Source organism: Allobosea sp. NPDC055594 (assembly GCF_053618995.1).
Genome location: NZ_JBSHIO010000007.1, coordinates 165034 through 219570 on the forward strand (window position 1 = coordinate 165034; position 54537 = coordinate 219570).

Here is a 54537-nt window from a genome sequence, read left to right on the forward strand (position 1 = left end):
GGCCTGTCCGCTCATCGGAGCGGGCTGGCCGGGGACGGCGAACCCCGAGCCGCTGGCTTGCAGCGAAGCCAGCGCAGCGCCCGGCGCCGGCATGTCAGCCGCGGCAAGGCGAGCCCCGCCGCCATGCTGGCGAAAATAGTCCATCAGCGAAGTGCCGTTGGCGTCGCTCGGATTGTACGCTCCGCCGGTTTCGACGAAACGCTTCATGCCCTGTTCGCCGCCAAGGTGAGCGACGGCCCGCAGGCCTTCGACCGTGATGGGAACGCCGTTGATGCGCTGTCCGACCAGCCGGTCGAAGCCATTGGCCTGAATAGCGCGGTCGATCGAGCCGAAATGCCAATTCTCGGCCGCCTTCTGAAGCTCCGGCGAGCGCATGAACTGCTCGGGAGTCGTGCCCTGCGGAATCGCCCCGGCAGCGGCGGCCTCCTGCAAGCGCGCTTGCCCGAACTGAGCCCGGCCGAAGTGGCCGCGCTGGCCGCCAGCGCCTACGGCGTCGTTCTGGGCCTGCCAGTTCCCGCCGCTCTCGCTGACATTGAGCGAGACCGGCAGAGCGCTTCCAGTTTCCGGCGACTGGGGCGCGGCTTGAGCGGGACCGCTAAGGCCGGGAAGCCCCAACCCACCAATAGCCTGCCCCAGTTCGCGCGCTGCTGTTTCACCAGCGGCGAGCTTCCGGGCGTCCTGCCCGTACTTCATGATGGTGAGTGCAGTCCCGGTGTCACCTGCGGCGAACGCTTCCTGAGCCGCGCCGTCATAGTCTCCAGCCCTGATCCGTTCGCCGAGGTGGGCTGACTTCTTACGCTTGAACTGTTCGTCGAAGCCCCGCGAGACGTTGTCGAGGCCCCGACCGAGAGCGGCGAGGCCGGTGCTGTAATCGTAGTTCGTAAATGCAGCCATCACGCCTGCCCCTTGCACTCGAGCACGGCGCGGTAGGCCGCATAATTTTCGTCGACCTGCGCCCAAGCATCGAAGGCCTCCCTATGGAGGCGGTAGAGGAGCGCTGCGTCGCGTGGCGCGTGCTGGAAGATGAGCAGCATCTGCGCGCACAGTTCCCGCATCTTCTCCGCAGCCAGGGCTGCGGCAACGATATGCCCCTCGATCGGAAGCGGCGGCGCGGTGCTGGACGGTTCCGGGAGGGGCTCAAACGGCTCGCCGCCGCTGAAGTCCTGATACATGTCGCTCATCACGCCACCTGCCGATTGTCCGAGTGGATCACGGCCAACTGGGCACGGATCAGCGCCCGGATGGTGCTTGACATGGACGTATCGCGGCGAGCCGCTTCCGCCTCGATGGCAGCGCGAAGTTCCGGTTCAGCGGACACAGCGAGCTGTTCAGTTCGCCTCGGTCGATTGGGATGCATCATGGCCTCCATTGCTGAAGGCAGTATCGCACAAACTGGAATATATTCCAGTTATTTCAAATGGTTACATCAAGTCGCGTCAAGTCATTCGAGGGCATTCGCTGGCATTCGTCGGCGTTCACAGTGCGGCTAGCGGCTAATGCCAGATGAAGATGTTTTTCAACGCGCTGCCTCACCGTCGCGCATGAACCCGGCAATCACCCAGCCTATCGCGCGGATGGAGATATAGGCGGCCGCCGCCATCGCAAGCGTCAGGAGGGACACCGCGAAATACTGCATGAAGCTCTTGGGCGGCTTAGGGACCAGATCGGCGAACGTGTTTGAGATTTTCTTAGGGAATTCAGCCCAAGGTCCAGGTTCGCTATCAATAGCGTACCCAGGTGGCGGTGGCGACGCATTGGGCGCCATCTTCTTGAATCTTTCAAACCCGGCGGCTGCGGCTGCGTGGTCCGGCGCCTCGACCTGAAAGGTGACCCCCTTATCGTCTTTGAAGTCGAATATCTTTTTGGATGCTGCGGCTTGTCGTTGGGCATTACTCAGATCGAACGCCGCCACGTCAGAGGTTCGCTCCTGATATGCAAGACCGGCCATTAAAATAGCCGCGAGCGCGACCGGGGCCGAGATTACAATAGCAAGCCGGTGGAAGCCGCGAATTATCCGGTTCATTTCCAACCCCTCCAGTTATTCCGATCCTGACGCTGGTGGAGGCGGGTGTCGATAGCAGTCACCGGCGGCTTTCGGGCTACCTCAGCCGCCGTCTTTTGCTCGATGAATGCAGCCTAGATCGGCGCGCGTGCCGCTTCAGTGCTCTCCGCTCGTTCCATCCGCTCGCTTCGCCAGGCGCACGCCCGCGCCGCCGCCGTTCTCAGCGATGAACTGGACGCCGACCGCGGCGAGCCCAGCCCGAATAGACTCTACAGTCTCATCTGTGCAGCCAGAGACACCGGCCAAGCGTCAGGGCTCGACAATTCCGCGGCGTCCGCACAATCTCTGCGTGTGACGGCGGGGCGGGCTAACGAAATGTCGGCTATTCAAGTCAGCAAGGGATTCCATCGTTTTGGCATCTTTCTTGGCGCTTTAACATTAGTCATCTGCATCGTGGCTGGCGCGCGCGAGTTCGACCCGTCTTCTTGGTGGGCGGCCGGCGCTATTCTTGCCTTGGCCGCCTATGGCCTCAGTCGGTTGCTCGGATGGTCAGTGAACGGCTTTCGATCTCCTGCGATGGCCCAAGCAGGCCGGGGAAATATTGCTGAGCAACCTGCTGCGCAGCCGCATCGCGAGGCCGAGCGCCAGCCCCAGCATGCGGCTCTATCGAGCGCTGTCCCGACTGTGTCGCCGCCGTTCCGAGATAGTCGATGGAGCCCCCTGCCTGATGGCAGCCCGCCCAACCTCGGGGGCTGGTTACTGCTGCCAGCGTTAAGCACATTCCTTGCCCCGTTCTTTGTCTTGGCCAGCATTTTCGCCCTTTTCCCGGTAGTGCAGGCTTTCGGTCGGCTCAATGGGACAATGCAGGCGTACGTGGCTATCTCGGTTGCGATAAATGTGGGGCTCGCCGTCGCGTGGATCTATGCGTGCATTCTCCTGGCGAAGCGCCGCCGCGCATTTCCCGGTCTGTTCATGGGGTTGTTGATCCTGAGCGCGGTCTTAGTCTCCGGGGACATCGTCGCCTCCTCAGCCCTGCTGAACATCCAGCCTGACAGCAACTCGTACCGCGACCTCGCGCGCGCTTTTATCGGCGTCGCTATATGGGTGCCCTATATGCTTAGGTCGAAACGGGTGGCTGCCACTTTCATCGGCTAAGCGCGCCGAGTGACAACCGCTAAGGGCGGGCGACGGCGGTCGGCTCGCCATCCAAATGGAACCAAACCTCAGCGCCGGTCACTCTGGCTCCTTCATCTTGTCCAGCACCGCCTCCATGTCTCGATGCTCCAGGCTGCCGACTGTTACGATCCAACGAGAAGATGGGATGTGCCATTTGAACTTTTGCTTCCTCAGCGCCGCTCGAAAGGCTTTCGGGTCACGCCCCGTGCTTAGCGCCATGCATATGGCATCGGTCATTTCTGCCATCGTCTCGCCTCTCGGGTTCGTCTTCGATTCCGGGTCCGTTCCCGGTTTGAATGAAAAAGCCAGGGGCATATTTGCCCCTTTGGCAGGGGCACGGGTGCCCCTACTGGAAACCATTCCCTAGGGGCACCCGTGCCCCTACTGCCCTAGGGGCAAATATGCCCCTACCTTTTATATCTTGGGGAGGGGGCGCGCTCAGGCCGCATCCCGCTCACCAGCGCTATCGCCATGCCGGAGCTTGGCAGCGGCTGCCCGGCGAACGTGCTGGGCCGATTTCATGGCTGCCGCCCTCGCGAGCCTCGTCATTGCCTCGTCGTCGGTCTCAACCTGCCGCCATTCTTCGGTTGGAGGCACGTATCCGCCCCTGGTGCGGCCTCCCAAGAACGTCAGGCGGTACTCGGACGGCTGTCGCCGGGTCGAAATGGACGGCGCGCCCTGCTTCGTCACCACCAGCAAGCCCAGCTCGACACAGTCGCGGATCGCCGATGCAATCGAGCGCTGGCGAATGCCCGCTGCCGCGAAGTCGCTGTAGGTGCAGACGAGTCGGTCGTGACGGTGCCCCCCGTGCCTCAGGTGCTCAATCATCAGCCGGTCGAGCACGCGCCGCGCATCCCATGAAAGCGCGCGGAAGGCCGGCGACTGGAGGAGGCTGAGAGGCAGCGAGGCGAACGGCTCGTTTATGGTGGCGGGGCGTCGGCTCAAGCGACACCCCCTTGCGGGCGGCTGAGCATCAGCGCCAGTTCAGCGCGGATGGCCCGTTCGAGCGAAGCGACCTCGCTGCTGGCGACCCCCTCGCCAAGCCCCTTGTTCCTCAACGTCTCGGCCTGAAGGCGCATTTGGTGCGCGACGTACTTTTCTGCGAGCGCCTCGGAGCGCATCGCCATACTATTCGCCTGTTTCCTGACGAAGGCGACGCGGCGAGCCAGGGGGAAGCAGAGCATCTTTGCAGTCATAGCCCCTCCAGTTCGGGAAACGACGTCAGATCCTAGCCGACGCGAGCGCCGGCCTGATCCAGAACGAAAAGGCAACCCCCGCTGTCCACAGCCGCTACGTCCGCTGCTCCAGACAGACGCAGTCCTTGCCATCCGCAGACACGAAGGACACGCCGCCGCTTGCGAATGCCTGGCGCAGCTTTTCAAGGTTGGCACCTGAGCTTCTGAGTGGCCCAAACTGCGGATTCTCCATTCGCTGGATCGTCGGGAGAGAGAGCCCCGACCTCGTCGCCAATTCAGCTTGCGACCAGCCTGCCAGCTCGCGGCCGGCCTTCACCATTGTTGCCGTTTTCATGTATTGTACATAATCCGTTATGTCTAGCGCTTGACGCATGAAACATCGTCTGTTATGCATAGCACATAACGGACGAGGCGGCACAAATCACATGGCACTCGCGCAGCACACTTCCAACGGCATCGCCTTCTGCAAGGACGCCATCATGCGCCGGGCCTACCAGCATGCCCGCTTCGCCCTTCAGCTCTGCCGCACCCCCGAGGCCCGCAATGAGCAGCGCGCCCGCGCCCTGCGGAAAGCCTGGGCCGAAGCCAAGCGCGAAGTCTCTGCGCTGATCCAGCGCGCGGAAGAGGAAGCCCGCGCCCGTGCTGCTCTTGCTGCCCGCGCTGCCGAAGCCGTCGCACAGGCTGGCACCTACGGCCGTGATGCTGATGCCATCCGGCAGGCCATCGCCTCCGAGCTCTACCGCGAGCGCGCGAACTTCGCCCGCATCGATCAACTAACCGCCGCCCTCAACCAGATCGGAGCCTAAAGCCATGGCAACCCTATCGACGAGGAACCAGCCCGTGATGGCTCCGGCCATCCTGTCAGGGCCCGAGGTTGAAGCTCTACGAGAGCTCCGCGACCTTCGCGACGCCTATGCCTTGATTGCCGAGGTCGTCCACGGCCTCAGCCTCCAGCCGAAATTCTCTCTCGAAGGGGGCTGTGACGAGTTCAACGAAGCCGGCGTTGAACTGGATGACCTTCGTATCCGTCTTGAGGCACGAGGCAACGCCATCGCCCGGATGCTTGGCGAGCGCTGACCGGCGCCTAGCGCCAATTCTAAACATCCCTGGAGAATACCAATGCCGAACGCACACGTTGCGGCAGCCGCCACCGGCTTGCCTTCGACTACCTTCAACCGTCGCCGCATGCTGCTCGGCCTCGCCGCAGCGTCGAGCGCTGCCGCCGTCCCTGCCGCCGCGGCAACGAGGACGCCCATCGAAGACCCGGAGCTTATCCAACTCGGCGACAAGACCGCAGCTCTGGCGCTCACCTATCAGGCGGCGGTGGCGGAACGCGAAGCTATCGTAGCTGCCTGGGCTCCGCAGTGGCCCGCCGTTCCCGTCGAGATCCGAACCCGAAACGAAGAGGGAAAGGTCGCGTACGGACTGCAAGGCGAGTGGCCCGAGCCGCACATAGCATACAATGCACCCGAGACGCTGAGGCGCCGGGCGGCCGCAATGCGCGAGCCACGCCGGTTTCGCAAGGGGACTAGCCCTCTCACCATCGCCAAAGATGCCGTTTTCATGGAGAGGGCAGCCGCAAAGGTCGACGCGCTCGCCTCGCTCTCTGAACTGTACTGCGCCGAGCGCCGCCGGGTTTGGGAGGCTTCTGGCATCCGACCCGCGCAAATCAAGGAAGGCGACGCCCGGACGGACCTCATCCGTCACGTCGCCGCAATCATGGAACGGCAGCCGCTCACGATGGCCGGCGCCATCGTTCAAGCGGAAGCGCTTGAAGTGCTGAGCGCCGTCCCGCCGCTTCAGCGGAGCGTGCCGTCTCTCGTGTCGCTTCTGGCCTTGCCTGTGTGGGGTGAGCAGCTTGCCGCCAACATCCTCCGCTTGGCCCGTTCTGCCTCCTGACAGTCGCCCCTGCCCTCTCCCTTCCTTGAGGAGTGCCCCATGAACATGCCGATGAGTTCCCGCCGTTCCTTCATGTCGACGGCTGCGGTTGCCGCCGCGGCCTCTGTCACGGGCTGCGTCGTCACGGCGCCGGCTGCCGCCGCGATCTGCCGGGCCGCGCCCTATGTGCCGACCATCGATGCCCCGCCCTTGGTGGCTCCCGCTGGCACCATCGAGGCGTCGCCTGTGGCGTCTGCCCTTGAGGCCGCGGACCATAGCGACGCTACGCTTCTGGAGCTTTGCTCTAAGTTCCGTCGCATCCACCGAGCCCACGCCGAGGCATGGGAGCGCTATTGCTCGATGCCCAGCGAGACAGCCGAAGCCAAGGCCTTGGATGCGCAGTTTGACGCCCGGTATCAAGAATGGGCCGCGGCCTCCGATGCCTGCTACGAGATTCAGCCGCGCACGACAGCGGGTGCCCTGGCGCTGCTCGATGTCATCCTCGCCCGCGATGCGGACAACATGGACGATGTCATTCTTGAACCCATATGCCGGGTGCGGGCGGCCCTCGCCGAGGTGGTGCAGTCATGAGCCCGGTTCGCATCGATAGCCGCCGCGGCAAGGCCCGGCCCTCTCGCTCCTATCTGGTCAAGCCCGTGTCGCTTCCGACCTTCAGCTTCTACGGCCATCTGCCGGTCGTCTATGTCGACGGCGAGCTAGTCGTCGGCAGGCGCGTCATTCCGATGGAGCGGCGGCGATGAGCGCGATGGCCGAAAGCCTGTTCCCGCTTTTCGCGCAGCCCGCGCCGGAGGAGGATCTGACACCCGCCGAGGCCCGCGACGTGCTCCAAATCTTGGGCCAAGTCGCCGAACGCCTTTCTCTCTCGGCGAACTCAGCCGCAGGCATCAGGCGCCGGCTCGACGCTATCGCGGGGGCAATCGTCGCCTTCATGGATCAGCTCGACGGCGACACTGACCTTGAGGATGGCGGCGACCTGGAGCTTGTCTGCGAGGACGAGGGTGCCCAGTGTGACGACGAGGGCGCGCCGAACGACAACGGGCTCGCTGATTTGGACGGCATGGCAGAGCAGCGCGCGCAGCCGCACCTCTGCGGCGGATATGTCGCATGAACCTGCGCCAGATCACCGACGCCATCATAGGCGAGGACCGCGAGACGATGCGGCAGGCGTTCGGTCTGCTGGTCGTATATCCCGAGGCCGGCAGGGTCGAAGCGCTATCGCCCGGAATGCTCGTCGTCGTGCTCAACCGCCTGTGCGGCGCTCTTGCAGACGACAGCGCCCCAATGCCGCCCGCCACCTGTAAGGCGCTCGAACTGGAAGCCGCGACCTATGCGGCTGGCGTCGCGTCGGTTAGAGGTAGCTGGCCGGTGTTCTCGCGTCGGATCGTCGCGGGGCACTGAGCGATGAGCGGGGCAGGGGACGCGCCAAAAAACGTTGGCCTTTCTGATGGCCTTTTGTCCAATCGCATCCTGTCTAGATATTTAAGATCAATAGCTTGTAGCAAGTATTCGATCCCGGCCAGGGGCACCATATCGGCTTTCGGCGCCATTCGCCGGAGCGGAAAAATCACTGAAAATTCAGATCTGGACCTTGTGCTGCCTTTCGCTGCCATACGTGGGCAGCCGCGCAAATTGTCGGACCGCTATGACTGCGGAGATGCTCCACTTTCCCCTGGCTCGCCGCGTCGCCTAACCTGGTAGATCAGGCGCTTGGCGCCGCAGGTGTCAATGAGCATAATGGAATCGGCTGAACTATTGGCTGTTGGAGTGACGATGTCGATCACGAAGATCGCTGACCATTATCGCAGATTCCAGAAACCCTCTTTTTTCAGCCTACCGATTTGTGAAGATATTTTCTATTTTCGTGAGCCCGGACATACCGTTGAAGAGCGTCGTCTCACCTGGATGAAAATACCTAAGAGCGCTGACAACATAGTGTTGTTCTGCCTGGACGGAACCATGAAATTCGGCGTCGTGCATGCTGCGTCTAAACATCTCTCTTCGGTCGAGTTCACTGATCCGGTTATCCGCGCCATCGCTACCCGTACGATCGAGCACTTGCTGGCTCATGCATGCGAGGCGGATGGTGGAGGTCTATTATTTGCCAACGCGTATTCGCATGAGGGCAGTCCGCCAGTCTGGTATTCCGCCATGTCCCAAGGAATGGCGGCGGCCGCGCTGATCTGGGAATATCGGCTGACGGGAAACAATGCTCATGTAAGGGCGGCGCAGCGCGCTATTTGGGCCATTCGAGACGGAGGGCAGGGACTGGCGCGGCCGCTGCTGCGTGGGATCTGGCTGGATGAGTATCCTTTTGGGGCGCGGCGTGTGCTCGACGGCGCCTTGACAGCGATGGCCTGCATCGCCCTGACGCGGGTTGAGCTCAACCGTCTCCAGATCCATGACCCGATTGTCGACGAATTGCTGAGCTTGTCGATCGAGGGGTTTCTATCAAATTCTCGCCGATTTTCGAATATTCTCGGAGGGGTTAGATTTTCGGACCAAGATTATTTCATGCCGTTAATATATTATTCTCTAGCTCTTGGCGCGCTCGACTATCTTGCCAAAATCGATGAGCGGTTGTTGTTGGTATTCGATTTGTACCAGCTTCATAGACGTTCGCGCTTTCGACGCAATGCAATTGCGACAGAGCAGCTCCTGACATGGCTGGTGAACAAGAAGCTCCTTGGTCGACGGAGAGCTACTGTCGCGTGAGGCCGACGTTCTGATGGTTCAGCGCCTCTTTGCTGGCTGGACGATGCGCGCCCTCTGAACACCATCCGAGATCGCCTCATCCGCTGCCGCTAGCTGCTTGATCCCAATTTGTGACGGTGCAAACGCGACGCCGGAATCGAGGGGCGAACCGCAGGATCAAGGACGCGACCGTCAAACCCTAGCATGACGATGAGGACGGCAAACTCGAACGGCACCTCGCCGACTTCGTCAGCGCTGACAAATTCAGCCGGGCGGTTCAAGGCCCTCAAAGGCCTCACACCATCAGAGTTCATCTGCAAACGCTGGACCATTGAGCCCGAAAAATTCAAGCTCAACCCGATCCATCAAATGCCGGAACTGAGCATCCAGTCGCCGCGGCCCACGGAGCCCTGCATGACCCGGTCAGCCATCATGGCGCCCCGGCCCGACGCGCCCGTCAGCCTCCTCGTCGACTTGTCACCAAAAGGTGGCTGTGGTGCTTTTCCCAGCGGCAGAAATTTCAGTTCTGTTGGAGGAGGACATGAACAACCCCAAAGTGGTGACTGTGCTTAGCGGGGCCGCGGCACTCTACTTCGCATTTTCGATCTTTGGCGGCACCGAAGCGCCGAGCTCGACCTTGAGCACGCTAAATTGGATCTTTTTTATTTTGGCTCTGATTGGATGTGTGGACTCTCTCTACAAATTAGCAAAAGGTCTTTAGGTCAGCTTTCCGGCATCGATTCGGATGGAGAGCGGAATGAATGCGCGTTCTGCCTTTAGAGTGCTCGTTACACTTGCAGTTGCCGCGGCGTGCTATCCTGTAAAGGCAGATGAGCAAGTCATTCGAGCAATGTTGACGTTAGTCTTGCGCCAATATCCGTCGCAGCCGCTGCCCGGCAATACTGTCGACGGCGGCATGCTCGTTGAAAACCGGTCTAAAGCGTCATCTTTTGTCGGATACTACGCATCTGGACCGGGGCTTTGCCTTATGCGCGGCCACAGCATCAGGCAATCGCAAAACGGCTGGGCCGAATCCGGCAATCTGTCTTTCGACTTCACAAAGATCAAACAGGTGCGCTGGCTATCGGCGACAGACGATCCGGCATCCGCACCATCCCGGCCAGTGGAGGCGCCCGATGTGCGCACCGCCGCCATTGATGCGGAAGTCCCGTGGCTCTGCCATGACGTCGTCCATCTTGTGACAGCCAAGCCAGCGTTCAAATCGACTTGCGCCAACACATGGACGATTCCTGTGCCGACGCCCGCGGACAGGGCCGCTGTCGCCAAGGCGATAGAGCTGGTCAGGAAGTCCTGTGTCGCCGCGAAACACTAGCGCGGCCCGGTGGATCGGGGCCGGTTCTCACATTCACGCGTGTTCAGACGAAGATCATCACGCCGATCATGGCGATGACGACCAGGACCAGGCCGCTGATCAGCATCGGGACCAGGGTGCTGTCACCCTGGCCATGGGAGCTGTCGCCGCCGGTACGCGCGGCGGTGGCGGGAGCGCCTGTCGGGGCGCGGGGTGCGGCTTGGTCGACCATTGCTGCAGCAGCCCTGAAAAAGGTCCGAATGCCAGATTTCTAGGTTATAAAAGATGCATTGTAAATGCATATTAAAAAACCCGGCAGGTGCCTTGAGCGCGCCGGAAAAATGAGAACGTCGCAGCGCTAGCCGGGTGGGCCGGCGATCACGCCCTTGCGCAGAAGAAAGCAGCCATAGGGGCGGGGATCGCCGACCTGGACCACGGCGAAGGCGGACTTGGCCGCTTCGTAGAAGGCGAAGCGGTCGATTCCGACGAGCGGCATAGCCTTTTCGTTGGCGCGGTCGAGTTCCGCCTGGACCTGGGCCTGCACGTCGGGAAACGCTGCGGGATCACCGACGACCAGCATGCGGCGTACTGGTTCGGGCTCGAAATCGTCGATCGGCAGCACCGAAAGAATGGCGCGCGCCGCTCGTGCCATGGTGAGACCGGGCAGGCGGACCAGCCGGCCGCTCGTGGTGGCGCGCGCTATCGTCTCGGCCGGATGATTGGCGTCGACCAGAGCGAGATCGTCGCCATGGCCCATGGCGGCGAGCACCCAGAGCAGATCGGCAGAGAGGACCGGGTCGAGGTTCCTGAGCATCTCAGTTGCGTCCGCGCTGCGAGAGATAGAGCCGGCGGGCATTGCCGCCGAGGATGGCTTCGCGCTCTGCGTTCGGCAGGGCGGCGAGCAGGGCATCCGTGGCGCCGAACCATTGCGCATAGCTCGCCCGCAGCGTCACCACCGGCCAGTCGCTGCCCCAGATCAGGCGTTCGGGCCCGAAGGCGCCAAGCAGATGCTCGAAGGCCGGCCGGAGCGTCGCCAGCGTCCAGTCGGCGCGCGCTTCGGTGACGAGCCCCGAGAGTTTGCAGAAGACATTTTTATGTGCGGCGAGCGCCGTCATGCCCTCGCGCCAGGCGGAAAGCTCGCCGCGCGCCAGATCGGGTTTGGCGCCGTGGTCGATGACGCAGGAGAGGTCAGGCTGCCGCTGGAGCATGTCGAGCATCGGCGCGATATGGCGCGGCTTCAGCAGCGCGTCGAAGACGAGGCCCTGTTCCGCGATGGCATGAAAGGCCGGCGCCAGGGCGGGGCGTGCCAGCCAGCGATCATCGGCGATGTCGTGCACCATGGGCCGCAGACCGACGAGCAGACGGTTGCCCGCAAGCTCTGCGATGCGTTCGGCGGCATTGCCGATTTCGAAATCGGTCCAGCCGACCACGCCGGCGACGAAGGGGGTGCTCGCGGCAAGATCGAGCAGATAGGCCGTCTCGGCCTCGGTTGGCGCTGCCTGGACCAGGATGGTGCGGCAGATGCCGTGGCGGGCCAGCAGCGGCTCGAGGTCGTCCGGGCCGAAATCGCGATGGATCACGCCGAGCGCCGGGGTCAGCCAGCCATAATCGCCGCGGGCGAGGCTCCAGAAATGCTGATGCGCGTCGATCCGCATAGCGTCACCCCGGAACCGGGACATCGGCGCCGAGCAGGCCTTCGGCCTTCAGCTCGGCCCAGAGGGAAGGGGGGATGGGAGCGGAAAGCTCGGCGAGCTGGTCTGCGACCTCGCTGGGCGTGACGGCGCCCATCACCAGGCTCGAAACCGCGGTATGGCCGAGTGGGAACTGCAGGGCGGCGCGACGCAAGGGCACGCCATGGCGGATGCAGACGGCCTCGATCGCGGCGACGCGCGTGCGGATCTCGGGCGGGGCCGGACGATAATTATAGCGGGCGCCGGCGACAGGTCCTGTGGCGAGGATGCCGGAATTGAAGACGCCGCCGAGCAACAGGCCGATGCCTTTTTCCAAAGCGAGCGGCATGAAGGAGGCGAGCGCCGGCTGTTCCAGCAGCGAATAGCGCCCGGCGAGCAGCATGGTGTCGAAATCGCCGGCGCGGGCGAAGCGCTCGCACATCTCGGCTTCGTTGACGCCGACGCCGATCGCCTTGACGGCGCCGGCGGAGCGCAGCCGGTCGAGGGCGCGATAGGCGCCGTCCATGGCTTCGGCGAAGCGCGCCTCGATCCGGTCGGCGCCATGGGTCCAGACATCGACGTCATGGATCAGGACGATGTCGAGTTGGTCGACGCCAAGGCGCAGCGCTGACTGTTCGAGTGAGCGCATGGCTCCGTCATGGGAGTAGTCGAAGCGCAGGCCGTGCGGCAGGCCGCCGAGATAGCCCGAGCCGTCGCCACGCCCGGCGAAAGGCTCCGCGACGCGGCCGACCTTGGTCGAGACGATGACATCCTTCCTGTCCGAACGGCGCAGCGCCGCGCCGATGCGGTGCTCCGACAGGCCGTGTCCGTAGAGGGGCGAGGTGTCGATCAGGCTGACGCCGGCGGCGAGCGCGGCCTCGACCGTCGCGATGGCGGTGGCCTCGTCGAGATGGGCGTAGAGATCGCCGAGCGGGGCGCCGCCGAAGCCGAGCGCGCTCGGTGTCAGTCCGGAGCGGCCGAGCGGTCTCGAGGGGAGCATCGATGCTGTCATTGGCGTGAGGCCGCGCTGGAGGTTCAACACTATGTGCACGCCAACATGTCAGCTTGCAACCGCGTTTGAACAGGATTAGCGTCGCCGCCTCGGCACGGGCCGGCCCTTCGCGGGTGCGGCCTGCCGGCATCGGATCAAAGGGCCCGGAGCGGCCTTCTCATATCGACAGGGAGGACGATCATGACCGACAGTATTCTGAAGCCGACGCGGCGTGGCCTGCTGCGCGGCGCCGCCGCGCTCGGCGCGACCAGCGCGGTCGCATCGCCGCTGGTGCTGCGCGAGGCGCACGCCCAGGCCGCCTTCAACTGGAAGCGCTTTTCCGGCCAGTCGATCGACGTTCTGCTGGTCAAGAACCCGCGCTCGGACCTGTTCCAGGCCGCCGAGAAGGAGTTCACCGAGCTCACCGGCATCAAGGTCTCCTCCGAGCAGGTGCCGGAGCAGCAGCAGCGCCAGAAGGCGGTGATCGAGTTCGCCTCGGGCAAGCCGAGCTTCGACGTCAGCGCGATCTCGCTGCATGTGCAGAAGCGCATGGCGGCCAAGGGCAAATGGTTCGCCGACCTCTCGCCCTTCATCAAGGACGCCTCGCTGACCTCACCCGACTTCAATTTCGAGGATTTCGGCGCCGGCGCCGTGGCCTATGCCCGTCAGGCCGACGGGGCGCTGGATACGCTGCCCTATTTCGTCGATTACTGGATGGTCTACTACAACAAGGAGCTCTTCGACGCGAAGGGCGTCGCCTTCCCGAAGAGCATGGACGAGATGGCGGTCGCGGCCGCCAAGCTGCACGACCCGGCCAAGGGCGTCGCCGGCTTCGTCTCGCGCGGGCTGAAGAACGCGAACGTTCCGGTCTGGGCCTGCCTGCTGCTCGGCCAGGGCGTCGAGACCACCTCGGCCGACGGCAAGCTCCTGACCGATACGCCCGAGGCGATCTGGGCCGGCGAGCTCTACAAGAAGCTCAACAAGGACACCGGCCCTGTCGGTTCGGTCGGCTTCAACTGGAACGAATGCCAGACCACCTTCATGCAGGGCCGCGCCGCGATGTGGCTCGACGGCATCGGCTTTGCGACGCCGCTCGAGGATCCTTCGAAGTCGCGCATCGTCGGCAAGGTCGGCTATGGCGTCACCCCGCCGGGTCCGAAGGCGCATCATGCCGGCATGTTCGGCGACGGCATCGGCATCTCGCGCGGTTCCGCCAAGAAGGAAGCCGCCTGGCTCTACATCCAGTTCATCACCAACAAGGCCCAGCAGCTCGCCATGCTGAAGGCGGGTGCCGGCGCCCCGGCCCGTTCCTCGGCCTATCTCGACAAGGCGACGATCGAGTCCTCGAAATTCGGCAAGCAGTATTTCGACTGTCTGCTGCAATCGGCGAAGATCGCCCGCGCAGCCCTGCCGCAGATTGTCCCGGTCACCGAGTTCCGCGACGTCTTCGGCGTCGGCCTGACCAACATGATCGGCGGGGCGGATGTCGCGACCGAGCTGAAAAAGGCGACCGAGGCCTTCGCGCCGGTGCTGGCGAAGAGCGAGCAGGGCTGAGGCGACCGCGACTGGCCGCTGGACGCGTCATGGTCGGGCTTGTCCCGACCATCCACGTCTTCCCCCGGCGCGACGTTCAAGACGTGGATGCTCGCCACAAGGGCGAGCATGACGGCGTGAGTTTCCAGAGCAGCAGATGACCAGCACCACCTTGCCAGCCTCCGGCCTCGCGAATTCGGCGCCGCCACCTCCAGCGGATTCGAAGGATTTCACGCCGCGCTACTGGCTGTTCTCGTTGCCGGCGGTGCTGATCGTCGCCAGCGTGATCGTCTTTCCCTGGCTGTTCACGCTCTACATGTCGAGCCAGGACTGGAAGATCGGCGGCGGGCCGGAATTCGTCGGCCTGCAGAACTATGCCGAGCTGCTGCGCGATCCGCGCTTCATCGAATCGATGGGGCACACCTTCTATTTCACGGTGCTGGCCGTGGTGCTGCCGATCGTCTTCGGCACCGCCGCGGCGCTGGTCTTCCATCGCGAATTCCCGTTCCGCGGTCTGCTGCGCACCATCTTCGTGATGCCGATGATGGCGACGCCGGTTGCGGTGGCGCTGGTCTGGACGATGATGTTCCACCCGCAGCTCGGCGTGCTGAACTATCTGCTCTCGCTGGTCGGCATCGGCCCGCAGCCCTGGGTCTATTCGCCCAGCACCGTGATCCCGACGCTGGTCCTGGTCGAGGTCTGGCACTGGACGCCGCTGGTGATGCTGATCGTGCTCGGCGGCCTCGCCGGGCTGCCGCGGGAGCCCTACGAGTCGGCGCTGATCGACGGTGCCAATGACTGGCACATGTTCCGCCACATTACGCTGCCGCTGGTCTGGCCCTTTATCATGGTGGCGATCGTGATCCGCACCATCGACGCGCTGAAGGCCTTCGACACGATCTTCGTGATCACCCAGGGCGGGCCGGGAACGGCGTCCGAGACGCTCAACATCTTCCTCTACCTACAGGCCTTCCAGTTCTACAAGATCGGCTACGCCTCGGCAGTCGTGGTGATCTTCTTCGTGATCATCATCATGCTCTCGCTGCTGCTGCTCTATGCGCGCCAGAAGTCGAAGTGGAACGCGTGATGCAGCGGCTCGCCAAGAAGCTCGGCTTCTACGCCTCGGTCTTCGTGCTGGTCTCGCCGGCGGTGCTGGTCTTCCTCTGGATGATCTCGCTCTCGCTCAAGAACGAGCTCGACAATACCGCCTTCCCGCCGGTCTTCATCCCGAACCCGCCGACGCTGGCGAATTATCTCGACGTGTTCGAGAAGAACAATTTCGCGCTCTATCTCTGGAACTCGATCCTGGTCACGGGCGGGGCGGTGCTGGTCGGCCTCGCCGTCGGCGTGCCGGCCGGCTACGGCATCGCGCGTGGCAAGGCGACCAAATTCGCGATCCTGATCCTGATCGCGAGGATGACGCCGGCTCTGTCCTATCTGATCCCGCTCTTCCTGCTGTTCCAGATCACCGGCCTCGTCGGCACGATCACCGCGCTCGTCATCACCCATCTCGTGATCACCATCCCGATCATCGTCTGGATCATGATCGGCTATTTCGAGAACGTGCCCATGGAGCTCGAGGATGCGGCCCGCATCGACGGCGCCACGACCTGGCAGGCCTTTCGCCATGTCGCGCTGCCGCTGGCCCGGCCCGGCATCGTCGTCGGCGGCATCCTCGCCTTCATCTTCTCCTGGAACAATTTCATCTTCTCGGTGGTGCTCGGCGGCAAGGCGAGCCGGACACTGCCATCGGCCGTCTACAACTCGCTGACCTTTGAGCAGATCTCCTGGGGGCCACTCGCGGCCGCCGCGCTGCTGGTGACGCTGCCGGTGCTGCTGCTGACCGTGCTCGCCCAGCGCGAGATCGTCGCCGGCCTCTCCGCCGGAGGACTCAAGGATGGCTGATCCGCTTGCCGCCGGTCTGTCTGCGCGCTAACCTTTGCCTAACATGTCAGTTTAACACGCTCTGGGAAAGATGATCTCCATGGCCCTCGACCCCAACCGCTTCGGCCTCTCCTGCGCCATCACCACGCCGATGCGGGAGGGCGGCGCCGTCGACCTGCCTCGGCTGGTGCACCATGCCAGGTACGTGCTGGCCAATGGCTGCGACAGCGTCACCCTGTTCGGCACGACCGGAGAGGGCGCGGCGCTCGGCGCCCCGGCCCGCACCGCGATGCTGGGCGCGCTGGTCGGCGCCGGCATCGACCCCGCCCGGCAGATCTATGCCGGCATCGCCGCCGCCTCGCTGCACGAGGCGGTCGAGCAGGCGCAGACGGCGCTGAGCATCGGCGCGAAGGGATTGCTGGTCGCCCCGCCCTTCTACTTCAAGGGTGTCAGCGACGAGGGGCTCTATGCCTGGTTCTCGCAGTTCTTCGAGAAGCTCGGCCCGTCGGCCCGCAACACCATCCTCTACCACATCCCCTCGGTGACGGCGGTCAACATCTCGGTCGGCCTGGTCGAGCGGCTGAAGAAGGCGTTTCCGGGCGTCGTCACCGGCGTCAAGGATTCCTCCTGCGACTATCCGACGACCGAGGCCTTCCTGAAGGCGCATGGCGAGCTCGCCATCCTGGTCGGCGACGAGCGCCTGCTGGCGCGGGCGGTGCGGGCCGGCGCGCAGGGCTCGATCTGCGGCGTCGCCAACCTCGTGCCGCAGCTGCTTCGGCCGCTGGTCTATGAGGGCATTGAGAACCCGGTGGTGAACGCGCTGGTCGACGAAATCTGTTCCTATCCGGTGCTGCCGGCGGTGAAGGCGCTGGTCGGCCATCTGCATGGCGATGCCGGCTATGGCGCGATGCGGGCGCCGCTGGTTGCGCTCGACGATGGCCAGCGCAAGCGGTTGTTTGCGGCCTTCGACCAGATCACACGCGCCAAGGCGGCCTAGGGCATGTTCCGCAAAGGTGGAGGCCATTTTTGCGATAGGGACATGCTCCAACTTGGTTTGGCGCGAATCCTTTCCGTTCGGCCGATTCCGGCTGAACGGAAAGCGCGCTGAGGGGGAGATGATGAGCCAGCCCGAGCCGGAACGCGAAGGCGAGCCGCTGAAGCTCAGGGAGCGGGCCTATGCCAGCTTCACCGAGCGGCTGCTCGCCCGCGAGATCAAGCCGGGTCAGTTCGTCACCCAGCGCGAGCTCGTCGCGATGACAGGCTTCCCGCTCGGCGCCATTCGCGAACTGATCCCGCGATTGGAGGCCGAAGGGCTGATCAAGACGGTGCCGCAGCGTGGCATGCAGGTCGCCCATGTCGACCTCAACCTGATCCGCAATGCCTTCCAGTTCCGGCTCTTCCTCGAGAAGGAGGCTACGGCGGCCTATGCGCGCAATGCCAGCGACGCCGAGATCGCCGAGCAACGCGCGCGGCACGAGGCGATCGTGCGGCGCGCCGAGGCGGGGGAGGAAGGGCAGAAGCTGATCGAGGAGGCCGAGGATGTCGACCGGCTGATGCACGAGGCGATCATCGATCATCTCGACAATGACATCGTCAGTCAGGCCTTCCGCGTCACCTGGCTGAAGATCAGGCTGATCCGGCAATATGAGACGCGCATCCACAACAGCATCATCGTGCCGGTGATGCAGGACCATCTGAAGATCATCGCGGCGATCGAGACGCGCGATCCGGAGGCTGCCGCCGCGGCGATGAGCGAGCACATCAACAACGCCCGCACCCGGGCGATGAGCTACTGAGACCCATAATCGAGCCGGAAACCGGCCATTCTGAGGGAGAAGACCAAGGCGCTCGATCTCTAAACCCTCATCCTTCGAGACGCGATCTCGAGATCGCTCCTCGGGATGAGGGAGTGGAGGAGAGCGCCAGCGTCACACAGGGAGGAGGACAACCATGACCAAGCTGACCAAACGTGGCTTTCTCGCCGGCTCGGCCGCGGCCGGCGCCGCGATCGCGATGCCGAGCGTGCTGCGGGCGCAGGCGACTGTGCTGCGCTGGGGCGAGATGCTGCCGACGACCCATCCGCAGGTGCAGATGGTCGATCGCATCGCCAAGGAGGTGAAGGAGAAGACCGCGGGTCGCGTCGACATCCAGTCCTTCCCGGCCGGCCAGCTCGGCTCCGGCAAGGACATGATGGAATCGGTCGCCTCGGGCGCGCTGACCATGACGACGGATGGAGCCGCCGCGCTCGGCTCCTTCCTGCCGCAGCTTTCGGTGATCGAGGCGCCCTATCTCTGGCGCGACCCCGCCCATATGGCCAAGGTCGCCAAGGCGCCGATCTTCGCCCAGATGAACGACGAGCTCGCCAAGAAGCGCGGCATGCGCATGGCGGCGGTGACCTATTACGGCAAGCGCCACCTGACCACCGGCTCAAAAGCGGTGAAGAGCGCCGCCGATGTCGCCGGCCTGAAGCTGCGCGTGCCGCCGGTCGACACCTTCCGGGCCATGGTCGAGGCCTGGGGCGCCAAGGCGACGCCGGTTAACTTCAACGAGCTCTACCTGGCGCTGAGCCAGGGCGCGGTCGATGGCCAGGAGAACCCGCTGCCGACGATCCACAGTGCCAAATTGCAGGAGGTGCAGAAGCACCTGATCCTGACCGGCCATATCATCACCCCGCGCCTGATCATCGTGAACCAGGATTTCTGGAAGGGGTTGAAGGAAGCCGACCGGACGATCCTCGAAGCCGCCATCGCCAATGGCGTCGCCTGGCAGGATGCCGAGCTCGCCAGCCAGGAGGGCAGCCTCGTCGCGACGCTGAAGGCGGCCGGCATGAGCGTCACCGAGCCCGATCTGGAGAGCTTCAGCAAGCCGGTGCTGGCGAGCCTGCCGAAGCAGTTCGAGGGCAAATGGGGCAAGGGCACCTGGGACGCACTCGCGGCGCTGTAGGGCTCAAAGATGGCCGATATGGGCGCGGGGAACCCTCTCCTGGAAGGAGAGGGCAGGGTGAGGTGCAGGCGGTTCGACCAGTGCCGCGAGCCCTCACCGCGCGATTGGGTTCATGCCAACGTTTCCGCTCCGAACACCTCACCCCTGCCCCTCTCCTTCCAGGAGAGGGGTTCCCCGCGCCCTTGAGACGGACGCCAATGAAATCCCTCGTCGCCCTCTCCGACCGGCTGGTGCGCGCCGCCGCCGTCGCCCTGCTGCTTTCGCTGCTCGTTGCGGTGCTGCTCGGGGTCGCCTCGCGCCAGCTCAACGCGCCGCTGGCCTGGACGGATGAGCTCGCCCAGTATCTTCTGGTCTGGACCGGCTTCGTCGGCTGGATCATCGCGGCGAGACGGCGTTCGCATATCCGGATCACCATTTTCGCCGATCGCCTGCCGAGGCCGGCCGGGCGGGTGCTCGAGGTCGCGACGCAGGTGGCGATCATCGTCTTCGCGGCGGTCCTTGTCCGCTATTCCTTCGGGCTGATCGAGCGGAACTGGGATGTCGAATCGATCGCGCTGCCGGTGAGCAGCGCGGCGCTCTACGTGGTGATGCCGCTCGCCGGGCTCGCCCTGATCTTGCAGGCGCTGGCCGAGATCGGCGACGTCGTCGCCGGCCGCAAGATCGAGACCGCCGAGCCGGGGACGCAGCCGCTATGAGCACGCTGATGCTGCAGATCCTGCCGGTCTGGTTCATTGTGCTCCTGATGGGCGTACCGCTCTTCGTCTCGATGGGGCTCGCGGCGATCGCCTTCGCCTTCTTCGGCGGCTTCCCGCTCGGCATCGTGCCGCAGAAGATCGCGCAATCCGCCAATTCCTTTCCGCTGCTGGCGGCGCCGCTCTTCATCCTGATGGGCAACATCATGAATTCGGCGGGGATCACCGACCGGATCTTCGCTTTCGCCACCGCCTGTGTCGGCTGGCTGCGCGGCGGCCTGTGTCATGCGAATATCCTCGCCAGCGTGATCTTCGCGGGAATGTCGGGCTCGGCGGTGGCCGATGCCGGCGGCGTCGGCACGCTCGAGATCAAGGCGATGCAGGATGAGGGCTACGATCCCGAGACGGCAGCGGCAATCACCGCGGCCTCGGCGACGATCGGGCCGATCATCCCGCCCTCGCTGCCGATGGTGATCTATGGGGTCTCTGCCGATGTCTCGATCGGCGGGCTCTTCCTTGCCGGCGTCATCCCCGGCCTGCTGATGGCCGGCGCGCTGATGGCGATGGTGGTCTATGTCGCCAAGAAGCGCGACCTGCCGCGCCATCCCTTCCCCGGCACGGCGCAACTCTGGATTGCCTATAAGGAGGCGCATTGGGCGCTGATGACGCCGGTCATCCTGTTCGGCGGCATGATGCTCGGCATCTTCACGCCGACAGAGGCGGCGGCGGTCGCGACCGCCTATGCGATCGTGCTCGGCCTTTTCGTCTACAACAGCTTCTCGCTGAACGACCTGCCGGAACTCGTCGTGCAGACGGTCGAGACCACCGGCGTCGTGCTGGCGCTGGTGATGACGGCGGCGGCGCTCGGTTGGTGCCTGTCGATCTCGCGCATTCCGCAGACGCTCGGACCGATGCTGGTCGACCTCGCCGGCAACCCGCTGGTCTTCCTGCTGATCGTCAACCTGCTGCTGCTCTTCGTCGGCTGCTTCATGGAAGCACTGGCGGCGATGCTGATCCTGATCCCGATCCTGACGCCGGCGGCCGCGCAGTTCGGTATCGATCCCATCCAGTTCGGCCTGATCTTCGTGCTCAACCTGATGATCGGCACGATCACGCCGCCGGTCGGGGTGGTGCTCTTCGTCACCTCGAAGATCGCCAAGATCTCGTTCGAGGCGATGTCGCGGGCGATCGTGCCCTGGCTGCTTCCCCTGCTCGCCGTGCTCGTCGCGGTTACGCTCTGGCCGCCGCTGACGACCTGGTTGCCCAATCTCGTGCTCGGCAAGTGAGCGCACCGTAACGCCCGGCGGCATGCCGGGCGCCTGCGCACTTGCGGCCTCAAGAAAGATCGATTCTTCTCGGGGCCGTCGCAGCGCTCCGCAGAGGGCGCCAGGGCAGAGCGGGAGGAGACGGGTTTGCAGATGCAGGAAGCCGCCTATCTGGCTGGGTTGCATGCCCTCTGGGACAAGGCCTGGCCGCCCGAATTGCCGAGAAAGCCACATTATCCGCTCGGCGAGATCGCGATCAGCGAGCATCTCCGGGAATGGGCGCGGCGCCAGCCGGAAAAGCCAGCCTGCATCTTCTACGGCCGGGAGATCAGCTATGCCGAGCTTGACCGGCTGAGCGACCGTTTCGCCGCACTGCTTACCGAGCATGGCGTGTGCCGCGGCGACCGGATCGCGGTCTTCCTGCCCAACTGCCCGCAATTCATGATCGCCTTCTTCGGCATCCTGAAGCTTGGTTGCGTGCATGTGCCGGTGAACCCGCTCTTCCGCGAGGCCGAGCTCGCCTATGAGCTCAACGACACCGGCGCCGAACTCGTCATCTGCCTCGATGCGCTGCTGCCGGTGCTGCGCAAGGTCCGCGGCGAGACTTCGGTGAAGACGGTCTTCGTCGCCGGCTTCGCCGATTTCATGCCGGCCGAACCGAGCTTCCCGGCGCCCGCCGCCGTGCTGCAGCCGCGCCTGCCGGCAGGCGACAACGAGATCGAGCTGATGCCGGCGCTGGCGGCCTGTCGCGGTCCGGTGCCGGAGATTGTCCCCGACCTCGATGCGGTCGCGGCGCTGAACTATACCGGCGGCACCACCGGCATGCCGAAGGGCTGCGTCCATACGCAGGGCGACATGCTCTACACGGCGGCGACCTCGCTTTCGACCAGCTTCGCGCTGACGCCGGAGGATGTCGTCGTCAACTTCGTGCCGATCTTCTGGATCGCCGGCGAGGATACCGGCCTGCTCTTCCCGATCGTCGCGGGGGCGACCGTCGTGCTGATGGCGCGCTGGGATCCCGTCGGCTTCATGGCGGCGGTCGAGCGCCACCAGGCGAGCTTCTCCTATCTGCTCGTCGACAACACGGTCGAGGTGCTCGAGCATGAGCGCGTGCAGGAGTTCGACCTGACATCGCTGAAGCGGGTGCGGGTCTCCTCCTTCGTCAAGAAGCTCAATCCGGATTTCCGCAGGCGCTGGCGCGAGCTCACTGGCGGCACCATGGTCGAGGCCGCCTGGGGCATGACCGAGACGCACACCATGGATTCCTTCAGCGTCGGGATGCAGCAGGACGATTTCGATCTTCTGTCGCAACCGGTCTTCGTCGGCCTGCCGCAGGCCGGGACCGAGTTCAAGATCTGCGATTTCGAGACCGGCGCGCTGAAGCCGCTCGGCGAGGAGGGCGAGATCTGCATGCGCTCGCCCTCGCTGATGAAGGGCTACTGGAACAGGCCGGAGGCCACGGCCGAGGCGATCCGCGGCGGCTTCCTGCACACCGGCGATATCGGCGTGATCGATACCGAGGGCTATCTGCACTTTCTCGGCCGGCGCAAGGAGATGCTCAAGGTCAAGGGCATGAGCGTCTTCCCGGCCGAGATCGAGGCGCTGCTCGGCCAGCATCCCGCCATTGCCGGCTCTGGCGTGATCGGCCGCGAGGATGCCGAGCGCGGCCAGGTGCCGGTCGCCTATATCTGCCTCAACCCGGCGGCCGCCGAGCAGCCGGATGAGGCCGCGCTCACTGCCTGGTGCAAGGCGCGGATGGCCGCCTACAAGGTACCGGAGATCCGCATCGTTCCGGCCCTGCCGATGACCGCGACGGGCAAGGTCAAGAAGGAGGAGCTGCGCACGCTGTGAATGCGTGGCAGCCCTTCGCCGGCAGCCGGTGACCGCGGCCGGCGGCCATGCAAGCTTGGCGGTGAGATCGTCCGGAGACCGAATATGACCATCGAACCGCGCCGCGCCGAAGCCTATCGCACGCAGAACTGGAAGCTGGAAAAACCGGCGGCGCGCGGGCGCGGCGGCATCGTCGTCTCGCAGAACCACGAGGCGGCCGCGGTCGGCGCCGCGATCCTCGAAGCCGGCGGCAATGCCGCCGACGCGGCGGTCGCGACTGCCTTCGCGCTGGCCGCGGTCGAGCCCTGGAACAGCGGCCTCGGCGGGATCGGCTTCGGCGTCGTGCTGAAGGCTGGCGAGAGCCGGGCGCAGGTCGTCGATTTCGGGCCGGTGGCGCCGCGCCGGGCCGACCCGGCCGATTATCCGCTGACCGGTGAGATGAAGCTCGATTTCTTCGCCTGGCCGGGCGTGGTCGGCGACCGCAACATCCACGGGCCGCTCTCCTTCTGCATCCCGTCCTCCGTCGCCGGCTACAAGACGCTGAAGGAGCGCTTCGGCACGACGATGCCGGTCTCCGAACTGCTCCAGCCGGCGATCGCGCTGGCCAGGCGCGGGCTGGCGCTCGACTGGTACACGACGCTGAAGATCGCCTCCTCGGCCGCGATCCTGCGGCTCTATGAGGAGAGCGCCCGGATCTACCTGCCGGACGGGTTGCCGCCGGTGCCGCCCTATCAGGGCGTGCCGGGCTTCCGGTCGCTCGGCAATCTTGCAGCGACGCTGGAGCATCTGGCCAAGGCCGGACTCGACGATTTCTATCGCGGCGAGCTGGCGAAGCGGCTTGCGGCCGACATTGCCGCGGCCGGCGGCGTCGTCGATGCGCAGGACCTCGCCGATTGCGTCGCCAGCGTGCGCGAGGCACCGGTGATCGACTGGCGCGGCACGCATCGCATCCACACCGCCGGCGGGCTGACCGCGGCACCGACGCTGCAGGCGGTGATCGAGGGTATGGCGGACAGCCGGCCCCCCGCCGGCGTGCCCGATGCCGCCTGGTTCGCCAGGCTCTCGCAGGTGATGCGCCAGGCCTATTCCAGCCGGCTTGCCGGCCTCGGCGCCGCACAGATGGCGAAGGAGCCGGGCGAGACCTGCACCACCCATCTCACCGTGGTCGATGGCGCGGGCAATCTCGTTGCACTGACCACGACGCTGCTCTCCTCGATGGGCAGCCGCTATGTCCTGCCCGAGACCGGCGTGCTGATGAACAACGGCATGATGTGGTTCGATCCGCGCCCCGGTAGCACCAACGCGATCGCGCCGGGTGCTCGCCCCTTGTGCAATATGTGCCCGGTGGTGGTGACGCCGGCCGATGGCGGCTGGCCGCGCCATGCCGCGGGTGCCTCGGGCGGACGCCGCATCCTGCCGAGCGTCTATCAGACGCTCGCCTTCACCCTGGATTGCGGGATGAGCCTCGAGGAGGTCGCGCACCAGCCGCGTATCGACGTTTCCGGCCCGGACGGGGCCAGCGCCGATGCCCGCCTGCCGGAAGCGACGCTGGAGGCGCTCGCGGCCGCCGGGCCGCTGACCGTGGTCGAGCACGGCGTGCTACCGCTGAACTTCGCCTGCCCGAACATCATCCGGGCGGAAAAGGGTGCGGCGGAAGGGATCAGCGACGCGATCTCGCCCTGGTCTGCGGCGGTGGCGGCGAAGTAGGGCGCGAGAACCACGACGCGAAACCCCTCTCCTGGAAGGAGAGGGGTAGGGGTGAGCTGTTCGGAAGCTGAATCGTTGGCCTGAGCCCGATCCTGCGGTCAGGCTCCACGCAACTGGTCGAACGGCCTACACCTCACCCTACCCTCTCCTTACAGGAGAGGGTTCCCCGCGTTGTACTCGTCGCGGTCAGAGGCGAGGCGTTACACCCGCTTCAGCCCCCAGGGATAGGGCGCTGAGCCCGGCAGCATGCCGGTCAGGTTCTTGCGATAGGCGGTCTTGATGACGAACTGGCCGAGCGGGATGGTGGCGCATTCCTCCAGCGCCAGCCGACCGAGCGCGACCGCCGCCTTCTTCTGCGCGGCCTCGTCCGGCGCGTAGAGCCATTCCTCGGCCAGTTCCTCGGCCTTGGCATTGGTCCACCAGCCGAACCAGCCTTTCTCGCCGGGGCCGCGCACGAGATTGGACAGGGCCGGGTTGCCCCAGCCGACCGCCGCGCCGGTGGTGTGGAAGATGCTCCAGCCACCCTTCTCGACCGGCTCGCGGCTGTTGCGGCGCTGGATTACCGTGCCCCAGTCGCTCGCCGCCATCTCGACATTCATGCCCATCGACTTCAGCAGCTCGTAGGTGACGTCGCCGAGCGGGCCGATATCGGGGAAGTCGGTCGGGTTGATGATGACGACCTTCTCGCCGTTGTAGCCGGATTCCTTCAGCGCTGCCTTGGCCTTGTCGAGGCTCTGCGGCATCAGCTCCTCGAGCTCGCCGGTGTAGTAGGGCGTGCCGCGCCACCAGAGGTTCCGGCAGACCTGCCAGGCGGTGGTGTCGTCGCCCTGCGAGGCCCGCATATAGTCTTCCTGGTTGACGCCCATGCGGACGGCGGCGCGCACCTTGGGATTGTTGAAGGGCGGCTGCAGATGGTTCAGCCGCATGATCGAGCCGCGGCCGTTCTTGTCGATGACCTCGCGGGTGACGTCCGGGCTGCGGGCGAGCAGGGGCTGGAGATCGGCGAGCGGACGCTCCCACCAGTCGATCTCGCCCTTGGTCAGGGCTGCGGCTGCTGTCGCGGGGTCGGGCAGGATCGGCCATTCGACGCGCTTGAAATGCGCGATCTTGCCGCCCGCATTGCGGCTGGGAGGCTCGCTGCGCGGCTTGTAGGCCTCGTTCTTCTCGTAGACCACGCGGCTGCCGGTGACATACTCCGCAGCGACGAACTTATAGGGGCCGGAGCCGGTCATCTCGGTGACCTGCTTGGTGGCGTCGGTCTGGGCCAGGCGCTCGGGCATGATGAAGGGCGGGTTGTCGGCCTTGGCGAGGCAGTCCAGCATCATCGGGAAGGGCCGAGTCAGCTTGATCTCGATGGTCCGCTCGTCGGGGGCGTTCCAGGCCTCGACGGCTTTGGCGAGCAACTGGCCATAGGGATCGCGCTGGCACCAGCGCTTCAGGCTCTGGATGCAGTCGGCCGACCGCACCGGCTGGCCGTCATGGAAGGCGAGGCCTTCGCGCAGCTTGATCTTCCAGACCTTGCCATCGGCGGAGGTTTCATGGCCCTCGGCCATTTGCGGCTGGGGCTTCAGGTCGAGATCGCCGCCATAGAGCGTGTCGAAGATGTAGTAGCCGTGATTGTTGGTGACGGTCGCCGTCGTCCAGATCGGGTCGAGCGAGGTCAGGTTGGCCTGCGGCGCCATCTTCAGCACGGTCGCGCTCGCTCCCTGGGCGAAGGCCTCCTGCGCGATGGCTGGTGCGAAAAGGGCGGCGGCTGCCGTGCCCTGCAGAAACTGGCGGCGTTTCATATGGTCTCTCCCCTTTTATGATTGAGTCTAACAGTCGATGAAACTTGGTCTCTCTGCTCTTTGTGGAATGGGACGGGCTGATGCCTCCTAGTCGAAGCCGAGGAAATTCGGGCTGTCGGCGAGCTTCGGCGCGGCCTTCAACCTGGCGATATCCGGTACCGGGCGGGCGGTGAGCGGATCGCCGGCCAAGAGCGCCTCGAGCGCCGCCGCAACCGCGAGCACCTTGGCGTCGCCGCCGCGCGGGCCGACGATCTGCAGGCCGAAGGGCATGCCGTTGCGGTCGAGCCCGACCGGCAGCGAGATCGCGGGGTGGCCGACGATGGTCACCGCGTAGGCCATTGCGAGCCAGTGGAAATAGGTCCGCGTCGGCTTGCCGTCGATCTCGGCCGGGTAGAGCTCGGACCAGGGCCGCGGCGAGAGCGTCATCGCCGGCGACAGGATGACGTCGTAATCGGTAAAGAAGCGCTGCCATTCATTGTAGATCACGGTCTGCTGCTTCAGCGCCCGGGTGATGTCGAGCGCGCCATAGCGCAGGCCTTCCTCGACATTGGCGCGGACATTGGGGCCGACCTTCTCCGGCGTGTCACGCACTCGCTCATACTGTCCGGCGAGGAAGTTGACGGCGCGCAGCACCTCGAAGCTCTCATCGGTGCCGGCGCAGTCCGGCGTCGCTTCGTCGGCGCGGGCGAAGACCTTGCTGAAGCGGCCGACCTTGTCGGCAAAGACCTCGCGGATGTGCTTCTCGGTCGGGGCGAAGCCGAAATCGGGGGTGATCGCGACTTTCAGCGCGGCGAGGTCGCAGGCCTGCGGGCGGGCGAAGTCCTCGGGGCGGCGCACCGAGCTGCCATGGATCGTCGTCGCCAGCGGATCGCAGGCGTCGTCGCCGACCATGGTCGAAAGCAAGAGGCAGAGATCGGGCACGGTGCGGGCCATCGGGCCGAGCACCGAGAGCGGATTCCAGCCGAGCGCCCGCTTGTCGCTCGGCACCAGGCCGGGCGAGGGACGGAACCCGACGATGCCGTTGAAGGCGGCGGGATTGCGCAGCGAGCCGCCGGTGTCCGAGCCGGTGGCGATCGGCACCATATTGGTCGCGAGCGCGACGCCGGAGCCGCCGGAGGAGCCGGCGGCGGAGCGCGAGGGATCGAACGGGTTGCCGGTGACGCCATAGACGGCGTTGCGGGTGTTGGCGCCGGCGCCCCATTCGGGCGTGTTGGTCTTGCCGACGATGACGGCGCCGGCCTTGCGGACCGAGGCGACGATCAGCTGGTCCTGTTTCGGCACATGATCGGCGAAAAGCGGGCTGCCATAAGTGGTGCGCAGCCCGGCGACGTCTTCCAGGTCCTTGATGCCGATCGGCAGGCCGTGCAGGGCGGGCAGGGCGTCGCCGCGCATGGTCGCCGCATCCGCCGCCTTCGCCGTGGCACGGGCGCGCGCATCGTCGCGGGCGACCATGGCATTCACCGTGGGATCGACCGCATCGATCTGTGCCAGGCAGCTTTCAAGCAGTTCGCTGGCGGAGAGCTTCTTCTCGCCGATCAGGCGGCGGGCCGTCACGGCATCGAGATCGCAGGGTTCGGTCACGTCGGCAGGCTCCGGCAGTCAGGGCGGGCCCGTCTTGGCCCATCCTGCCAGTCGAAGCGGCCAGCGCCGCTACGTCAACCCTCGCCGGGTTGTACCCCTGTCTGCGTTCACCTCAGATGTGCAGGGCGTGGCCGAGCGCCTTCAGCGCCGATTCCTGGAAGGCCTCGCCCAGGGTCGGGTGGGCGTGGATCGTGCCTGCGATGTCCTCCAGCCTTGCTCCCATCTCGATGGCGAGGCCGAAAGCGGCGGAAAGCTCCGAGACGCCCTGTCCGACGGCCTGGATGCCGAGGACGAGATGGTTGTCGGCGCGGGCGACCACGCGCACGAAGCCGGCCTCACCATGGCGGGTCATGGCGCGGCCATTGGCCTGGAACGGGAACTGGCCGAGCTTGACCGCGAAGCCGGCGGCCTTGGCCTCCGTGGGCGAAAGACCGGCCGAGACGATTTCGGGATCGGTGAAGCAGATCGCGGGTATGCAGGCCTTGTCCCAAATCCGCGGCTCGCCGGCGACGATCTCGGCGACCATCTCGCCCTGCGCCATGGCGCGATGGGCCAGCATCGGCTCGCCGGTGACGTCGCCGATGGCGTAGATGCCGCGCATCGAGGTCTCGCAGCGCTCGCCGATGCGGATGAAGCGGCCATCCATGTCGAGTACCAGTTCGTCGAGGCCGAGCCTGCTGGTCGCAGGGGCGCGCCCGACCGTGACCAGGATCTTGTCGGCCTGAAGCTCGCGCTCCTTGCCGTCGGCGGTCTCGATGCGCAGGCCGCCGCCCTTGGCGGTCGGACCGAGCGCCTTGGCGCCCGTCAGGACCTCGATGCCGAGTGCCGAGAGACTCTTGGCGACGGGCGCGGTCAGCTCGGTATCGTAGAGCGGCAGGATCTTGTCCTGCGCCTCGACCACGGTGACCTTGGCGCCGAGCTTGGCGAAGGCAGTGCCGAGCTCGAGCCCGATATAGCCGCCGCCGACCACGATGAGGCGCTTCGGCAGTTCGGTCAGCGCCAGCGCGCCGGTCGAGGAGATGACATTGCCGCCGAAGGGCAGGAAGGGCAGCTCGACCGGGACGGAGCCGGTGGCGATCACGATCGTCTCGGCCTTGATCAGCTTCGGGCCGGTCTCGGTCTCGACCGCCACGGTCTTGCCGTCGCGGAAGCGGGCCTGGCCGTGGACGATCTTGACCTTGGCCTTGCGCAGGAGCGCGGCGACGCCGTTGTTGAGACGCTGGACGATGCCGTCCTTCCAGGCGACGGCCTGCTTCATATCGAGCTTCAGCTCGGCGGCGGTCAGGCCGAAAGGCGTCTTGCCGGCGGCGGCATGGGCGGCCTTCTCGAACTCCTCGGCGACATGGATCATCGCCTTTGAGGGGATGCAGCCGATATTGAGGCAGGTGCCGCCGAGCTTGGTGCTCTCGACGATGACGGTGTCGATGCCGAGCTGGCCGGCGCGGATGGCGCAGACATAGCCGCCCGGGCCGGCGCCGATGACGAGCAGCTTGCAGGTGATGTCGGTCATGGCTCGCTCCCGCCGCTCACAGGTCCACGAACAGCGTCGCGGGGGTTTCCAGCAACTGCTTGAGGCGCTGCACGAAGACGGCGGCGTCCCAGCCGTCGACGACACGGTGATCGAAGCTGGAGGAGAGGTTCATCATCTTGCGCGGCACGAAGGTGGCGCCATCCCAGACCGGGCGGACGACCATCTTGTTGACGCCGACGATCGCGACCTCGGGATGGTTGATCACGGGGGTGGTGGCGATGCCGCCGAGCGCGCCGAGCGAGGTGATGGTGATGGTCGAGCCGGTGAGTTCGTCGCGCGTCGCGGTGCCGTCGCGGGCACGTTCGGCAAGGCGCGACAATTCGAGGGCGCAGCCCCAGAGGTCGCGCGCCTCGGCATGCTTGACCACCGGCACGATCAGGCCCGACGGGGTCTGCGTCGCGATGCCGATGTCGATGCCGGCATGCTGGCGCACGATCCCGGCTTCGTCGTCATAGAGCGCGTTGATATTGGGCTGCTCGGCCAGCGCCTTGACCATCGCCCGCATCAGGAAGGGCAGCAGGGTCAGTTTTGGCCGCTCGGCGGTCGGCTTCTTGTTCAGCGCGGCGCGCAGGTCCTCGAGGGCGGAGACGTCGACCTCTTCGACAATCGTGATGTGCGGGATGCGCGATTTCGACAGCGCCATCTTCTCGGCGATGCGACGGCGCAAGCCCACGACCTTGACCTCGGTCACCGCCGTCTTCGCGACGAGCTCGCCCTTGGCCGGGGCCTCGGGGCCGCGCTGGATGAAGGCGTCGAGATCCTCATGGGTGATGCGGCCGGCCGGGCCGGAGCCCTGGACCTGGCGCAGGTCGACGCCGGCCTCGCGCGCCTTCAGCCGGACGGCCGGGGAGGCCAGCGGCTTTTCGCCGGCGGCGCGGCGCGGGGCGGCGACGGGTGCCGGGCGGGCGGGTGCAGCTGCGGGTTTCGGCGTCGATATCTGCTTGGGGGCAGGCTCGGAAGCCGTGACCGGGGCCGTCGGGGCCGTCGCGGCGGGCTTGGCCCTGGGCGGCTCGACCGGCGCTTCGGCTTCGGCCGGCTCCTCGGTCGCGGTGCCGTCGCCGGCGACCTTGAGCTTGACCAGCGCCGAGCCGATCGCGACGGTGTCGCCGATCTCGGCACCGACCCAGGTGACCTCGCCCTCGACCGGGGAGGGGATCTCGACGGTCGCCTTGTCGGTCATCACCGCGGCGATCAGATCATCCTCGCGGACGATGTCGCCGACCTTGACGTGCCACTCGACCAGCTCGGCCTCGGCGATGCCCTCGCCGACATCCGGCAGCTTGATGATGCGCTCGGCCATCAGCGGCTCTCCATGATCTCGCGCAGCGCAGCGCCGACGCGGGCGGGGCCGGGGAAATAGGCCCATTCCTGGGCATGCGGATAGGGCGTGTCCCAGCCGGTGATGCGCAGGACCGGCGCCTCCAGATGGTAGAAGCAGTGCTGCTGCACCAGCGCGGCCAGCTCCGCACCGAAGCCCGAGGTCAGCGTCGCCTCGTGCAGGACGATGCAGCGCCCGGTCTTCGAGACCGAGGCGACGATTGCGTCGAGATCGAGCGGCAGCAGGGTGCGCAGGTCGATGATCTCGGCGTCGATGCCGGTCTCCTCGGCGGCCGCCTGCGCGACATGGACCATGGTGCCGTAGGTTACGATGGTGACGGCCGCGCCTTCGCGGCGGATCGCCGCCTTGCCGAGCGGGATGGTGTAATGACCTTCCTCGACCTCGCCGAGTTCGTGCTTCGACCAGGGCGTGACCGGGCGGTCGTGATGGCCGTCGAAGGGGCCGTTATAGAGCCGCTTCGGTTCGAGGAAGATCACGGGATCGGGATCCTCGATCGCGGCGATCAGCAGGCCCTTGGCGTCGCGCGGATTGGACGGCACCACCGTCTTCAGGCCGGAGACATGGGTGAACAGGGCTTCCGGGCTCTGGCTGTGGGTCTGGCCGCCGAAAATGCCGCCGCCGGTCGGCATGCGGATCACCATCGGGCAGGTGAAGTCGCCGGCCGAGCGGTAGCGCAGGCGCGCCGCCTCCGAGACGATCTGGTCATAGGCCGGATACATGTAGTCGGCGAACTGGATCTCGACGCAGGGGCGCAGGCCATAGGCCGCCATCCCGATCGCGGTGCCGACGATGCCGAGCTCGCTGATCGGCGCGTCGAAGCAGCGGTTGACGCCGTATTTCTGCTGCAGGCCGTGGGTGCAGCGGAAGACGCCGCCGAAATAGCCGACATCCTCGCCATAGACGACGACATTGTCGTCGCGGCCCATCGAGACGTCGAGGGCCGAGCGGATCGCCTCGATCATGGTCATGCGGGCCATGGCTCAGACTCCGATCTGCTGGCGCTGGCGGCGCAGATGCGGCGGCAGCTCGGCATAGACGTCCTCGAACATGTCGCGGGCGGAGGGCTTGCCGCCGGCATGCAGCGTGCCGAAGCTCTCGGCTTCCTTCTGGGCGGCGATCACGGTCGCCATGATCTCGGCCTCGGTCTGCTTGTGGCGCTCCTCGGTCCAGGCGCCGCTCGCGATCAGGTGCTGCTTCAGCCGGACGATCGGGTCGCCGAGCGGCCAGTCGTCGGATTCGTGCTTGGGCCGGTAGGCGGAGGGATCGTCCGAGGTCGAATGCGCGCCGGCGCGATAGGTGACGTATTCGACCAGCGTGGGCCCAAGATTGCGGCGGGCCCGCTCGATCGCCCATTGCGCGACGGCATAGGTCGCGAGGTAGTCGTTGCCGTCGACCCGGAGCGCCGGGATGCCGAAGCCGAGGCCGCGGGCGGCGAAGGTGCCGGAACCGCCCCGTGCAATGCCCTGGAAGGTCGAGATCGCCCACTGGTTGTTGACGACGTTGAGGACGACCGGGGCCTTATAGGTCGAAGCGAAGACGAGCGCGGCGTGGAAATCGGACTCGGCGGTCGAGCCGTCGCCGACCCAGGCGGCGGCGATGCGGCTGTCGCCCTTGATCGCCGAGGCCATGGCCCAGCCGACGCCCTGGACGAACTGGGTGGTGAGATTGCCCGAGATCGAGAAGAAGCCGTGGGCCTTGGAGGAGTACATCACCGGCAATTGCCGGCCCTTCATCGGGTCGCGCTCGTTCGAGTAGATCTGGCACATCATCTCGACGAGCGGATAGTCGTGCGCGATCAGGAGCCCGGCCTGGCGATAGGTCGGGAAGTTCATGTCGCCCGGGCCGAGCGCGATGCGGAAGGCGCAGGAAACCGCCTCCTCGCCGGTGTGCTGCATGTAGAACGAGGTTTTGCCCTGGCGCTGCGCCATCTGCATCCGGGCATCGAAGGCGCGCAGCGTCAGCATGTGGCGCAGGCCCCGGATCAGCTCGTCCTTGGAGAGCTCGGGCACCCAGGGGCCGACCGCCTCGCCCTCGCGGTTGAGCACCCGGATAATCGAATAGGCGAGGTCGCGGATTTCCTTCGCCTCGACATCGACCGGCGGGCGCTGCACCGAGCCGGCCTTGGGGATCACGACATGGGAGAAGTCCGGCTTTTCGCCGGGGCGACTGGCCGGGACGGGAACATGGAACCGAAGCGGTGAGGGGTCTGTCATGTCCACGCTCCCTAGGCTCTGTCCGACCCAGCATTCCGCGCCACGATGCGGGCCGCAAGGCACGTTTGCAGGTGCGCCCGTCTGGGCGCCGTCCTTATGCGGGCATGTTAGGGCTATGAAATGCCTATTTCTTGCCGAAATGGCCTTGTGATTTGCTCATTCTCGGATGATATTTCTGCTACTTTGATATATGGCGGAAAATTCACTCTATGGTGGTGAAGGCGCGGCGCGGCGATGAGCTCGATGCGATCGACCGGCGCATCCTCTCGGCCCTGAACGAGGACGGCCGGCTGACGATCAACGCGCTCGCCGAGAAGGTCGGCCTGTCGCCCTCGCCGTGCTGGACACGGGTGAAGCGGCTCGAGGAGAGCGGGGCGATCGAGAAATATGTCGCGGTGCTCAACCACCGCGCGCTCGGGCTCGACAATGTCGTCTTCATCGAGATCACGCTCGACAAGCATGACGACAAATTGCTCGACCGCTTTGGCGAGGCGCTGGCGCGCATCCCGGAAGTGGTCGAGGCCCATCTCGTCACCGGCGACTATGATTATCTGGTCAAGGCCGTGGTCAGCGGCACCGAGCACTATGAGCGCTTTCTGCGCGAGAAGATCTACCGGCTGCCAGGCCTGCGCCAGTCGCGCACGACCTTCGGGCTGCGCACGCTGAAGCGGGCGATCTCGGTCGACCCGCTGCAGATCGCGCCGGGGTGAGCGGCGCGATCGGCCGGGCTCGGGCTTAGGCCCATTCGCCCTTGCGGAAGACGGCGACGCGGCTGCCATCGGCCCTGATGCCGTCGATGTCGACCGCGGCGGAGCCGATCATCCAGTCGATATGGATCAGGCTCTTATTGCCGCCCTGCGCCGCGATCTGCTCGGGCGTCAGCGTGCTGCCGTCGACGAAGCATTTCGAATAGCACTGGCCGAGCGCGATATGGCAGGAGGCGTTCTCGTCGAAGAGCGTGTTGTAGAACAGGATGCCGCTCTGCGAGATCGGCGAGGAATGCGGCACCAGCGCGACCTCGCCGAGGCGGCGGGCGCCCTCGTCGGTGTCGAGCACCCGGTTCAGCACCTCCTCACCGCGCGAGGCCTTCGCCTCGACGATGCGTCCTTCTGCGAAGCGGACCTGAATCTCGTCGATCAGCGTGCCCTGATAGGAGAGCGGCTTGGTCGAGGAGACATAGCCTTCGACCCGGCGCGCATGCGGCGTGGTGAAGACCTCCTCGGTCGGGATGTTGGCGTTGCAGGTGACGCCGTTCTTGGCGGTCGAGGCGCCGCCCTGCCATTCATGGCCATCGGCGAGGCCGATGGTCAGATCGGTGCCGGGCCCGGTGAAATGCAGGGCCGCGAAGCGTTCGCCGTTCAGCCATGTCGTGCGCCGGGCGAGGGCGGCATTATGGGCCGCCCAGGCGGCGACGGGGTCGTCGCGGTCGACGCGCGAGGCCGCGAAGATCGCCTCGGCGAGGCGTGCGACAGCGATCTCCTCGGCGTCGTCCTTGAAGACCTGGCGGGCCCAGGCGGCGCCGGGATAGGCGATGATGTTCCAGTTGATGTCGAAATTGGCGATCTTCTCCAGTGCCGGCTGATAGGCGAGGGAGTTCGCCTTGTTGGCGCGGGCGACCTTGGACGGGTCCTCGCCCGAGAGCAGCATCGGATTGTCGCCGACGATGGCGAGGCGGGCGGTGTTGGCGGCGAAGGCCTTGGCGGCACCCTCATGCAGCCAACCGGCCGCCCGGTCGAAGCTGCCATCCTTGCCGTAGCGATAGCGCGCCAGCGTCAGCTCCTCATCGGAGAAGATCGGCGTGACCAGGCCGGCGCCGGCCTTGTAAGCGTGCTCGGCGATGCGCCGCACCAGCGGCAGCGCCGCCAGCGGGGCGGTCAGGAAGAGGTCCTGCCCCTCCTGCAGATTGAGGCCGACCTTGACGGCGACCTGCGCCAGCCGGTCGAGCTTGACCGGGTCGACGACGGGGAGGTGCTGGTTCATGAGAGGGTCCGGATCAGATTCGCGATGAGGCGCGCATTGCTCGCGCAAAACCTTCGCAGGTCAACTGCGCCGATGCCGGCGCAGCACTTGTGCAGCGCCGGACACCGAGCCCTTCGGCCATTCAGAGGCCGAGCGCGCAGCCGTCCTTGCGCGGATCGGAGCCGCCGGTCAGCGTGCCCTTCTGCCAGTCGATCCAGATCGCCTGGGCGCCGCCCATCGGCGTCTTCGGCGGCTGGACCTTGAAGCCGCGGGCCGCCAGCGCGGGACCGACGCTCTCGCGCAGGCGTCCCTCGACCTCGACCGTCGCCGTGCCCGGCAGCGGGAACAGGCGCGGCAGGTCGATCGCCTCCTGCAAATCGAGGCCATGGTCGAAGAGCTTGGCGAGGAAATGGGCATGGCCCATCGCCTGGTAGTGACCGCCCATCACGCCGAAGGGCATCACGACGCGGCCGCCCTCGGCGACCATGCCGGGGATGATGGTGTGCATCGGGCGCTTGCGCGGCGCGACCGCGTTCGGGTGGCCCGGCTTCAGCACGAAGCTCTGGCCGCGATTATGGAAGAGCACGCCCGATTTCCTGGTCATCAGCCCGCTGCCATAGGGCGAGAAGATCGAGTTGATGAAGCTGACGGCGTTGCGGTCCTTGTCGACGACGCAGATATAGACGGTGTCGCTGTGCTCGGCGCCGGCCGGGATGACCGGCAGCGGCTCGGTGGCGCGGGCAGGATCGATCGCGGCGGCGAGCTGGTCGGCGAGCCCGTCCGAGAGCAGCAACTCGACCGGCACCTTCTCCTGCGCCATGTCGGCGACGAGCCGGTCGCGCGCGGCATAGGCGAGGCGCGTCGCCTCCAACTCGATATGCAGGTTCCCGGCCTCGAGCGGGCCGCCCTTGGGCTGGAAGCGCTCGAGGATCTTCATGATCATCAGCGCGATGATACCCTGGCCGTTCGGCGGGCATTCGTAGACGGTGCGACCGCGGAAGCTCGTGCTGATCGGCTTGACGTACTCGCCCTGCGCGGCGGCGAAATCCTCCAGCGTATGCAGGCCGCCGGCGGCCTTGAGATGCGCGACCATCTCGGCGGCGATCTCGCCGCGATAGAAGGCGTCCGGCCCCTCCCGGCCGATCGCCTCCAAGGTCGCGGCAAGGCCCGGCTGATGCTGGACGGTGCCGGCCTGCGGCGGCTGGCCGCCGATGAGGAAGGTCGCGGCGGCGTTCGGGTCGCGGACCAGCGTGTCGTGCTGGCCGGCGAGATCATAGGCGACGCGCGGCGTGATGGCGTAACCCTCGCGGGCGAGCGCGATCGCCGGCTGGAAGATCTCGGAAAGCGGCAGCCTGCCATGGTCCTTGACCAGCCGCGCCCAGGCCTCGACCGCGCCCGGCACGGTCACGGCATGCGGCGAATGCCGCTCCAGCGTGGTGATGCCGGCCTTGGCGTACCAGTCGAGCGTCGCGGCCGCCGGCGTGCGGCCGGAGCCATTATAGGCGCGGATATCGGTCGAACCGCCGGGCGAATAGAGCACGAAGCAGTCGCCGCCGATGCCGGTCGAGCCGGCCTCGACCACACATTGCACGGCGCAGGCGCCGACCGCCGCGTCGATTGCATTGCCGCCGGCGCGCAGGATGTCGAGCGCGGCCAGCGTTGCGGCCGGATGCGAGGTTGCGGCCATGGCATTGCGGCTGATCGCGAGCGAGCGGCCGGGGAGTTCGAAATCGCGCATCGGGCAGGTCTTTCCTCGGGCAGGCCGGCCACGGGCCGGGGTTCGGATGGGGCCGGCGCGGCGAGGAACGCCGCACCGGCTTTAGGGATTGCGGGCGGGCCTCAGCCCTTGCGCAGATTGGTGAAGACCGGGACCCCGTTCAGCATGCCGGTCAGGTTCTTGCGATAGGCGACGGGCTGGAAGTACTGGCCGGCGGGGACGTACGGCACGTCCTGCATCGCCTGCAGCTGGATCTCCCGGGCGATCGCCTTCTGGCCGGCGAGGTCGGGCGCCTCCAGCCAGCGCGCCCGCAATGCCTCGATCGCCGGGCTGTCCGGCCAACCCGGGCTGCCGTTGGCGCCATTGCCGCGCAAGGGCGAGCTCGTCGCCGGCGAGCCGAGGTCGAGCCCCGACCAATAGGTGATGTAGCAGCCCCAGCCGCCCTGCTCGACCGGGCTGCGATTGCTGATGCGCTGCAATACCGTGCCCCAGTCGGCGGCGACGAAATCGACATTCAGGCCGATCTTGCGCAAGGCATCGGCCGCCACCTCGGCGGCGAGGGCGATGCGCGGCACGTCCTGGCCGGCGAGGAAGACGACGCGTTCGCCCTTGTAGTCCGCGGCTTCCAGCTCCTGCTTGAGCTTGCCGAAATCCTTCGGCGCCTTCAGCGCCTCGATGCCGACCTCCGACGCCATTGCCGAATTGCTCGGGAAGAAGCCGATGCTGCCGCGCTCGACCTCTGGGTCGCCGCCACAGACCGCGTTCATGCAGTCTTCCTGGTTGATCGCCTTGAGCACGACGCGGCGGATGGCGGGATTGCTGAACGGCGGCTGGAGATGATTGAGCCGCAATTGCCCGGCCATGCCGCTGCGATCCTTGACCGCGACGACAATGTTTGGGTCCTTCCGCAGCAGCGGCAGCAGGTCGATGATCGGCTGCTCGACCCAGTCGACCGCCCCGGTCTGCAGCGCCGAGACCGCGGTCGCCGGGTCGGGCATCACATTGAACTCGATCCGGTCGAGGAGAGGCGTACGCGGGCCGGCGGTGAAGCTCGGCGTGCCCTCGCGCGGCACATAGCCCTCATGCCGGGCATAGACGTGACGGGCGCCGGCAATGCGCTCGGCCGTGAGATAGCGATAGGGCCCGCTGCCGATCGCCTCCGGGATCTGCTTGAACGGATCGGTCTGGGCCAGCCGCTCCGGCATGATCGCCGCGACGAGCGCGCTCGGGCGGGCGAGCGCCGCTGGCAATTGCGGGAAGGGTCGGCGCAGGCGGAAGAGGATGGTGCGGTCGTCCGGGGCAGACAGCTCCTCGGTCGCCGCCATCAGCGCCTGGCCGAAGGTGTCGCGCGCGCCCCAGCGCCTGATCGAGGCGACGGCATCGCGGGCCAGTACCTTGCTGCCGTCATGGAAGACGAGGCCGGGCCGCAGCGTCAGCGTCCAGCGCTTGCCGTCATCCTCGACGAGATGGCCCTCGACCATTTGCGGCTGCGGCTGGAACTGGTCGTCGAGCCCGTAAAGCGTGTCCCAGACGAGAAGCGCGTGGGTGCGGGTCGAGTAGCCGTTGGTCCAGATCGGGTCGATGATCGCGACGTCGGAATAGGGCACGAAGCGCAGGGTCTTGGCGTCCTGCGCACGGGCGATGAGCGGAGCCGCGGGCAGGAAGGCGGTGACGGCGGAAGCTTTCAGAAACTGGCGTCGATCCATGATGATCCCCTGTTCTTGTCGTGGTCCCCGGACGTCCTCCGATGGCTGCCGGCTTCGCGCGGCAGCTGCTGGTCTTCTGGTTCAGGTGGATTCCGATGCTGCCGGCTGTACCGATTGGGCTGACCGGCGCGCCGCCGGATACCCGCTGCTGCGCAGGAATGCAGCGAGTTTTGGCGCCGTGCGCATGACATGGTCGCGCATCACCGTTTCGGCCCGGGCGGCATCGCCGCTGCGGATTGCCGCGACGATCTCGTTCTGGGCCTGGGTCGCCGTGCTCGGACGCGCGACATGGTGGAGCCAGACCCGCATATAGGGCTCGACGGCGATGTGCAGCGCCGCGATCTGGGCGATGAGCTTCGGGCGCCGGCTCAGCCCGCAGATATAGGCGTGGAAGGCCTGATGCGCGGCGAGCCAGGCATCGCCGCCGGCTTCCCCGGCGCGCTGCATGCGGGACAGATGGTCGTCGAGCTCGGCGAGGACGGCGGCATCGACGCGTGCCATGGCGAGGCGGACGGCAAGCCCCTCCAGGACCGAGCGAATCTCGAAAGCCTCGAAGATCTCGTCGACGGTCAGGCCGGCGACGACGCAGCCGCGGTTGGGCCGGATGACGACGAGCCCTTCATTGGCGAGCCGCTGGAAGGCTTCGCGCACCGGCATCCGGCTCATCGCCAGCTCCTGCGCGATCGCCTCGGGGATCAGGCGCTCGCCGGGCTCGTAGCGGCCGCTGCGAATGCCGGCGAGGATGGCGAGATAAGCCTCGTCGGGCGCCGTGCCCGGAGCTGGAGCGCGTGTGAAAGCCATGCCGTTGCTTGCCCCACGCCCGCGATCCGAATTGGCCGCAGACGCTTCACTGTCTAAGTGTATCCACTGATACAGTTGAGCAGATGAGGACGTGGAGGGTCAAGCGCCGCCATGGCCGGGCACCGGGCGGCGACCTTGTGGCCGCATGGCTGCTGTTCGGAAAGATGACCGTCCGGGCCGGTGCGCCGAGCCTCGGGGGGTCAGTGATGGGCGCGATAGCGGATCAGCGCGGCGCCGAGATGGGCGCGCATCGCTTCCCGGGCCGCCTTGGCCTCGCGGCTGGCGATAGCGTCGACCACACGGCCATGCTCGACCTGCAATTCGGCGTGATATTGCTGGTCCGACAGGCGGTCGTCGCGCAGGCCGCCGAAGCGCCCGCGCGGGATGATGAGCGGGCCGATGAAGGCGAGGAACTTCTCGAAATAGGGGTTGCCGGTGGCGCGCGCGATGGCGACGTGGAACTCGAAATCCGCCTGGCCGCGGTCGCCGGTCGCGGTTCGCAATTCCTTGTCGATGTCGCGCAGCCGTGCCTTGATCGTCCGCAGGGCGGCGGCGGAATGACGTTCCGCCGCGAGCCCCGCCGCCTCGACCTCGACGCTCATCCGCAGTTCGAGGATCTGCAGGACGTCGGTCAGCTTGCCATCGGCGTCCGAGACCAGCTCGAAGGGCAGGCGACGCGCGCCTGAGCCGACGAAGACGCCGACGCCCTGGCGCGATTCCAGCAGCCCGTCGGCCCGCAGCGAGGCGATCGCCTCGCGCACCACGGTCCGGCTGACGCCGTATGCCGTGCAGAGCTCCGCCTCGGTCGGAATCTTGCCGCCCGGCGGATAGTCCTGGGCCGCGATCTTCTGTGCCAGTCGTCGGGCGAGCTGCGTCGACAGGCGTTCTCTCTTGCCCAGCATGTACGAGGCCTCGAATTTCACACAGCCGCGGTCGTTAGAATGGCGCTCCGCGCCCGGCAACGGGAGCACGCATTTGGTATGACATCCGATCAATAATCCGCCGCCTACAGGGTGCAAGCGGTTGCGGAAAGATGAGGCACGCGTCCCGGCTTTCCGTTTGACATGTATGACAACCGACGACAGACTACGTCAAATCGAGCGATCGCAACGTATCGCGGCCGGGTCAGGCGCCACCTGGCGGGCCTTGGCCAGTCACCAATCAGATGAGGGGGATTCCATGTCGTCGATCAGCAAGCTTTTTGCCACTGTCGCCTTCACCGCAGCCGCCGGTTTTGCCAGCCTCTCGGCCCAGGCGCAGACCAGCTGGACGATGGCTTCGGGTTATCCGGAAAGCAGCTTCTTCACCCAGAACATCCGGCAGTTCATCAAGGAGGTCGAGGAGAAGAGCGGCGGCAAGCTGAAGATCGATCTGCGCTCCAATGACAGCCTGATCAAGCTCGACGCGGTCAAGCGCGCGGTGCAGTCGGGCCAGGTCCAGATCGGCGAGATCCGGCTCGGCGTCTACGGCAACGAAGCTGCGATGTTCAACCTCGACAACATTCCCGGCGTCGCCACCGACTATGACAAGGCGACGCTGCTGAAGAACGCGCAGCTGCCCTTCTTCGAGGCGATGTTCAAGAAGAACGGCATGCGCGTCCTGACCTATGTCGCCTGGCCTGGCCAGGGCTTCTACACCAAGGCGCCGGTGACCTCGCTCGCCGATCTGAAGGGCCAGAAGCTGCGCATCTATTCGAAGCAGACCCAGATTCTTGGCGAAAAGCTCGGCATGGAGGCGTTGATCATGCCCTTCGCCGAAGTGCCGCAGGCTTTCTCGACCGGCATGATCCAGGCGCTCTGGACCAGCGCCCAGACCGGTACGGACGTGCAGATCTGGGATTATGTGAAGCACTTCACCTATACCGGCACGATGCACAACAAGAATGCGATCATCGTCAACGAGAAGGCGCTGCGCGCGCTCGATCCTGCGACGCAGAAGGTGCTGATCGAAGCCGGCGAGCGCGCCACGGCGCGGGGCTGGGAGCTCAGCAAGAAGGCGAGCGCCGAGCGCGAGCAGGTGCTGAAGGACCATGGCGTGACCATCGCGCAGGCGCCGAAGGAAGTGCTCGACCGGATCGAGGCGATCGGCAAGGAGATGGTCCAGGAGTGGCTCGCCACCGCCAATGACGCCGAGAAGGCCGTCTACGAGGCCTATCAGAAGAGCATGAAGTAAGTCCCCGGGCATCGCTGCCCAGCTGCAGGAAACGGGGGCTTTCCGTGCTCAGAGCCTTTCTCGACAAGCTCTATCGCGGCTGCGGCTACATCGCCGCAGCCTTCATGGTCGGCATCGCCGTCACCATCATCGCCCAGATGGTGGCGCGGCTGCGGGGCGTCACCCTCGACGCCACGGAGGCCGCGGGCATGTGCCTCGCAGCCTCCACCTTCTTCGGGTTGGCCCATACCTTGCGCTCCGGCGCGCATGTCCGCATCAACCTGATCGTCGATCGGCTGCCGCCGGGCCTGCGGCGCCCTGTCGAGCTCTTCAACAGCCTGCTCGGCACCGTGGTGGTCGGCTATCTCGCCTGGCATGTCGGGCAACTCGCGCTGCAATCGCACGAGTTCAACGATATCAGCCCGGGTCTCCTGGCCATGCCGTTCTGGATTCCGCAGATGGGCGTCGCCTTCGGCATCGCGGTGCTGTGGATCGCCTTCGTCGACGAACTGGTCTGGCAGCTGAAGGGCGGTCGCCCGCGCTATGAGGCGCCCGACGAGATCGGCCTCGACAAGCCCGTCGCCTGAAGGAGACTCTCGTGGATCCTGTCGTCGTTTCCTCGCTGGTCCTCGCGGGCCTGCTCCTTGTGCTGCTCGCCGGCGGCGTCTGGGTGGCGCTGTCGCTGCTGACGGTCGGCATGGTCATGATGGGCCTGTTCACCTCGGCGCCGATGGGGTCGCTCATTGCCTCGACGCTGTGGGATTCGAGCTGGGGCTGGGCCCTGACCTCGCTGCCCCTGTTCATCTGGATGGGCGAGATCCTGTTCCGCTCGAAGCTGTCCTCGGACATGTTCCAGGGGCTGGCGCCCTGGGTCTCGCGCCTGCCGGGCCGGCTGCTGCACGTCAACGTGCTCGGTTGCGGCATCATGGCGGCCGTCGCCGGCTCCTCGGCCGTGACCTGCGCCACGATCGGGCGGATGAGCGTGCCGGAGCTGCAGCGGCGCAACTATCCGCTGAACGTCACCATCGGCACCCTGGCCGGCTCCGGCACGCTCGGTCTGCTGATCCCGCCCTCGATCATCATGATCGTCTATGGCGTCACCGCCGAGGTCTCGATCGCGCGGCTGTTCATCGCCGGCGTCGTGCCCGGGCTGCTGCTGATGGTCCTGTTCATGGGCTACACGGCGATCTGGAGCCTGTTCAATGCCGACAAGATGCCGCCGCCCGAGCCGGCGGTGCCTTTCCTCGAGAAGCTCTATCTCTCGCGCCGGCTGATCCCGGTGGCGCTGCTGATCGGCTCGGTCGTCGGCTCGATCTATGGCGGCATCGCGACACCGACTGAAGCCGCGACGATCGGCGTGATCGGGGCGCTGATCCTGGCGGTGGCCGGTGGCGGCTTCACCCGCAAGGACTTCATGGAAGGCCTGATGTCGGCGATGCGCACCTCGTGCATGATCTCCTTCATCATCGCCTGCGCCGCCTGTCTGACGATCGCCGTCGCCTTCGTCGACATCCCGCGGGCCCTGGCGAGCTGGGTCGCGGCGATGAATCTCTCGCCCTTTGCGCTGCTCGCCGTGCTCGCGGTCTTCATGCTGATCCTCGGCTGCTTCCTCGAGGGCATCTCGATCATCGTGCTGACCTCCTCGGTGATGCTGCCGATGGTGCAGGCGGCCGGGATCGACCTGCTCTGGTTCGGCATCTTCGTGGTGGTGCTGATCGAGGCGGCGCAGATCACGCCGCCGGTCGGGTTCAACCTGTTCGTCCTGCAGAGCATCACCGGCAAGGACATCCTGCAGGTCACGAAGGCGGCGATCCCCTATTTCCTGGTGCTGATGCTGCTTCTGGTGCTGATCGTGGTCTTTCCGCAGATCGTCACCGGGCTGCCGAAGATGATGCAGGGCTGACGAAGCGCGCGGCCGGAACGGGGACTTGGATCCGCTCCCGACCGTCGCGCCGCGGCTGTCGGGGCCCTCTTGCCTGCCCGGCCTCTCGGCAATGGCGGACGCAGCGTCGCGCAGCGGAGGGCCGCGACACGAGATTGACGGGGCGGCGCGCCGTCTCATATGTTGTCATACAACTAGAGGTGTCGGCGATGGCCGCACCCGCAGAGCAGAACGGTGGAAACTGAGATGACGGCTCTTCGCAATCCCCTGAAGTCCAACCTGGCCGAAGGCAGGCTGCAGGTCGGGCTGTGGTGTTCGCTCGGCAGCGCGGTGGTGACCGAGGTGCTGGCGGGGGCCGGCTATGACTGGCTCCTCGTCGACGGCGAGCACAGCCCCAATGATCTGCTCTCGATCATCGACCAGCACCGCGCGGCTTCCGCCTACGAGACCGAGGTCGTGGTGCGGATGCGCAGCCATGATCCGGATGCGGTGAAGCAGTTCATGGATTCGGGCATCCGCTCCTTCCTGTTCCCTTTCGTGCAGACGGCCGAGCAGGCGCAGGCGCTGGTGCGGGCGACGCGCTACCCGCCGCACGGCATTCGCGGCTATTCGGTCTCGCAGCGCGCCAACCGCTATGGCCGGGTCAAGGGCTATCACCCGCTCGCCCATGAGGAGTGCTTCGTCGCGGTACAGATCGAATCCGGCACGGCGGCGCAGGCTGCGGCGGATATCGCCGCCATCGAGGGCGTCGACGCGGTCTTCATCGGACCGAGCGATCTTTCCGCCGATCTCGGGGCGCTGGGAAATCCGCATGATGATGGTGTCCAGAAGACGATCCGCTCGGTGCTCGAGCTGGGCCGCGACGGACGGACCGTCACCGGCGTGCTCGCGCCGCTCGAGGAGGATGCCCGCCGCTATATCGACTGGGGTGCCCGCTTCGTCGCGGTCGGCAGCGATCTCGGCCTGCTGACCAGGCATGGCGACGCGCTGGCGGCCCGCTTCCGCGCCCTCGACATCGCACGTCCGGCTTCGGTCTGACGCGCCCCCGATTTTCCGGAGAAGCAGATCATGAGTCATGGCGGACAGCAGGTCCGGGTCGGCGTCGACATTGGCGGGACCTTCACCGACATCGTGGTGGAGGTCGGCGCCAGCCTGCATTCGACCAAGGTGCTGACGAACTATGCCAATCCCGAGCAGGCGATCATCGATGGCGTGCTGCAGGTGGCTGATATCGCCGGCATCGGCATCGGCGAGATCGACATCATCATCCACGGCACGACGCTGGCGACCAATGCGCTGATCGAGCGCAAGGGCGCGCGCACCGCCTTCATCACCACCAAGGGCTTCCGCGACGTCATCGAGATGCGGACGGAAAGCCGCTTCGAGCAATATGATCTCGACATCGTCCTGCCGCCGCCGCTGGTCGAGCGCAGCCACCGCCTCGTGCTCGACGAGCGCATCGGGGCCGATGGCAGCGTCCACAAGGCGCCGGACCCGGCCGAGATCGAGGCGCTGGCCGAGCGCATCGTCGCCGGCGGCTATGACAGCGTCGCGATAGGCTTCATCCATTCCTATCTCAACGACGCGCATGAGCAGGCGATGCGCGCGGCGCTCCTCGCCCGCGCGCCGCGGCTGGCGGTCTCGATCTCGGCCGAGGTCTCGCCGCAGATGCGCGAGTTCCAGCGCTTCAACACCGTCTGCGCCAATGCCTATGTGAAGCCGCTGATGGCGTCCTATCTCAACCGGCTGGTCGACAGGCTGCGCGAGGCCGGCGCCTCCTGCCCGGTCTTCATGATGCATTCCGGGGGCGGCATCATCAGCGTCGAGAGCGCCGCCGAGTTCCCGGTGCGGCTGCTCGAATCCGGCCCGGCCGGCGGAGCGATCTTCGCCGCCCATATCGCGGCGGGCCACGGGCTCGACCAGGTCCTGTCCTATGACATGGGCGGAACCACCGCGAAGATCTGCCTGATCGAGCAGCAGGTGCCGAAGACCGCCAAGACCTTCGAGGTCGCCCGAACCTACCGCTTCAAGAAGGGCAGCGGCATGCCCATCTCGATCCCGGTGATCGAGATGGTCGAGATCGGCGCCGGCGGCGGCTCGATCGCGACGGTCGACTCGATGCGTCAGATCCGCGTCGGGCCGCACAGCGCCGGCTCCGAGCCCGGCCCGGCCTGCTATCAGCGCGGCGGCGACCGGCCGACCGTCACCGATGCCGACCTCCTGCTCGGCAAGCTCGACGCCGAGGATTTCGCCGGCGGCAGCATCAGGCTCTCGAGCGAGGCCTCGCGCCAGGCGTTGCGCCGCGATATCGGCGAGAAGCTCGGCATCGACGAGGCGACCGCCTCCTTCGGCCTCTGCGAGATCGTCGACGAGAACATGACCAACGCCGCCCGCATGCATGCGGTGGAGAGCGGCAAGGAGCTCTCGGGCTTCACCATGATCGCCTTCGGCGGCGCCGCGCCGCTGCACGCGGCGCGGCTCTGCGACAAGCTCGGCATCGACAAGCTCCTGGTGCCGCCCGGCGCCGGCGTCGGCTCGGCGATCGGCTTCCTGCGTGCGCCTTTCGGCTTTGAATCGGTGCGCAGCGCCTATCTCCGGCTGAGCCGCTTCGACGCGGAGCGGATCAACCAGGTGCTGAGGGAGCTGGCCGAGGAGGCGACCGCCTTCGTCCATGCCGGCGCGCCCGGCATCGCGCCGGCGCTCGAATGCGTCGCCTATATGCGCTATGTCGGCCAGGGCTGGGAGATTCCGGTCGCGATCGCGATCCGCGACTACGGTCCGGGTGACGGCGATCATTTCAGGAAACAGTTCGACGAGGCTTATGAGGGCCTGTTCGACCGGTTGATCGACGGGCTCGACATCGAGATCGTCAGCTGGTCGCTGCGCGCGAGCTCGCCGACCCCGCCGGCACCGGCGGTCGGCGGCGTGCCCTCCGGCCGCAGCGTTGCCGGCGACGCCACGCGCCAGCTCTTCGATGCCGCCGCCGACGGTTTCGTCCCGGCGTCGATCGTCTCCCGCGCCTCGCTTCGTCCGGGCGACCGGGTCGCCGGACCGGCGATAGTCACCGAGCGCGAGACCACCACAATCGTGACGTCGGGGCGCGAGGCGGTGATGCAGGCCGATGGCTGCCTGCTGCTCAGCCTGAAGACAGCCTGAGCCCGAGACGAGAGGAGCGAAACCATGGCCACCAGCGCCCTGTCCGACGTCCGCATGCAGATCATGTGGAATCGCCTGATCTCCGTCGTCGAGGAGCAGGCGGTGACGTTGATCCGCACCGCCTTCAGCACCTCGGTGCGCGAATCCGGCGATCTCTCCGCCGGCGTCTTCAACCGTGCCGGGCTGATGATCGCCCAGGCGGTCACCGGCACGCCCGGCCACGTCAACGCCATGGCGGAGGCGGTCGGCCACTTCATCCGCGACATCGGCGAGGAGAACATCTTCGAGGGCGATGTCTACATCACCAACGATCCTTGGAAGGGCACCGGCCACCTCCATGACTTCACGGTGGTGACGCCGTCCTTCCGCAAGGGCGTGCTGGTCGGCTATTTCGCCTGCACGGCGCATGTCGTCGACGTCGGCGGGCGCGGCTTCGGGCCGGATGCCAACGAGGTCTATGAAGAGGGCATCTTCATCCCGATCATGAAGTTCGCCGAGCGCGGCAAGGTCAATCGCGACCTCGTCAACATCCTGCGCAACAATGTCCGCGAGGCGCATCAGGTCGTCGGGGACGTCTATTCGCTCGCCGCCTGCAACGACACCGGCCACAAGCGGCTGATGGACATGATGGAGGAGTTCCGGATCGACGATCTGGAGGCGCTCGCCGATTTCGTGATCGAGCGCAGCCATGCCGCCACCATGGAGAAGATCGCGGCCCTGCCGCATGGCGTCTACGACAATGTCATGCGGGTTGACGGCTATGGCAGCCCGATCGACATCGCGGTGACGATCACCGTCGACGGCAACGGCATCGGTACGGATTTCGCCGGCACCTCGCCGCCGAGCCCGAAGGGCATCAACGTCCCGCTGATCTATACCGTCGCCTATGCCTGCTACGGGCTGAAATGCTCGATCGCGCCGGAGATCCCGAACAATGCCGGCTCGCTGGCGCCGTTCAGGATCACCGCGCCGGAGGGCTGCATCCTCAACGTGAAGCATCCGGCCCCGGTCGCGGTGCGCCATGTGCTCGGCCATTTCGTGCCGGATGCGGTGCTCGGCGCGGTCCACAAGATGCTGCCCGGCAAGATCCCGGCCGAAGGCTCCGGCGCGCTCTGGAACCTGCATCTTTCCGCCAGGCCGCTCGGCGGCGATGACGCCCCCGAGGGCGGCGGCCAGCGCGCCGAGGTGCTGCTCTTCAACAGCGGCGGCGGCGGCGCCCGGCCGGGCGTGGACGGGCTCAGCGCCACCGCTTTCCCAAGCGGCATCCACACCATGTCGATCGAGGCGACCGAGCATGTCGGCCCGGTGATCTTCTGGCGCAAGGAATTGCGCGAGGGCTCCGGCGGCGCCGGCAAGCGGCGCGGCGGGCTCGGCCAGGTGGTCGAGATCAGCGCGACCAAGGGCCATGAATTCCATTTCAACGCCATGTTCGACCGCGTCGCCCATCCGGCGCGCGGCCGCGAGGGCGGGCAGGACGGCGCGCCGGGCTCGGTGTCGCTCGACGACGGCACCAGGCTGCAGGCCAAGGGGCGCCAGCATGTCCCGGCCGGACGCCGGCTCGTGCTGCAACTGCCCGGCGGCGGCGGCTATGGCGCGCCGGCCGAGCGCGAGAAGGCGGCGGCCGAGCGCGACCTCGCCTTCGGCTACGTCAAGGCCTGAGCGGAGCGGGATCGGTCTCGATGCAGTATCAGAGCACGCGCGCCGGGCTGATCAAGCCCTCGCCCTCCATGGCGATCTCGATCGAGGCAAGGCGGATGACGGCGGCCGGGGTACCGGTCGTCGACCTCAGCCTGGGCGAGCCCGATTTCGCGACGCCGCCGCATGTTCTGGCGGCGGCAGCCGCGGCGATGCGACGTGGCGAGACGCGCTATACCGCGGCCGACGGCACGCCCGAGCTGAAGGACGCGATCGTCCTGAAGTTCGGCCGCGAGAACGGGCTTTCCTTCCAGCGCGGCGAGGTGACCGCCGCCAACGGCGCCAAGCAGATCATCTTCAATGCGCTGATGGCGACGCTGGAGCCGGGCGACGAGGTGCTGGTGCCGGCGCCTTACTGGGTCTCCTATACCGACATTGTGCTGCTGCTCGGCGGCGAGCCGAAGGTGCTGCCTTGCCCGGTCGAGGACGATTTCAAGCTGACGCCGGAGGCGCTCGACCGGGCCCTGACCAAGCAGACCCGCTGGGTGATGTTCAACGCTCCGAACAATCCCTGCGGCGCCGCCTATAGCCGCGAGGAGCTCGCCGCGCTCGGCGCGGTGTTGGCGCGGCATCCGCAGGTGCTCGTCATGTCCGACGAGATCTACGAGCACATCAACTACACGCAGACGCCTTTCTGCTCCTTCCTGACCGCCTGCCCCGAGCTGTGTGAGCGGCTGCTCATCGTCAACGGCGTCTCCAAGACCTATGCGATGACCGGCTGGCGCATCGGCTATGCCGCGGGTCCGGCGCCGCTGATCGCCACCATGGCCAAGATCCAGTCGCAGAGCACCTCGAACCCCTGCTCGATCGCCCAGGCCGCGGCCGTGGCGGCGCTGACCGGGCCGCAGGACTTCGTGGCGCAGGCAGTCGAGGAATACCGCGCGCGCAAGGATCTCGTCACCGAGGGGCTGAACGCGATCGCCGGCCTGAAGACGCGTTCGCCGGAAGGCGCCTTCTATGCCTATCCGGAATGCTCGGCCCTGCTCGGCCGGCGCACGCCGGCCGGCAAGGTCATCGCCGACGACACCGATCTTGTCTCCTATCTGCTGAGCGACGGCCATGTCGCCGCGGTCCAGGGCTCGGCCTATGGGCTGGAGCCCTATTTCCGGGTGTCCTTCGCGACCTCGCGAGAGCAGCTGACGACCGCGATCGAGCGCATAGGCGACGCCGTGAAACGGCTGGAGCCCTGATCTCCGCCCTTGGTCGGGGGCGGGCAAGGCAAGATTCGATTGAAAACCCCACGCCGGGAGGCCAGATAGCAGGGACGGGCCGTTGCCCGCCTTTGCGATCGCTATCCCGGCGGTCGCGACACCGTATCCGGTGAGGATAAGGGGATTGCTGAATGTCGGGGTCCGACTCTTTCCACGCCATCGCGGCCGAGCCCGAAGCGGAGAGCTACGACCTCTCCGAACAGGTCGGCTTCATCCTGCGCCAGGCGATCCAGCGCCATGTCTCGCTGTTCAACGAGATCATGGGGCCGGAACTGACGCCGACGCAGTGGGCGGTGCTGTCGCGGCTCTATCTCGAAGGCGGCAGCTCGCAGAATCTGCTCGGGCGCCAGACGGCGATGGACGCGGCGACGATCAAGGGCGTGGTCGACCGGCTGATCAAGCGCAAGCTGGTGCACACCACTGCCGACCCCGATGACGGGCGGCGCGTCATCGTGCAGCTGACCGAGGCCGGCCGGGCCTATACCCGCGAATTGATGCCGAAGGCCGAGACCGTCACCAAGGTGACGTTGGCGCCGCTGGCGACCAGCCAGCGCACGACGCTGATTTCGCTGCTGAAGCAGCTGCGCTGACGGCGGGCTGCGCCGGCCGCCTAGATCGCCGCGCGTCTGTTCGGACGCGGTTACGGTGATCCATCTTTTTGTTATCGCATCGGAGTTTTCCGAAAAGTGGATTCCACTTTTCGGTCCGATGCTCTAGCTGATCACGAAGCAGGCGCTCTGCGCCGCCAGCGCCCGTGCCTCCTCGAGATCGCTCGAGGCGCTCGCATGGATCGCGAAGAGCGGATCGCCGATCGCGACGCTGTCGCCGACGCCGCGGCGCAGATCGATGCCGGCGGCCTTGTCGAAAGGCGCGCCGGCGCGCCGGGCAATGCCGGCGACGGCCCAGCCATCGATTTCGGCGACCGTGCCGGCCTGCTCGGCGCGGACGGTATGGACCAGCAGCCCCGGCATCACCGGCGGCTCGCGGCGCCCCTGCGCCGTGACGATGCGCTCGAAGGCCGACCGCGCCGCGCCCGAGCGCAGCAGCTCTTCGGCGCGTGCCCGCCCGGCCTCGACCGAACCCAGCGCCGGGTCCCAGGCGAGGATGCGGCCGGCGAAGAACAGCGCTTTGACGACGAGGTCAGCGGGGGCCTGGGGGTCGTTGTCGAGCGCCCAGGCGACGTCGCGGCATTCCAGCGCCGGGCCGATGCCGCGCCCGATCGGCCGGCTGCCATCGGTCGGGAAGGCTTCGACGACGAGGCCGAGCCCGCGCCCGACCGTCTCGAACAGGGCCGCGAGATCGGCCGCCTCGTCCTGCGATTTCAGCTTGGCGCGTGGGCCATAGGGCAGGTCGACGATCACATGGGTCGAGCCGGCGGTCTTCTTCTTCGACAGGATCGAGGCGACGGACCAGCGATTGGAATCGATGCCGAGCGGCCGCGTGATCGCATTCATCACGTCGTCGACGACGGAATGGTTCAGGCGGCCGTTCCAGGCGATGCAGGCGCGGGCCTTCTCGACGCAGGCGCGCAATTCGGCCGGGGTGAGCTCGACATCGGCGAGCGCCTCCATCGCGTCGGCGGTGCCGGCGGCCGAGGTGATGGCGCGCGATGAGGTCTTCGGCATCAGGAAGGCGCCATGGGCGGCGATGATCGGCACCACGATCAGCGTGATCCGGCTGCCGGGAATGCCGCCCATCGAATGCTTGTCGACGACGATCTTGTCGGACCAGCTGATCTGCTGGGCGAAACGGGTGCGGACGCGGGCGAGCGAGACGACCTCGTCATCGCTGAGCTTCTGCGTCGCGGCGACGAGGAAGGCCGCGACCTCGCCATCGGGATAGCGGGATTCGACGATGTCGCGGATCAGCGTGTGATACTGCGCCTCGGTCAGTGCCCCGCCCTGGATCTTGCGGGTCAGCGCAGCGCGACTTTCCGGCGAGGGGGTGCGCCGGATCGAGACCTCGGTGCCCTCCGCCAGGCCGAGCTCGGTGAAAGCCTCGCTGGAGAGGCCGATCTCGTCGGGTGCGAGCGCGGCCGGCAGGTCGGCGACCTGGATGTCCGAGCGGATGCTGGCGCCGGCGCCGGAGATCTCGATCCGTCCGGGGCCGAGATAGTCGAAACCGTTGACGAGCTCGCCCTTGGCCGGGAGCCAGGCGCAATGGGCCCGGCCGGCGAAGACCGGCAGGCGGCGCAGGCGCAGGGTATTGGCGGCCGATTCCACCGCGGCGATGAAGCGCTCGATCCCGGTTTCCGGGCTCTGGTCATTGCAGACGGTGACCGTGCGGATGCCGGCCGGCCAGGGCTCGACCTTGCGGGCGAGCCTGTCGCCGATGGCGTTGCCCTGCTCGCGGCCGCGTCCGGCGATGCGGGCCGCCAGGATCTCGGCCGGTGCCGTGACCTCGACGATGACGAAACGCGGCAGCAGCGCCGCCAGTTCGGCGATGACGGCGCGCGAGCCATTGGCGATGACGTGGCGGCCGCTCTCGATCGCGCCCAGAAGGCTACGGGGGAGGCCATAGCGCAGGCCATGGGCGCTCCAGCTGATGAGGAAATCGCCTGCGGCTCCGCGTGCCGCGAATTCGGCATCCGTCGCCGCCTCATGCGCCTCGCCGGGCGAGCCGGCGGGGCGGGTGATGACGCGCCTGGCGAAGACATAGCGCCCGGTCGGCTCCAGGACCTGCCTGGCGCCGTCGATCAAGGTGTCCTTGCCGCCGCCGCTGGGGCCGACGACAAAGAAGAACGTTCCCGGGCGCATGGTCTGATCAGGCTTCGTCGAGGCCGATGTCGACGGCGGGCGCCGACTGGGTGATCTTGCTGGTCGAGATATAGTCGACGCCGGTCTGGGCGATCGGACAGATCGTGTCGATGCGGATGCCGCCGGAGGCCTCGACCTTGGCGCGGCCGGCGATCAGCCCGACCGCCTTGGTCATGTCGGCGACCGACATGTTGTCGAGCATGATCACATCGGCGCCGGCCTTGACGGCCTCCTCGACCTGTTCGAGCCGGTCACATTCGACCTCGAGCTTGGTCAGCACCGGCAGCGTCTTGCGAGCGCGCTCGACGGCGGCGGTGATGCTGCCGCACACGGCGATATGGTTGTCCTTGATCATCACGCCGTTATCGAGGCCGAGGCGATGATTGAGGCCGCCGCCGCAGGTCACGGCATGCTTCTCCATCATGCGCAGGCCGGGCGTGGTCTTGCGGGTGTCGATCAGCCGCGCCTTGGTGCCGGCGATGGCGGCGACATAGCGCGCGGTCTCGTTGGCGATGCCCGAAAGGCGCTGGGCGATGTTGAGCGCGGTGCGCTCGGCGGTCAGCACGCTGCGGGCGGCGCCTTCGATCTCCATCAGGATGGCGCCCTTCTCGACCTTGTCGCCATCCTTGACCAGCAGTTTCACCTTGAGCTCGGGATCGTAGCGCTTGAAGACACGGGCGGCGACCTCGATGCCGGCGACGATCATCGGCTCGCGGGCGTTCATGTGGAACTTGCCGGTCTCGTCCGGCTCGATCATGACCTGCACGGTCAGGTCGCAGGCGCCGATATCCTCGGTCAGCCAGAGATCGATCAGGCGATCCGTCGCAAAGCTGTCGTACATCGAAACCCCTCCTCGGGCGTGATCGCCTTGACCTTTTCCCGCGGAATCGGTCGGCCGATCCGAAGGTAAATTTATTTGTATACGAATAATAACAGTCGATTTTTCGGGCTGTCAATCAGAGCTGGATAGCGGCAAGCGGGCCGCCTGTCTCGCCGGGTGCCGGGCTTTTGGCTCATCGCGCGAGCAAGCGAAGAAAACCCAGGCTGTGGCGGCTTTAGCAGGCCTGCGCGCTTCTGCCCGGCCCGGTGGCTGGGCCCCGTCCGGGCAGAGCGCCGACTTGACAGCCGGGCAACCATGCGCCACCATCATTTGTATACAAATGATATGGCCGGAAGTGACGGCGAGGGTTGACGATGAGCCTGGAGGAAACGGCCACGGCCGCCGACGACAAGATTCGCTGCGATGCCTGTCCGGTCATGTGCTACATCAAGCCGGGCGCGGTCGGTGCCTGCGACCGCTATGGCAATGTCGACGGCAATCTCGTCCGGGTCGATCCGCATGTGATGCTCGACCGCACCATCGATCAGGGCGGCGAGCTGGTTTCCTTCGCCGGCCCGCGTGAATGGGATGGCGACATCCTGCACCAGCCCGGCACCTTCGTCACAGCGATCGGCGCCGGCACGACCTATCCCGACTACAAGCCCGCGCCCTTCATCGTCTCTTCCGAGGTCGACGGCGTCGACATGGTCACCGTCGTGACCGAGGGCATCTTCAGCTATTGCGGCGTCAAGGTGAAGATCGACACCGACCGCTTCCTCGGCCCGGAGACCGCGATCGTGCGCGTCGAGGGCGAGGCGGTCGGCCATGTCACTTCGGGCGAATACGGCTCGCAGATGCTGTCGCTCGGCGGTGTCCACCACCTGACCGGCGGCTCGAAGAAGGAGGGCCGCGTCACCTGCGACGCGCTGCTCCAGCTCAGCAACGGCAAGGCGGTCGAGCTTACGATCGATGGCGGCGAGACCGTCATCGTCCAGGCCGGCAAGCCGCCGATCGTCAACGGCGTCGAGGAGAGCCGGATGCGCGTCGGCTGCGGCTCGGCGACGATCGGCATCTTCGCCAAGCAATGGCATGGCAAGGTCGACGAGGTCGTGGTCGTCGACGACCACATCACCGGCGTGCTCTCGGAGCACCAGGCCGGCAAGCTGCTCGGCATGCCGGCGACCGGCCTGAAGATGAAGGGGCGGCGCTCGACGCCCGGCCGCTATTTCCAGGTCGCGCAACCCGGCACCGGCTGGGGCGGCACCAATATCAGCGATCCCCTGACCATTCTCGGGCCGTTCGATCCGAAGGTCGCCTATCCCGGCCTGCGCCTGCTGATGGTCTCGACCACCGGCGAGCACGCCGCCTATTACGAGCTCGACGAGAAGCTCGTACCGGTCGAGATGCAGATGCCGGAGCGGCTGGTCGAGCCGGTCGAGCG

At 66.4% G+C, this 54537-nt stretch carries 55 protein-coding genes and 1 pseudogene (2 of these 56 cut by a window edge); 32 read left to right on the top strand and 24 right to left on the bottom strand.

All coding sequences use genetic code 11. The annotated features are described in order from the left end of the window. The 3 genes from ACWGRX_RS16025 to ACWGRX_RS16035 all read right to left on the bottom strand — a co-directional run. Positions 1 to 894, bottom strand: partial view of a hypothetical protein gene (locus tag ACWGRX_RS16025; RefSeq protein WP_452118341.1) — the 5' portion only. It extends 1407 nt beyond the left edge of the window; the window shows 894 of its 2301 coding nt (coding positions 1-894); the start codon lies at positions 892 to 894; its stop codon lies beyond the left edge, outside the window. Then, the gene (locus ACWGRX_RS16030) at positions 894 to 1181 is read right to left on the bottom strand and encodes a hypothetical protein (RefSeq protein WP_452118342.1); all 288 of its coding nucleotides are present in this window, start codon (positions 1179 to 1181) and stop codon (positions 894 to 896) included. The genes ACWGRX_RS16025 and ACWGRX_RS16030 overlap by 1 nt, the downstream gene beginning before the upstream one ends. Positions 1182 to 1516: 335 nt before the next feature. Further along, a complete protein-coding gene (locus ACWGRX_RS16035; protein ID WP_452118343.1) occupies positions 1517 to 2023 on the bottom strand; it encodes a hypothetical protein in 507 nt (168 codons plus the stop codon). 354 nt (positions 2024 to 2377) lie between these two features. Here ACWGRX_RS16035 and ACWGRX_RS16040 point away from each other — a divergent pair, with 354 nt between their 5' ends. Beyond that, complete coding sequence (locus tag ACWGRX_RS16040) at positions 2378 to 3157, top strand: DUF2569 domain-containing protein (protein ID WP_452118344.1); 780 nt, start codon at positions 2378 to 2380, stop codon at positions 3155 to 3157. A 78-nt stretch (positions 3158 to 3235) separates the two neighbouring features. Here ACWGRX_RS16040 and ACWGRX_RS16045 read toward each other — a convergent pair whose 3' ends face one another. The 4 genes from ACWGRX_RS16045 to ACWGRX_RS16060 form a co-directional block, all read right to left on the bottom strand. Then, positions 3236 to 3424, bottom strand: coding sequence for a hypothetical protein (locus tag ACWGRX_RS16045; protein WP_452118345.1), 189 nt, complete (start codon positions 3422 to 3424; stop codon positions 3236 to 3238). Between the two features lie 192 nt (positions 3425 to 3616). Beyond that, positions 3617 to 4123, bottom strand: a complete 507-nt coding sequence (locus ACWGRX_RS16050; RefSeq protein WP_452118346.1) for a hypothetical protein — start codon at positions 4121 to 4123, stop codon at positions 3617 to 3619. Then, a complete protein-coding gene (locus tag ACWGRX_RS16055; RefSeq protein ID WP_452118347.1) occupies positions 4120 to 4506 on the bottom strand; it encodes a DUF6074 family protein in 387 nt (128 codons plus the stop codon). Before ACWGRX_RS16055 ends, ACWGRX_RS16050 begins: the two co-directional genes overlap by 4 nt. Beyond that, positions 4469 to 4768 (bottom strand): helix-turn-helix domain-containing protein, encoded by a 300-nt coding sequence (locus ACWGRX_RS16060; RefSeq protein ID WP_452118348.1) that lies wholly within the window; start codon positions 4766 to 4768, stop codon positions 4469 to 4471. Before ACWGRX_RS16060 ends, ACWGRX_RS16055 begins: the two co-directional genes overlap by 38 nt. Between ACWGRX_RS16060 and ACWGRX_RS16065 the strand changes: the two genes are divergently transcribed. From ACWGRX_RS16065 to ACWGRX_RS16115, 11 genes and pseudogenes are all read left to right on the top strand, one after another. Continuing rightward, the gene (locus tag ACWGRX_RS16065; RefSeq protein ID WP_452118481.1) at positions 4746 to 5180 is read left to right on the top strand and encodes a hypothetical protein; all 435 of its coding nucleotides are present in this window, start codon (positions 4746 to 4748) and stop codon (positions 5178 to 5180) included. The genes ACWGRX_RS16060 and ACWGRX_RS16065 overlap by 23 nt on opposite strands. 4 nt (positions 5181 to 5184) lie before the next feature. After that, on the top strand, positions 5185 to 5451 hold the full coding sequence (locus tag ACWGRX_RS16070; RefSeq protein ID WP_452118349.1) for a hypothetical protein: 267 nt from the start codon (positions 5185 to 5187) through the stop codon (positions 5449 to 5451). Positions 5452 to 5493: 42 nt separating this feature from the next. Then, a complete protein-coding gene (locus tag ACWGRX_RS16075) occupies positions 5494 to 6273 on the top strand; it encodes a hypothetical protein (protein ID WP_452118350.1) in 780 nt (259 codons plus the stop codon). Between the two features lie 39 nt (positions 6274 to 6312). Then, positions 6313 to 6843 (top strand): hypothetical protein, encoded by a 531-nt coding sequence (locus ACWGRX_RS16080; protein WP_452118351.1) that lies wholly within the window; start codon positions 6313 to 6315, stop codon positions 6841 to 6843. Further along, on the top strand, positions 6840 to 7013 hold the full coding sequence (locus tag ACWGRX_RS16085; protein WP_452118352.1) for a hypothetical protein: 174 nt from the start codon (positions 6840 to 6842) through the stop codon (positions 7011 to 7013). Before ACWGRX_RS16080 ends, ACWGRX_RS16085 begins: the two co-directional genes overlap by 4 nt. Next, positions 7010 to 7381, top strand: coding sequence for a hypothetical protein (locus ACWGRX_RS16090; protein WP_452118353.1), 372 nt, complete (start codon positions 7010 to 7012; stop codon positions 7379 to 7381). The genes ACWGRX_RS16085 and ACWGRX_RS16090 overlap by 4 nt, the downstream gene beginning before the upstream one ends. Further along, complete coding sequence (locus ACWGRX_RS16095; protein WP_452118354.1) at positions 7378 to 7671, top strand: hypothetical protein; 294 nt, start codon at positions 7378 to 7380, stop codon at positions 7669 to 7671. Before ACWGRX_RS16090 ends, ACWGRX_RS16095 begins: the two co-directional genes overlap by 4 nt. A 372-nt stretch (positions 7672 to 8043) precedes the next feature. Then, positions 8044 to 8985 (top strand): D-glucuronyl C5-epimerase family protein, encoded by a 942-nt coding sequence (locus ACWGRX_RS16100; RefSeq protein WP_452118355.1) that lies wholly within the window; start codon positions 8044 to 8046, stop codon positions 8983 to 8985. Between the two features lie 146 nt (positions 8986 to 9131). Then, positions 9132 to 9348: pseudogene (locus ACWGRX_RS16105) on the top strand (IS481 family transposase); the annotation flags it as partial. A gap of 157 nt (positions 9349 to 9505) precedes the next feature. Beyond that, positions 9506 to 9685, top strand: coding sequence for a hypothetical protein (locus ACWGRX_RS16110; protein WP_452118482.1), 180 nt, complete (start codon positions 9506 to 9508; stop codon positions 9683 to 9685). A 36-nt stretch (positions 9686 to 9721) separates the two neighbouring features. After that, positions 9722 to 10297: a hypothetical protein gene (locus tag ACWGRX_RS16115; RefSeq protein ID WP_452118356.1), complete on the top strand. Its 576-nt coding sequence runs from the start codon at positions 9722 to 9724 to the stop codon at positions 10295 to 10297. A gap of 43 nt (positions 10298 to 10340) precedes the next feature. Here ACWGRX_RS16115 and ACWGRX_RS16120 read toward each other — a convergent pair whose 3' ends face one another. From ACWGRX_RS16120 to ACWGRX_RS16135, 4 genes are all read right to left on the bottom strand, one after another. Beyond that, positions 10341 to 10508 carry a hypothetical protein gene (locus tag ACWGRX_RS16120; RefSeq protein ID WP_452118357.1) on the bottom strand — a complete coding sequence of 56 codons (168 nt, stop codon included), beginning with the start codon at positions 10506 to 10508 and terminating at the stop codon, positions 10341 to 10343. 126 nt (positions 10509 to 10634) lie between these two features. Beyond that, positions 10635 to 11090 (bottom strand): RbsD/FucU family protein, encoded by a 456-nt coding sequence (locus ACWGRX_RS16125; RefSeq protein ID WP_452118358.1) that lies wholly within the window; start codon positions 11088 to 11090, stop codon positions 10635 to 10637. A 1-nt stretch (position 11091) separates the two neighbouring features. Further along, positions 11092 to 11931, bottom strand: coding sequence for an amidohydrolase family protein (locus ACWGRX_RS16130; protein WP_452118359.1), 840 nt, complete (start codon positions 11929 to 11931; stop codon positions 11092 to 11094). 4 nt (positions 11932 to 11935) lie between these two features. Then, positions 11936 to 12946: an aldo/keto reductase gene (locus tag ACWGRX_RS16135; protein ID WP_452118360.1), complete on the bottom strand. Its 1011-nt coding sequence runs from the start codon at positions 12944 to 12946 to the stop codon at positions 11936 to 11938. Positions 12947 to 13138: 192 nt separating this feature from the next. On the opposite strand from ACWGRX_RS16135, the gene ACWGRX_RS16140 reads away from it, so the two are divergent. The 10 genes from ACWGRX_RS16140 to ACWGRX_RS16185 all read left to right on the top strand — a co-directional run bounded on the left by ACWGRX_RS16140 (position 13139) and on the right by ACWGRX_RS16185 (position 24791). Beyond that, a complete protein-coding gene (locus tag ACWGRX_RS16140; protein WP_452118361.1) occupies positions 13139 to 14491 on the top strand; it encodes an ABC transporter substrate-binding protein in 1353 nt (450 codons plus the stop codon). A 136-nt stretch (positions 14492 to 14627) separates the two neighbouring features. After that, the gene (locus ACWGRX_RS16145; RefSeq protein WP_291641340.1) at positions 14628 to 15557 is read left to right on the top strand and encodes a carbohydrate ABC transporter permease; all 930 of its coding nucleotides are present in this window, start codon (positions 14628 to 14630) and stop codon (positions 15555 to 15557) included. Further along, positions 15557 to 16375: a carbohydrate ABC transporter permease gene (locus tag ACWGRX_RS16150; RefSeq protein ID WP_291641342.1), complete on the top strand. Its 819-nt coding sequence runs from the start codon at positions 15557 to 15559 to the stop codon at positions 16373 to 16375. The genes ACWGRX_RS16145 and ACWGRX_RS16150 overlap by 1 nt, the downstream gene beginning before the upstream one ends. 79 nt (positions 16376 to 16454) lie before the next feature. Continuing rightward, entirely contained in the window at positions 16455 to 17351 is an 897-nt protein-coding gene (locus tag ACWGRX_RS16155; RefSeq protein WP_452118362.1) for a dihydrodipicolinate synthase family protein, read from the top strand. Positions 17352 to 17469: 118 nt separating this feature from the next. After that, positions 17470 to 18150, top strand: coding sequence for a GntR family transcriptional regulator (locus ACWGRX_RS16160; protein ID WP_452118363.1), 681 nt, complete (start codon positions 17470 to 17472; stop codon positions 18148 to 18150). A gap of 154 nt (positions 18151 to 18304) precedes the next feature. Next, positions 18305 to 19297: a sialic acid TRAP transporter substrate-binding protein SiaP gene (locus ACWGRX_RS16165; RefSeq protein ID WP_452118364.1), complete on the top strand. Its 993-nt coding sequence runs from the start codon at positions 18305 to 18307 to the stop codon at positions 19295 to 19297. Between the two features lie 197 nt (positions 19298 to 19494). Then, positions 19495 to 19992: a TRAP transporter small permease gene (locus tag ACWGRX_RS16170; RefSeq protein WP_452118365.1), complete on the top strand. Its 498-nt coding sequence runs from the start codon at positions 19495 to 19497 to the stop codon at positions 19990 to 19992. After that, positions 19989 to 21275, top strand: coding sequence for a TRAP transporter large permease (locus ACWGRX_RS16175; RefSeq protein ID WP_452118366.1), 1287 nt, complete (start codon positions 19989 to 19991; stop codon positions 21273 to 21275). The genes ACWGRX_RS16170 and ACWGRX_RS16175 overlap by 4 nt, the downstream gene beginning before the upstream one ends. 132 nt (positions 21276 to 21407) lie before the next feature. Continuing rightward, positions 21408 to 23105, top strand: coding sequence for an AMP-binding protein (locus ACWGRX_RS16180; protein ID WP_452118474.1), 1698 nt, complete (start codon positions 21408 to 21410; stop codon positions 23103 to 23105). Positions 23106 to 23189: 84 nt separating this feature from the next. Then, positions 23190 to 24791, top strand: coding sequence for a gamma-glutamyltransferase (locus ACWGRX_RS16185; protein WP_452118367.1), 1602 nt, complete (start codon positions 23190 to 23192; stop codon positions 24789 to 24791). A gap of 200 nt (positions 24792 to 24991) precedes the next feature. Here ACWGRX_RS16185 and ACWGRX_RS16190 read toward each other — a convergent pair whose 3' ends face one another. The 6 genes from ACWGRX_RS16190 to ACWGRX_RS16215 all read right to left on the bottom strand — a co-directional run bounded on the left by ACWGRX_RS16190 (position 24992) and on the right by ACWGRX_RS16215 (position 33242). Further along, entirely contained in the window at positions 24992 to 26578 is a 1587-nt protein-coding gene (locus tag ACWGRX_RS16190; RefSeq protein WP_452118368.1) for an ABC transporter substrate-binding protein, read from the bottom strand. Positions 26579 to 26665: 87 nt separating this feature from the next. Continuing rightward, entirely contained in the window at positions 26666 to 28159 is a 1494-nt protein-coding gene (locus ACWGRX_RS16195; RefSeq protein WP_452118369.1) for an amidase, read from the bottom strand. A 112-nt stretch (positions 28160 to 28271) separates the two neighbouring features. Continuing rightward, positions 28272 to 29669, bottom strand: coding sequence for a dihydrolipoyl dehydrogenase (gene lpdA, locus ACWGRX_RS16200; protein WP_452118370.1), 1398 nt, complete (start codon positions 29667 to 29669; stop codon positions 28272 to 28274). Between the two features lie 16 nt (positions 29670 to 29685). Then, the gene (locus ACWGRX_RS16205) at positions 29686 to 30990 is read right to left on the bottom strand and encodes a dihydrolipoamide acetyltransferase family protein (RefSeq protein ID WP_452118371.1); all 1305 of its coding nucleotides are present in this window, start codon (positions 30988 to 30990) and stop codon (positions 29686 to 29688) included. Next, positions 30990 to 32006, bottom strand: a complete 1017-nt coding sequence (locus ACWGRX_RS16210) for an alpha-ketoacid dehydrogenase subunit beta (protein ID WP_452118372.1) — start codon at positions 32004 to 32006, stop codon at positions 30990 to 30992. Before ACWGRX_RS16210 ends, ACWGRX_RS16205 begins: the two co-directional genes overlap by 1 nt. Positions 32007 to 32009: 3 nt before the next feature. Next, complete coding sequence (locus tag ACWGRX_RS16215; protein ID WP_452118373.1) at positions 32010 to 33242, bottom strand: thiamine pyrophosphate-dependent enzyme; 1233 nt, start codon at positions 33240 to 33242, stop codon at positions 32010 to 32012. A 209-nt stretch (positions 33243 to 33451) separates the two neighbouring features. On the opposite strand from ACWGRX_RS16215, the gene ACWGRX_RS16220 reads away from it, so the two are divergent. Beyond that, positions 33452 to 33952 carry an Lrp/AsnC family transcriptional regulator gene (locus ACWGRX_RS16220; RefSeq protein ID WP_291633755.1) on the top strand — a complete coding sequence of 167 codons (501 nt, stop codon included), beginning with the start codon at positions 33452 to 33454 and terminating at the stop codon, positions 33950 to 33952. A 25-nt stretch (positions 33953 to 33977) separates the two neighbouring features. On the opposite strand, the gene ACWGRX_RS16225 is transcribed toward ACWGRX_RS16220, so the two are convergent. The 5 genes from ACWGRX_RS16225 to ACWGRX_RS16245 form a co-directional block, all read right to left on the bottom strand. Further along, a complete protein-coding gene (locus tag ACWGRX_RS16225) occupies positions 33978 to 35222 on the bottom strand; it encodes an aminopeptidase (protein ID WP_452118374.1) in 1245 nt (414 codons plus the stop codon). A gap of 121 nt (positions 35223 to 35343) precedes the next feature. Continuing rightward, positions 35344 to 36939, bottom strand: a complete 1596-nt coding sequence (gene ggt / locus ACWGRX_RS16230; RefSeq protein ID WP_452118375.1) for a gamma-glutamyltransferase — start codon at positions 36937 to 36939, stop codon at positions 35344 to 35346. Positions 36940 to 37040: 101 nt separating this feature from the next. Next, positions 37041 to 38624 (bottom strand): ABC transporter substrate-binding protein, encoded by a 1584-nt coding sequence (locus ACWGRX_RS16235; protein WP_452118376.1) that lies wholly within the window; start codon positions 38622 to 38624, stop codon positions 37041 to 37043. Between the two features lie 81 nt (positions 38625 to 38705). Beyond that, complete coding sequence (locus ACWGRX_RS16240; RefSeq protein ID WP_452118377.1) at positions 38706 to 39425, bottom strand: GntR family transcriptional regulator; 720 nt, start codon at positions 39423 to 39425, stop codon at positions 38706 to 38708. A gap of 200 nt (positions 39426 to 39625) precedes the next feature. Then, entirely contained in the window at positions 39626 to 40327 is a 702-nt protein-coding gene (locus tag ACWGRX_RS16245; RefSeq protein ID WP_291633766.1) for a FadR/GntR family transcriptional regulator, read from the bottom strand. 277 nt (positions 40328 to 40604) lie between these two features. Here ACWGRX_RS16245 and ACWGRX_RS16250 point away from each other — a divergent pair, with 277 nt between their 5' ends. From ACWGRX_RS16250 to ACWGRX_RS16285, 8 genes are all read left to right on the top strand, one after another. Next, complete coding sequence (locus tag ACWGRX_RS16250; RefSeq protein ID WP_291645978.1) at positions 40605 to 41597, top strand: TRAP transporter substrate-binding protein; 993 nt, start codon at positions 40605 to 40607, stop codon at positions 41595 to 41597. Positions 41598 to 41641: 44 nt separating this feature from the next. Next, the gene (locus tag ACWGRX_RS16255) at positions 41642 to 42163 is read left to right on the top strand and encodes a TRAP transporter small permease (RefSeq protein WP_452118378.1); all 522 of its coding nucleotides are present in this window, start codon (positions 41642 to 41644) and stop codon (positions 42161 to 42163) included. 11 nt (positions 42164 to 42174) lie between these two features. Continuing rightward, on the top strand, positions 42175 to 43479 hold the full coding sequence (locus ACWGRX_RS16260) for a TRAP transporter large permease (RefSeq protein WP_452118379.1): 1305 nt from the start codon (positions 42175 to 42177) through the stop codon (positions 43477 to 43479). Positions 43480 to 43704: 225 nt separating this feature from the next. Beyond that, a complete protein-coding gene (locus tag ACWGRX_RS16265) occupies positions 43705 to 44496 on the top strand; it encodes an HpcH/HpaI aldolase family protein (protein WP_452118380.1) in 792 nt (263 codons plus the stop codon). A gap of 30 nt (positions 44497 to 44526) precedes the next feature. Beyond that, on the top strand, positions 44527 to 46614 hold the full coding sequence (locus ACWGRX_RS16270) for a hydantoinase/oxoprolinase family protein (RefSeq protein WP_452118381.1): 2088 nt from the start codon (positions 44527 to 44529) through the stop codon (positions 46612 to 46614). 24 nt (positions 46615 to 46638) lie between these two features. Then, positions 46639 to 48273, top strand: coding sequence for a hydantoinase B/oxoprolinase family protein (locus tag ACWGRX_RS16275; protein WP_291633778.1), 1635 nt, complete (start codon positions 46639 to 46641; stop codon positions 48271 to 48273). Between the two features lie 20 nt (positions 48274 to 48293). Continuing rightward, on the top strand, positions 48294 to 49499 hold the full coding sequence (locus tag ACWGRX_RS16280; protein ID WP_452118382.1) for an aminotransferase class I/II-fold pyridoxal phosphate-dependent enzyme: 1206 nt from the start codon (positions 48294 to 48296) through the stop codon (positions 49497 to 49499). A gap of 152 nt (positions 49500 to 49651) precedes the next feature. Then, positions 49652 to 50110 (top strand): MarR family winged helix-turn-helix transcriptional regulator, encoded by a 459-nt coding sequence (locus ACWGRX_RS16285; RefSeq protein ID WP_452118383.1) that lies wholly within the window; start codon positions 49652 to 49654, stop codon positions 50108 to 50110. A 123-nt stretch (positions 50111 to 50233) separates the two neighbouring features. Here ACWGRX_RS16285 and phnN read toward each other — a convergent pair whose 3' ends face one another. Together phnN and nadC are read right to left on the bottom strand one after the other, a co-directional pair. Then, a complete protein-coding gene (gene phnN, locus ACWGRX_RS16290; protein ID WP_452118384.1) occupies positions 50234 to 52276 on the bottom strand; it encodes a phosphonate metabolism protein/1,5-bisphosphokinase (PRPP-forming) PhnN in 2043 nt (680 codons plus the stop codon). Between the two features lie 7 nt (positions 52277 to 52283). After that, entirely contained in the window at positions 52284 to 53117 is an 834-nt protein-coding gene (nadC, locus tag ACWGRX_RS16295) for a carboxylating nicotinate-nucleotide diphosphorylase (RefSeq protein ID WP_452118385.1), read from the bottom strand. A 353-nt stretch (positions 53118 to 53470) separates the two neighbouring features. Between nadC and ACWGRX_RS16300 the strand changes: the two genes are divergently transcribed. Next, on the top strand, positions 53471 to 54537 hold the 5' portion of the coding sequence (locus ACWGRX_RS16300) for a 6-hydroxynicotinate reductase (protein ID WP_291633789.1). Its footprint extends 418 nt past the window's final position; only the first 1067 of its 1485 coding nucleotides appear in the window; it begins with the start codon at positions 53471 to 53473; its stop codon lies off the right edge, out of view.

Excerpts from the sequence above, each read along its gene's own strand:
- ACWGRX_RS16205 (WP_452118371.1), bottom strand. The coding sequence starts at position 30,990 with ATGGCCGAGCGCATCATCAAGCTGCCGGATGTCGGCGAGGGCATCGCC.
- ACWGRX_RS16145 (WP_291641340.1), top strand. The coding sequence starts at position 14,628 with ATGACCAGCACCACCTTGCCAGCCTCCGGCCTCGCGAATTCGGCGCCG.
- ACWGRX_RS16120 (WP_452118357.1), bottom strand. The coding sequence starts at position 10,508 with ATGGTCGACCAAGCCGCACCCCGCGCCCCGACAGGCGCTCCCGCCACC.
- ACWGRX_RS16160 (WP_452118363.1), top strand. The coding sequence starts at position 17,470 with ATGATGAGCCAGCCCGAGCCGGAACGCGAAGGCGAGCCGCTGAAGCTC.
- ACWGRX_RS16075 (WP_452118350.1), top strand. The coding sequence starts at position 5,494 with ATGCCGAACGCACACGTTGCGGCAGCCGCCACCGGCTTGCCTTCGACT.
- ACWGRX_RS16140 (WP_452118361.1), top strand. The coding sequence starts at position 13,139 with ATGACCGACAGTATTCTGAAGCCGACGCGGCGTGGCCTGCTGCGCGGC.
- ACWGRX_RS16185 (WP_452118367.1), top strand. The coding sequence starts at position 23,190 with ATGACCATCGAACCGCGCCGCGCCGAAGCCTATCGCACGCAGAACTGG.
- ACWGRX_RS16190 (WP_452118368.1), bottom strand. The coding sequence starts at position 26,578 with ATGAAACGCCGCCAGTTTCTGCAGGGCACGGCAGCCGCCGCCCTTTTC.
- ACWGRX_RS16035 (WP_452118343.1), bottom strand. The coding sequence starts at position 2,023 with ATGAACCGGATAATTCGCGGCTTCCACCGGCTTGCTATTGTAATCTCG.
- ACWGRX_RS16265 (WP_452118380.1), top strand. The coding sequence starts at position 43,705 with ATGACGGCTCTTCGCAATCCCCTGAAGTCCAACCTGGCCGAAGGCAGG.
- ACWGRX_RS16240 (WP_452118377.1), bottom strand. The coding sequence starts at position 39,425 with ATGGCTTTCACACGCGCTCCAGCTCCGGGCACGGCGCCCGACGAGGCT.
- ACWGRX_RS16135 (WP_452118360.1), bottom strand. The coding sequence starts at position 12,946 with ATGCTCCCCTCGAGACCGCTCGGCCGCTCCGGACTGACACCGAGCGCG.
- ACWGRX_RS16245 (WP_291633766.1), bottom strand. The coding sequence starts at position 40,327 with ATGCTGGGCAAGAGAGAACGCCTGTCGACGCAGCTCGCCCGACGACTG.
- lpdA (WP_452118370.1), bottom strand. The coding sequence starts at position 29,669 with ATGACCGACATCACCTGCAAGCTGCTCGTCATCGGCGCCGGCCCGGGC.
- phnN (WP_452118384.1), bottom strand. The coding sequence starts at position 52,276 with ATGCGCCCGGGAACGTTCTTCTTTGTCGTCGGCCCCAGCGGCGGCGGC.
- ACWGRX_RS16065 (WP_452118481.1), top strand. The coding sequence starts at position 4,746 with ATGAAACATCGTCTGTTATGCATAGCACATAACGGACGAGGCGGCACA.
- ACWGRX_RS16210 (WP_452118372.1), bottom strand. The coding sequence starts at position 32,006 with ATGGCCCGCATGACCATGATCGAGGCGATCCGCTCGGCCCTCGACGTC.
- ACWGRX_RS16175 (WP_452118366.1), top strand. The coding sequence starts at position 19,989 with ATGAGCACGCTGATGCTGCAGATCCTGCCGGTCTGGTTCATTGTGCTC.
- ACWGRX_RS16125 (WP_452118358.1), bottom strand. The coding sequence starts at position 11,090 with ATGCTCAGGAACCTCGACCCGGTCCTCTCTGCCGATCTGCTCTGGGTG.
- ACWGRX_RS16100 (WP_452118355.1), top strand. The coding sequence starts at position 8,044 with ATGTCGATCACGAAGATCGCTGACCATTATCGCAGATTCCAGAAACCC.
- ACWGRX_RS16090 (WP_452118353.1), top strand. The coding sequence starts at position 7,010 with ATGAGCGCGATGGCCGAAAGCCTGTTCCCGCTTTTCGCGCAGCCCGCG.
- ACWGRX_RS16280 (WP_452118382.1), top strand. The coding sequence starts at position 48,294 with ATGCAGTATCAGAGCACGCGCGCCGGGCTGATCAAGCCCTCGCCCTCC.
- ACWGRX_RS16275 (WP_291633778.1), top strand. The coding sequence starts at position 46,639 with ATGGCCACCAGCGCCCTGTCCGACGTCCGCATGCAGATCATGTGGAAT.
- ACWGRX_RS16110 (WP_452118482.1), top strand. The coding sequence starts at position 9,506 with ATGAACAACCCCAAAGTGGTGACTGTGCTTAGCGGGGCCGCGGCACTC.
- ACWGRX_RS16080 (WP_452118351.1), top strand. The coding sequence starts at position 6,313 with ATGAACATGCCGATGAGTTCCCGCCGTTCCTTCATGTCGACGGCTGCG.
- ACWGRX_RS16030 (WP_452118342.1), bottom strand. The coding sequence starts at position 1,181 with ATGAGCGACATGTATCAGGACTTCAGCGGCGGCGAGCCGTTTGAGCCC.
- ACWGRX_RS16070 (WP_452118349.1), top strand. The coding sequence starts at position 5,185 with ATGGCAACCCTATCGACGAGGAACCAGCCCGTGATGGCTCCGGCCATC.
- ACWGRX_RS16130 (WP_452118359.1), bottom strand. The coding sequence starts at position 11,931 with ATGCGGATCGACGCGCATCAGCATTTCTGGAGCCTCGCCCGCGGCGAT.
- ACWGRX_RS16165 (WP_452118364.1), top strand. The coding sequence starts at position 18,305 with ATGACCAAGCTGACCAAACGTGGCTTTCTCGCCGGCTCGGCCGCGGCC.
- ACWGRX_RS16045 (WP_452118345.1), bottom strand. The coding sequence starts at position 3,424 with ATGGCAGAAATGACCGATGCCATATGCATGGCGCTAAGCACGGGGCGT.
- ACWGRX_RS16155 (WP_452118362.1), top strand. The coding sequence starts at position 16,455 with ATGGCCCTCGACCCCAACCGCTTCGGCCTCTCCTGCGCCATCACCACG.
- ACWGRX_RS16180 (WP_452118474.1), top strand. The coding sequence starts at position 21,408 with ATGCAGGAAGCCGCCTATCTGGCTGGGTTGCATGCCCTCTGGGACAAG.
- ACWGRX_RS16285 (WP_452118383.1), top strand. The coding sequence starts at position 49,652 with ATGTCGGGGTCCGACTCTTTCCACGCCATCGCGGCCGAGCCCGAAGCG.
- ACWGRX_RS16220 (WP_291633755.1), top strand. The coding sequence starts at position 33,452 with ATGGTGGTGAAGGCGCGGCGCGGCGATGAGCTCGATGCGATCGACCGG.
- ACWGRX_RS16215 (WP_452118373.1), bottom strand. The coding sequence starts at position 33,242 with ATGACAGACCCCTCACCGCTTCGGTTCCATGTTCCCGTCCCGGCCAGT.
- ACWGRX_RS16055 (WP_452118347.1), bottom strand. The coding sequence starts at position 4,506 with ATGGCAAGGACTGCGTCTGTCTGGAGCAGCGGACGTAGCGGCTGTGGA.
- ACWGRX_RS16095 (WP_452118354.1), top strand. The coding sequence starts at position 7,378 with ATGAACCTGCGCCAGATCACCGACGCCATCATAGGCGAGGACCGCGAG.
- ggt (WP_452118375.1), bottom strand. The coding sequence starts at position 36,939 with ATGCGCGATTTCGAACTCCCCGGCCGCTCGCTCGCGATCAGCCGCAAT.
- ACWGRX_RS16225 (WP_452118374.1), bottom strand. The coding sequence starts at position 35,222 with ATGAACCAGCACCTCCCCGTCGTCGACCCGGTCAAGCTCGACCGGCTG.
- ACWGRX_RS16060 (WP_452118348.1), bottom strand. The coding sequence starts at position 4,768 with ATGCATAACAGACGATGTTTCATGCGTCAAGCGCTAGACATAACGGAT.
- nadC (WP_452118385.1), bottom strand. The coding sequence starts at position 53,117 with ATGTACGACAGCTTTGCGACGGATCGCCTGATCGATCTCTGGCTGACC.
- ACWGRX_RS16040 (WP_452118344.1), top strand. The coding sequence starts at position 2,378 with ATGTCGGCTATTCAAGTCAGCAAGGGATTCCATCGTTTTGGCATCTTT.
- ACWGRX_RS16250 (WP_291645978.1), top strand. The coding sequence starts at position 40,605 with ATGTCGTCGATCAGCAAGCTTTTTGCCACTGTCGCCTTCACCGCAGCC.
- ACWGRX_RS16150 (WP_291641342.1), top strand. The coding sequence starts at position 15,557 with ATGCAGCGGCTCGCCAAGAAGCTCGGCTTCTACGCCTCGGTCTTCGTG.
- ACWGRX_RS16235 (WP_452118376.1), bottom strand. The coding sequence starts at position 38,624 with ATGGATCGACGCCAGTTTCTGAAAGCTTCCGCCGTCACCGCCTTCCTG.
- ACWGRX_RS16085 (WP_452118352.1), top strand. The coding sequence starts at position 6,840 with ATGAGCCCGGTTCGCATCGATAGCCGCCGCGGCAAGGCCCGGCCCTCT.
- ACWGRX_RS16115 (WP_452118356.1), top strand. The coding sequence starts at position 9,722 with ATGAATGCGCGTTCTGCCTTTAGAGTGCTCGTTACACTTGCAGTTGCC.
- ACWGRX_RS16170 (WP_452118365.1), top strand. The coding sequence starts at position 19,495 with ATGAAATCCCTCGTCGCCCTCTCCGACCGGCTGGTGCGCGCCGCCGCC.
- ACWGRX_RS16270 (WP_452118381.1), top strand. The coding sequence starts at position 44,527 with ATGAGTCATGGCGGACAGCAGGTCCGGGTCGGCGTCGACATTGGCGGG.